The organism is Streptomyces sp. 840.1 (assembly GCF_003751445.1).
Taxonomy (GTDB): domain Bacteria; phylum Actinomycetota; class Actinomycetes; order Streptomycetales; family Streptomycetaceae; genus Streptomyces.
Genome location: NZ_RJUU01000001.1, coordinates 5,409,614 through 5,467,284 on the forward strand (window position 1 = coordinate 5,409,614; position 57,671 = coordinate 5,467,284).

At 69.7% G+C, this 57,671-nt stretch carries 42 protein-coding genes and 2 pseudogenes (2 of these 44 running past the window's edge); 26 read left to right on the forward strand and 18 right to left on the reverse strand.

Annotated elements, in window-relative coordinates:
* On the reverse strand, positions 1–1,359 hold the 5' portion of the coding sequence (locus EDD93_RS24795) for a UDP-N-acetylglucosamine 1-carboxyvinyltransferase (protein ID WP_123527244.1). Its footprint begins 171 nt before the window's first position; the window shows 1,359 of its 1,530 coding nt (coding positions 1–1,359); the start codon lies at positions 1,357–1,359; the stop codon falls past the left edge of the window.
* A 275-nt stretch (positions 1,360–1,634) separates the two neighbouring features.
* Here EDD93_RS24795 and EDD93_RS24800 point away from each other — a divergent pair, with 275 nt between their 5' ends.
* Positions 1,635–2,291, forward strand: coding sequence for an MOSC domain-containing protein (locus EDD93_RS24800; RefSeq protein WP_123527967.1), 657 nt, complete (start codon positions 1,635–1,637; stop codon positions 2,289–2,291).
* A gap of 12 nt (positions 2,292–2,303) precedes the next feature.
* Here the strand turns inward: EDD93_RS24800 and EDD93_RS24805 are convergent, their stop codons facing one another.
* The 5 genes from EDD93_RS24805 to EDD93_RS24825 form a co-directional block, all read right to left on the reverse strand.
* Complete coding sequence (locus tag EDD93_RS24805; RefSeq protein WP_123527245.1) at positions 2,304–2,933, reverse strand: glyoxalase; 630 nt, start codon at positions 2,931–2,933, stop codon at positions 2,304–2,306.
* Positions 2,934–2,938: 5 nt separating this feature from the next.
* Positions 2,939–3,319: a helix-turn-helix transcriptional regulator gene (locus tag EDD93_RS24810; protein WP_123527968.1), complete on the reverse strand. Its 381-nt coding sequence runs from the start codon at positions 3,317–3,319 to the stop codon at positions 2,939–2,941.
* Positions 3,320–3,417: 98 nt separating this feature from the next.
* Complete coding sequence (locus tag EDD93_RS24815; protein WP_123527246.1) at positions 3,418–3,828, reverse strand: VOC family protein; 411 nt, start codon at positions 3,826–3,828, stop codon at positions 3,418–3,420.
* Between the two features lie 82 nt (positions 3,829–3,910).
* Positions 3,911–4,714: a class I SAM-dependent methyltransferase gene (locus tag EDD93_RS24820; protein WP_123527247.1), complete on the reverse strand. Its 804-nt coding sequence runs from the start codon at positions 4,712–4,714 to the stop codon at positions 3,911–3,913.
* A 159-nt stretch (positions 4,715–4,873) separates the two neighbouring features.
* Positions 4,874–7,093, reverse strand: a complete 2,220-nt coding sequence (locus EDD93_RS24825) for an MMPL family transporter (protein WP_123527248.1) — start codon at positions 7,091–7,093, stop codon at positions 4,874–4,876.
* Positions 7,094–7,294: 201 nt separating this feature from the next.
* Here EDD93_RS24825 and EDD93_RS24830 point away from each other — a divergent pair, with 201 nt between their 5' ends.
* From EDD93_RS24830 to EDD93_RS24855, 6 genes and pseudogenes are all read left to right on the forward strand, one after another.
* The gene (locus tag EDD93_RS24830; protein ID WP_123527249.1) at positions 7,295–8,086 is read left to right on the forward strand and encodes a TetR/AcrR family transcriptional regulator; all 792 of its coding nucleotides are present in this window, start codon (positions 7,295–7,297) and stop codon (positions 8,084–8,086) included.
* Positions 8,087–8,204: 118 nt separating this feature from the next.
* Positions 8,205–9,172: pseudogene (locus EDD93_RS40840) on the forward strand (hypothetical protein).
* An 85-nt stretch (positions 9,173–9,257) separates the two neighbouring features.
* Complete coding sequence (locus EDD93_RS24840; RefSeq protein WP_123527250.1) at positions 9,258–9,692, forward strand: VOC family protein; 435 nt, start codon at positions 9,258–9,260, stop codon at positions 9,690–9,692.
* A gap of 107 nt (positions 9,693–9,799) precedes the next feature.
* Complete coding sequence (locus EDD93_RS24845; protein WP_260255852.1) at positions 9,800–10,309, forward strand: alpha/beta hydrolase; 510 nt, start codon at positions 9,800–9,802, stop codon at positions 10,307–10,309.
* 230 nt (positions 10,310–10,539) lie between these two features.
* Complete coding sequence (gene acnA / locus EDD93_RS24850; protein WP_123527252.1) at positions 10,540–13,254, forward strand: aconitate hydratase AcnA; 2,715 nt, start codon at positions 10,540–10,542, stop codon at positions 13,252–13,254.
* A 125-nt stretch (positions 13,255–13,379) separates the two neighbouring features.
* Positions 13,380–13,472: pseudogene (locus EDD93_RS24855) on the forward strand (short-chain dehydrogenase); the annotation flags it as partial.
* 240 nt (positions 13,473–13,712) lie between these two features.
* On the opposite strand, the gene EDD93_RS24860 reads toward EDD93_RS24855, so the two are convergent.
* The 6 genes from EDD93_RS24860 to xylA form a co-directional block, all read right to left on the reverse strand.
* A complete protein-coding gene (locus EDD93_RS24860) occupies positions 13,713–14,564 on the reverse strand; it encodes a VCBS repeat-containing protein (RefSeq protein WP_185092432.1) in 852 nt (283 codons plus the stop codon).
* Positions 14,565–14,739: 175 nt separating this feature from the next.
* The gene (locus tag EDD93_RS24865) at positions 14,740–16,122 is read right to left on the reverse strand and encodes a GH1 family beta-glucosidase (protein ID WP_123527253.1); all 1,383 of its coding nucleotides are present in this window, start codon (positions 16,120–16,122) and stop codon (positions 14,740–14,742) included.
* Between the two features lie 13 nt (positions 16,123–16,135).
* Positions 16,136–17,011, reverse strand: coding sequence for a carbohydrate ABC transporter permease (locus EDD93_RS24870; RefSeq protein WP_185092433.1), 876 nt, complete (start codon positions 17,009–17,011; stop codon positions 16,136–16,138).
* A complete protein-coding gene (locus tag EDD93_RS24875) occupies positions 17,008–17,976 on the reverse strand; it encodes a carbohydrate ABC transporter permease (RefSeq protein ID WP_123527254.1) in 969 nt (322 codons plus the stop codon). Before EDD93_RS24875 ends, EDD93_RS24870 begins: the two co-directional genes overlap by 4 nt.
* Positions 17,977–17,988: 12 nt before the next feature.
* A complete protein-coding gene (locus EDD93_RS24880; protein WP_123527255.1) occupies positions 17,989–19,251 on the reverse strand; it encodes a sugar ABC transporter substrate-binding protein in 1,263 nt (420 codons plus the stop codon).
* Positions 19,252–19,318: 67 nt separating this feature from the next.
* On the reverse strand, positions 19,319–20,488 hold the full coding sequence (gene xylA / locus EDD93_RS24885; protein ID WP_123527256.1) for a xylose isomerase: 1,170 nt from the start codon (positions 20,486–20,488) through the stop codon (positions 19,319–19,321).
* A 335-nt stretch (positions 20,489–20,823) separates the two neighbouring features.
* On the opposite strand from xylA, the gene yicI reads away from it, so the two are divergent.
* Positions 20,824–23,079, forward strand: coding sequence for an alpha-xylosidase (gene yicI / locus EDD93_RS24890; protein ID WP_123527257.1), 2,256 nt, complete (start codon positions 20,824–20,826; stop codon positions 23,077–23,079).
* A gap of 48 nt (positions 23,080–23,127) precedes the next feature.
* Here the strand turns inward: yicI and EDD93_RS24895 are convergent, their stop codons facing one another.
* Both EDD93_RS24895 and EDD93_RS24900 read right to left on the reverse strand, forming a co-directional pair.
* Positions 23,128–23,436, reverse strand: coding sequence for a hypothetical protein (locus EDD93_RS24895; RefSeq protein ID WP_123527258.1), 309 nt, complete (start codon positions 23,434–23,436; stop codon positions 23,128–23,130).
* A gap of 109 nt (positions 23,437–23,545) precedes the next feature.
* Positions 23,546–24,163: a TetR/AcrR family transcriptional regulator gene (locus EDD93_RS24900; RefSeq protein ID WP_123527259.1), complete on the reverse strand. Its 618-nt coding sequence runs from the start codon at positions 24,161–24,163 to the stop codon at positions 23,546–23,548.
* A gap of 79 nt (positions 24,164–24,242) precedes the next feature.
* Between EDD93_RS24900 and EDD93_RS24905 the strand changes: the two genes are divergently transcribed.
* Positions 24,243–25,577: an alpha/beta fold hydrolase gene (locus EDD93_RS24905; protein ID WP_123527260.1), complete on the forward strand. Its 1,335-nt coding sequence runs from the start codon at positions 24,243–24,245 to the stop codon at positions 25,575–25,577.
* Between the two features lie 235 nt (positions 25,578–25,812).
* A complete protein-coding gene (locus EDD93_RS24910; RefSeq protein WP_123527261.1) occupies positions 25,813–26,454 on the forward strand; it encodes a histidine phosphatase family protein in 642 nt (213 codons plus the stop codon).
* A gap of 31 nt (positions 26,455–26,485) precedes the next feature.
* Here the strand turns inward: EDD93_RS24910 and EDD93_RS24915 are convergent, their stop codons facing one another.
* Together EDD93_RS24915 and EDD93_RS24920 are read right to left on the reverse strand one after the other, a co-directional pair.
* Entirely contained in the window at positions 26,486–27,967 is a 1,482-nt protein-coding gene (locus tag EDD93_RS24915) for a hypothetical protein (RefSeq protein WP_123527262.1), read from the reverse strand.
* Between the two features lie 270 nt (positions 27,968–28,237).
* Positions 28,238–32,083, reverse strand: coding sequence for a GH92 family glycosyl hydrolase (locus EDD93_RS24920; RefSeq protein WP_123527263.1), 3,846 nt, complete (start codon positions 32,081–32,083; stop codon positions 28,238–28,240).
* Positions 32,084–32,586: 503 nt separating this feature from the next.
* Here EDD93_RS24920 and ngcE point away from each other — a divergent pair.
* The 9 genes from ngcE to EDD93_RS24965 all read left to right on the forward strand — a co-directional run bounded on the left by ngcE (position 32,587) and on the right by EDD93_RS24965 (position 44,945).
* Complete coding sequence (gene ngcE / locus EDD93_RS24925; protein WP_123527264.1) at positions 32,587–34,029, forward strand: N-acetylglucosamine/diacetylchitobiose ABC transporter substrate-binding protein; 1,443 nt, start codon at positions 32,587–32,589, stop codon at positions 34,027–34,029.
* A 50-nt stretch (positions 34,030–34,079) separates the two neighbouring features.
* The gene (locus EDD93_RS24930) at positions 34,080–35,003 is read left to right on the forward strand and encodes a carbohydrate ABC transporter permease (RefSeq protein ID WP_123527265.1); all 924 of its coding nucleotides are present in this window, start codon (positions 34,080–34,082) and stop codon (positions 35,001–35,003) included.
* Between the two features lie 94 nt (positions 35,004–35,097).
* Positions 35,098–36,018, forward strand: coding sequence for a carbohydrate ABC transporter permease (locus EDD93_RS24935; RefSeq protein ID WP_398904803.1), 921 nt, complete (start codon positions 35,098–35,100; stop codon positions 36,016–36,018).
* Between the two features lie 213 nt (positions 36,019–36,231).
* Positions 36,232–37,431: an ROK family transcriptional regulator gene (locus EDD93_RS24940; protein ID WP_123527266.1), complete on the forward strand. Its 1,200-nt coding sequence runs from the start codon at positions 36,232–36,234 to the stop codon at positions 37,429–37,431.
* A gap of 123 nt (positions 37,432–37,554) precedes the next feature.
* On the forward strand, positions 37,555–38,652 hold the full coding sequence (locus EDD93_RS24945) for a substrate-binding domain-containing protein (RefSeq protein WP_398904805.1): 1,098 nt from the start codon (positions 37,555–37,557) through the stop codon (positions 38,650–38,652).
* Between the two features lie 226 nt (positions 38,653–38,878).
* Positions 38,879–39,673: an ATP-binding cassette domain-containing protein gene (locus EDD93_RS24950; RefSeq protein WP_123527267.1), complete on the forward strand. Its 795-nt coding sequence runs from the start codon at positions 38,879–38,881 to the stop codon at positions 39,671–39,673.
* Positions 39,670–41,001, forward strand: coding sequence for a sugar ABC transporter permease (locus tag EDD93_RS24955; RefSeq protein WP_123527268.1), 1,332 nt, complete (start codon positions 39,670–39,672; stop codon positions 40,999–41,001). The genes EDD93_RS24950 and EDD93_RS24955 overlap by 4 nt, the downstream gene beginning before the upstream one ends.
* 308 nt (positions 41,002–41,309) lie before the next feature.
* The gene (gene dxs, locus EDD93_RS24960) at positions 41,310–43,289 is read left to right on the forward strand and encodes a 1-deoxy-D-xylulose-5-phosphate synthase (protein WP_260255854.1); all 1,980 of its coding nucleotides are present in this window, start codon (positions 41,310–41,312) and stop codon (positions 43,287–43,289) included.
* Between the two features lie 150 nt (positions 43,290–43,439).
* Complete coding sequence (locus EDD93_RS24965; RefSeq protein WP_123527269.1) at positions 43,440–44,945, forward strand: amino acid permease; 1,506 nt, start codon at positions 43,440–43,442, stop codon at positions 44,943–44,945.
* Positions 44,946–44,970: 25 nt separating this feature from the next.
* On the opposite strand, the gene EDD93_RS24970 is transcribed toward EDD93_RS24965, so the two are convergent.
* On the reverse strand, positions 44,971–45,381 hold the full coding sequence (locus EDD93_RS24970) for an NTP pyrophosphohydrolase (protein WP_123527270.1): 411 nt from the start codon (positions 45,379–45,381) through the stop codon (positions 44,971–44,973).
* 208 nt (positions 45,382–45,589) lie between these two features.
* Between EDD93_RS24970 and EDD93_RS24975 the strand changes: the two genes are divergently transcribed.
* Both EDD93_RS24975 and EDD93_RS24980 read left to right on the forward strand, forming a co-directional pair.
* Positions 45,590–46,372: an endonuclease/exonuclease/phosphatase family protein gene (locus tag EDD93_RS24975; RefSeq protein WP_123527974.1), complete on the forward strand. Its 783-nt coding sequence runs from the start codon at positions 45,590–45,592 to the stop codon at positions 46,370–46,372.
* 130 nt (positions 46,373–46,502) lie between these two features.
* A complete protein-coding gene (locus EDD93_RS24980; protein WP_123527271.1) occupies positions 46,503–47,231 on the forward strand; it encodes an SDR family oxidoreductase in 729 nt (242 codons plus the stop codon).
* Positions 47,232–47,328: 97 nt separating this feature from the next.
* Here EDD93_RS24980 and EDD93_RS24985 read toward each other — a convergent pair whose 3' ends face one another.
* A complete protein-coding gene (locus EDD93_RS24985) occupies positions 47,329–48,426 on the reverse strand; it encodes an LCP family protein (RefSeq protein ID WP_123527272.1) in 1,098 nt (365 codons plus the stop codon).
* 306 nt (positions 48,427–48,732) lie between these two features.
* Here EDD93_RS24985 and EDD93_RS24990 point away from each other — a divergent pair, with 306 nt between their 5' ends.
* The 5 genes from EDD93_RS24990 to EDD93_RS25010 all read left to right on the forward strand — a co-directional run.
* On the forward strand, positions 48,733–49,812 hold the full coding sequence (locus EDD93_RS24990) for a hypothetical protein (protein WP_260255855.1): 1,080 nt from the start codon (positions 48,733–48,735) through the stop codon (positions 49,810–49,812).
* Between the two features lie 228 nt (positions 49,813–50,040).
* Entirely contained in the window at positions 50,041–51,645 is a 1,605-nt protein-coding gene (locus tag EDD93_RS24995; protein WP_148083903.1) for a hypothetical protein, read from the forward strand.
* Between the two features lie 197 nt (positions 51,646–51,842).
* Positions 51,843–53,033, forward strand: a complete 1,191-nt coding sequence (locus tag EDD93_RS25000; protein WP_123527274.1) for a CDP-alcohol phosphatidyltransferase family protein — start codon at positions 51,843–51,845, stop codon at positions 53,031–53,033.
* Complete coding sequence (locus tag EDD93_RS25005) at positions 53,030–57,490, forward strand: glycosyltransferase (RefSeq protein ID WP_123527275.1); 4,461 nt, start codon at positions 53,030–53,032, stop codon at positions 57,488–57,490. Before EDD93_RS25000 ends, EDD93_RS25005 begins: the two co-directional genes overlap by 4 nt.
* 71 nt (positions 57,491–57,561) lie before the next feature.
* On the forward strand, positions 57,562–57,671 hold the 5' portion of the coding sequence (locus EDD93_RS25010) for an Ig-like domain-containing protein (RefSeq protein WP_123527276.1). It continues 586 nt past the right edge of the window; 110 of the gene's 696 nt are visible here — the first part of the coding sequence; its start codon is at positions 57,562–57,564; its stop codon lies off the right edge, out of view.

Consider the following 57,671-nt stretch of genomic DNA (forward strand, 5'->3'; position numbering starts at 1 on the left):
CTCGGCCGCGCGCCACCGGGTCGGGCCCTCGACGAGCACCCGGTGCGGGTCCAGGAGCTGGAGCCGCCCGCCGAGGCGGTTGAGGTCGGTGAGGTAGATGGCGCGGTTGTCGTAGACCCAGTCGTGGATGAGGGTCTGGCCGTGGGCCGACGCGGCGATGGCCGCGAAGAACGGCACGTTGTCGATGTTGAGCCCGGGGAACGGCATCGGGTGGATCTTGTCGATCGGCGCCTCCAGCTTGGAGGGCCGGACCGTCAGGTCCACCAGCCGGGTGTGCCCGTTGTCGGCCGCGTACTCCGAGGTGCGGTCGCAGTCGACGCCCATCTCCTCCAGTACCGCGAGCTCGATCTCCAGGAACTCGATCGGCACCCGGCGGATCGTCAGCTCGGACTCCGTGACGACGGCGGCGGCGAGCAGGCTCATCGCCTCGACCGGGTCCTCGGAGGGGGAGTAGTCGACGTCCACGTCGATGGTGGGCACGCCGTGCACGGTCAGCGTGGTCGTGCCGACGCCGTCCACCCGTACGCCCAGCGCCTCCAGGAAGAAGCAGAGGTCCTGGACCATGTAGTTGGAGGACGCGTTGCGGATGACGGTGGTGCCGTCGTGCCGGGCGGCGGCCAGCAGCGCGTTCTCGGTCACGGTGTCACCGCGCTCGGTCAGCACGATGGGGCGGCCGGGCGTGACGGAGTGGTCGACCCTGGCGTGGTAGATGCCCTCGGTCGCGGCGATCTCCAGACCGAACCGGCGCAGCGCGATCATGTGCGGCTCGATGGTCCGGGTGCCGAGGTCGCAGCCGCCCGCGTACGGCAGCTTGAACTGGTCCGTGCGGTGCAGCAGCGGCCCGAGGAACATGATGATCGACCGGGTCCGGCGGGCGGCGTCCGCGTCGATGGCGTCCATGTCGAGCCGGGCCGGCGGGACGATCTCCAGATCGGTGCCGTCGTTGATCCACCGGGTGCGCACACCGATGGAGTTCAGCACCTCCAGGAGGCGGTAGACCTCCTCGATGCGGGCCACCCGGCGCAGTACCGTGCGGCCCTTGTTGAGCAGCGAGGCGCAGAGCAGCGCCACGCAGGCGTTCTTGCTGGTCTTGACGTCGATGGCGCCGGACAGCCGGCGCCCGCCGACCACCCGCAGGTGCATGGGGCCCGCGTAGCCGAGCGACACGATCTCACTGTCGAGTGCTTCACCGATGCGGGCGATCATCTCAAGGCTGATGTTTTGATTGCCGCGCTCGATGCGGTTCACGGCGCTCTGGCTGGTGGCGAGCGCCTCGGCGAGCTGGCTCTGTGTCCAGCCCCGGTGCTGACGGGCGTCACGGATGAGCTTGCCGATACGTACGAGGTAGTCATCTGACATGCCGAAAGGCTATCTCAGATATGAGATGAGGCTGTTGGTGGGGTGTGGCCTTCGGGTGACGGGCGGGTGCAGGCCCGAGGTCCGGAGGCACAGCGCGGCGCGGGCGTCGCCGCCCGCCTCCATGGTCCGCCCGCCGGACCCGGCCGGCATCCGGGGCGCGTCCATCGGGGTGCCTGAGCCGGTGGCGGGCGCCCGTCGGCCGCCCCGTCCGCCGGCCCTGGGCGGCGGGATAAATGTGTCGCCCCCGGCGCGGCCGCGATCGTATGGTCCCCGGCATGAAGCTGCTCTCCGTCAATACCGGCCGGCCGCGCCCCAACCCGTGGAAGGGACTGGGCTCGACCGGCATCGACAAGCGGCCCGTCGCGGGACCGGTCGCCGTTACCGCCCCCGGCCCCAAGGGCACCGGCGCGGTCGGCCTCGCCGGTGACCGGGTCTACGACGTGAAGCACCACGGCGGCTCCGACCAGGCCGTCTACGCCTACGCCCGCGAGGACCTCGACGGCTGGCAGGCCGAGCTGGGCCGGCCGCTGGCCGACGGCCTCTTCGGGGAGAACCTCACGACCCTGGGGATCGACGTCAACGGCGCCCTGATCGGGGAGCGTTGGCGGATCGGGGCGGACGTGGTCCTGGAGGTGTCCTGTCCGCGGATCCCGTGCGGGACGTTCCAGGGCTGGCTGGGGCGTGACGGCTGGATCAAACGGTTCACGCAGGCCGCGCTGCCCGGGGCCTACCTGCGCGTGATCGAGCCTGGTGACATCCGCGCCGGCGACCCGGTCGAGGTGGTGCACCGGCCGGATCACGAGGTGACCGTCGCGCTCGCCTTCCGGGCCATGACCCTGGAGGGCGATCTGCTTCCCCGGCTGCTGGCCGCCGACGCGCTGCCGGACGAGAGCAAGGAGGCGGTCCGCCGGCGCACCTCCGGGCCGCGGTGAGGACGGGGCGGGTCATGGTGCGGCTTCCCAGGCGAAACCGTCCGGGTCCGTGAAGGGGCCCGCGCCGCCGCCGATTACGAGCCGGTGCGAGCCGGTGCCGTCGGGGGAGACCCCGGCGTCCTTGGCCAGGGCGCGCCGCCGGTACAGCGCCGGCTTGATCCGACCCGGGCCGGCCTCGAACTCGACGTACATCCGGCTGATGCTCTTCGCCACGGCGAAGCCCCGGCCGACGTAGAAGCGCTTGCTCGCGACGATGTCCTCGACCCCGAGCAGGAGCACGATGTCGTCGACCTCCCGGGTGGCCGGACCGGTGTCCTTCTTCGCGGAGGTCGCGACCTTCCAGATCGTGCCGTCCGGGGTGCGGACGACACCGCCGTACCCCCAGAACGACTTGGCGGCGGGCTTCAGTGACGTGGCACCGGCTTCGAGCGCCGAGCCGATCAGGCTGTCGACGGTGCCCGGCTGCGACACCGTGAGCGAGAGCGTGAATCCCCGGAAGCCGTCCGAGGCCGCCTCGCAGGCCCGCAGGCGCAGCTGCGGGCCCAGGCCGAAGGCGGTGGCGTAGAAGTGCTGGGCGGCCGCGAGGTCGTCCACTTCGAGGGTGACTGAGTCGACTGAGGTGACTGCTTCGGTGATTGCCATGCCAGTCACGCTAGTTGTGGCTCCGGGGCGGTCGCTTCTCGATTCCTGACCGGTCTGGTCACTTGTTTCGCCACGCAGGCCGGCACCCCCGGGGCGGCGCCCCCAGCGCGGCGGCGGTACGCGCTGGGCGACATCCCGACCAGTTCGGTGAAGCGGGTGCTGAAGGTGCCGAGTGATGAGCAGCCGACCGCGAAGCAGATCTCCGTGACGCCCAGGCCGTCACGGAGCAGCATCGCCTTGGCGCGCTCGATACGACGCGTCATCAGGTACGCGTACGGTGACTCGCCGTACGCCAGGCGGAATTGACGGCTGAGGTGGCCGGCGGACATGTTCACGCCGAGGGCGAGCGCCTCGACGTCCAGCGGCCGCGCGTACTCCCGGTCCATCCGGTCGCGGACCCGGCGCAGGAGTGCCAGGTCACGCAGTCGCTGGTGCTCGGCGCGGGCCCGTGCCCACGAGGGACGGCACAAGAGCTGTTCCCTTCTCAGCGGAGTTCCTGGATGCGGATCAAGTTGCCCGCAGGATCGCGGAAGGCGCAGTCGCGGATCCCGTACGGCTGCTCGGTCGGTTCCTGGACGACCTCGGTGTCGCCGGCCTGCACCTTCTCGAAGGTCGCGTCGAGATTCCGGGTGGCCAGCAGGATCCACCCGTAGGTGCCCTTGGCCATCATCTCGGCGATGGTGCGGCGTTCGTCCTCGGTGACCCCCGGGTCGGCGGCGGGGGGCGCCAGCAGGATGGCGGTGTCGGGCTGACCCGCCGGGCCGACCGTGATCCAGCGCATCCGTCCCTGGCCGACGTCGCTGCGGACCTCGAAGCCGAGGGTGTCGCGGTAGAAGGCCAGGGAGGCGTCCGGGTCGTCGTGCGGAAGGACGCTCGTGTGAATGGTGATGTCCATGGCGGTCAGGTTATGCGCGCCCCCACGACCCGCGCTTCTCGAATCCTGACCGATGCGGGACCCGTCAGGGACGGCTCCGGCCCTACGGGCGCCGGCCCCAGGCGGAGATCATCGGGGCCGTCGCCAGGTCGAGTTCCCCGGTGGCGACGTTCGACAGGTGTCGGTCGATGTCCTCGTCGTTCGCGATCCCCGCCGCCACGAGCCGGCCCCGGATCTGCCGTACGGTCGCCGCCTCGAGCACGGTGCAGGCGGGCGACGTGATCGGGAAGTAGGAGTCCGCCCGCACGTCGAGCAGGCCCGCCTCGCGCAGCCGCCTGGGCAGGGTCCGCCCGTACGCGAGATCGGCGCCGCGCCCCGCCATGAGCTCCCGGAACCCGGACCGCAGACGGTTCGCCAGCCGCTGCTCGGGGCCCGACTCGTCCGGACACAGCAGGGGCTGCAGCCCCGGATCGGCGTCCTCCAGGAGCAGCACACCACCCGGTCGCAGCGCCTGGACCATGCGGCGCAGGGCCTCGGCGCGGTCGACGACGTGCACCAGGACCAGCCGGGCGTGCACCAGGTCGAACCCGCCCGGCGGCGGCGGGTCCGCCGCGACGTCGTGGCGCACCACCTCGACGACGTCGGAGGCCGCTTCCCGTGCCCAGGACACGTCGATGTCGGTGCAGACCACCTGGCCGGTGGCGCCGACCCGTTCGGCGAGACCTGTCGGAACGGAGGGGCCGCCGGCCCCGACCTCCCAGCACCTCATGCCCTCGGTGAGGCCGATCCGGTCGATGTGCCGGAAGGTCACCGGGTCGAACAGCTCGGCCAGCGCGCCGAACCGGATGCCCGCCTCCGACTGCTGGTTGTCCAGCAGATACCCGTGGTCCTTGCCGTGCTCGGTCATGCCCTGCCTCACTGTCGCTGTCCGCGTCCGCCCGGTCCGCCGCACCAGAAGTCCACCATGCCCGGTGCCGCAGGGCACCGCCCGGCCCGTCCGCGCGTGCGCCCGCCTCCCGGTCACGGGGGAGACGGGCACACTCCGTCGAGCGGGGCCGCGGGGTGGTCAGACCTGGGCCGCGTCCTTCACGTACGACGGCTCGGCGGCGGGCGCCGGGGCGGGGCCGCCCTCGCTGAGGCCGATCCGGCCGTGGACCCTGCGCAGGAAGCCGGGCGCGTACCAAGCCGTGCGGCCGAGCAGCCGCATCGCGGCGGGCACCAGGATGCCGCGGACCGCGACGGCGTCGATGAGGATGGCGAGGCCGCTGCCCAGGCCGAACAGCTGCATGAAGCTGAGCTCGGCCGTGCCGAAGGCGAAGAAGCTCACCGCCAGCAGACAGGCGGCCGCGCTGACGATGCGCCCGGTGTGTCCGAGCCCGTTGGTCACGGCGCTCTCGTTGTCCTCGCCCTGGTCGTGGAGTTCCTTGATGCGGCTGGTGACGAAGACCTCGTAGTCCATGGAGAGTCCGAAGGCGATGCAGAACATCAGCACGGTCATGGACACCTCCATCGGCTGTGCGGTGAAGCCGAGCAGGGAGGAGAGATGGCCGTCCTGGAAGATCCAGGTCATGACGCCGAGGGTCGCCCCCAGGCTGATCAGGTTGAGCACCAGTGCACGCAGCGGCTGCACGATGCTGCCGGTGAACAGGAAGAGCAGCAGGAACGTGGTGAGGACGACCAGGGTCACCGCGATCGGCAGGCGGTCCGCGATCGCGCCCTTGGCGTCGACGAGTACGGCGTCCGTGCCGCCCACCAGCGCCTGCGAACCGGCGGGCGGGGCGAGCGCCCGTACCTCGCCGACCAGGGCCTGGGACTCGTCCGACTTCGGCTCCAGGGCGCTCACCACGTTGATGCGCTGCGCGTCGGGGCGGCCGAGCGAGGGGTCACCGGCGGCCGTGGACCGTCCGCCGGTGTATGTTCCCGCGCTGGTCTCGACCCGGGCGACGCCCTTGAGGCCGGACAGTCCGGCCGCGTACGACCCCAGCGGGGCCCTGCCCACCGAGGAGTCGATGACGACATGGAGGGCGGCGTCGTCGTTGCCGTCGAACTTCTCCTGCAGCACCGCCGACACCTGGCGGCTCTCGGCGCCCGAGGGCAGCACGCGCTCGTCCGGCGTGCCGAAGGTGATGCCGAGGAGCGGGCTCGCCGCGACCAGCAGGACCGCGAGCACGGGCAGCGCGGTGAGCGCGGGCCGCCGCATGACGGTGCCGGCCAGCCGTCCCCACAGCGGGGCCCGAGCACTGGAGCGGCCCGGCTTCGACCACGGCATCCGCCCGCTGTTGACCCGGTGGCCCAGGACGGTGAACAGGGCGGGCATGACGAACAGGGTGCTGAACGCCGCGATGGCGACGACCCCGACCCCGGCGTAGCCGAACGAGCGCAGGAAGTACTGCGGGAACACCAGGAGGGCTGCGAGCGCGGCCGCCACCGTCGCGGCGGAGAAGGCGACCGTACGGCCCGCGGTGCCCACCGTCCGCCGGACGGCGTCGTCCACGCTCGCCCCCGTCGCGAGCTGCTCCCGGAACCGGCTGATCATCAGCAGGGCGTAGTCGATGCCGAGGCCGAGCCCCAGCGCCGTGGTCAGGTTGACGGCGAAGACCGAGACATCGGTGACGCTGCCGAGGAGGAAGAGTTCCGCGAACGTGCCCGCGATGGCGATGATCCCGATCACCAGCGGCAGCAGGGCTGCCACCGCGCTGCCGAAGACGATCAGGAGCAGCACCAGCGTCAGCGGTACGGCGATGCCCTCGGCCAGGAGCAGGTCCTTGCCCGACTGCGTCCCCATCTCGCTGGTCACGGCGGCGGCACCGCCCGCCCGGACCGTGAGCCCGTCCTCGTACGGCCCGGAGTAGGCGTCGATGACGCCCTTGGCGTTCTCGTCCCGCTCGGTGCCGTTCCCCTTCACATGGGCGAGCACCATGGCCTCGCGGCCGTCCTCGGAGCGGAGGGCGGCGCTGCCGGTGTCCCAGAACGAGACCACGTTGTCGAGGCTCTTCTCCTTCTTGAGGCTCGCCAGCAGCGCCCGGCCGCTCTGCCGCGCGGCCGGGGCGTCGACTCGGCCCCCGCCGGCGCGGACCAGCAGGACCAGGTTCGTCTCCCCGCCGAACTTCTCGTCGATGACCTTTCCGGCCCGGGTGGACGGGGAGGCCGGGTCGTCGTAGCCGCCCCCGAGCAATTTGCCGAACGCGCCGGAGCCCAGGACGCCCATGAGGGCGACAGCCACGACGGCGACGACGAGTATCAACCGGGGCCGGCGGATGGCCAGTTCGGCTATGCGTTCAAACACGCACTTTCTCCTTAGGTGTCCATACGGCGAAAACGGCCCGAAGTGGCCGGAGTTGTTCAAGGGGGTGCTGCCGGTGTGCTGCCCGGCGGAGCGCCACGGGTGACGTTAGTGAGGAACAAGAAGATTTGGCAGTGTTAGATTTTCTTCACGGTCGGCAACTTTCTCTTGCCCGGAGCGCACCGGCCGCCTTACGGTCGCCACATGCCTGCCGACGAACACGCGACGGCCCCGCCGACCCTGCGCCAGCGCCGCCGGGCCGCCGCGACCCGGGAGATCCTGGACGCCGCCGAGCGCCACATCACCGAGGGCGGTCCGGCCGCCCTGTCCCTGCGCGCGGTCGCCCGGGGTCTCGGCATGACCGTGCAGGCCCTCTACCACTACTTCCCGAGCCGGGAAGCCCTCGTCACGGAGCTCATCGCCAAGGCGTACGGCGACCTGGCCGACGCGGTGCAGGCCGCCGTCCACGCCGCGCCGGACGACCCCGGCCTGCCGCGCCTGGTGGTCGCGGCCGAGGGCTACCGCCGGTGGGCCGTCGCCCACCCCGAGCGCTTCCAGTTGCTCTACGGGACGCCGCTGCGGGACTACGCGGCGCCGGTCGAGGGCCCGACGACGCAGGCGATGCGCCGGATGAGCTCGATCTTCGAGCGCGAGATGTTCGACGGGTTCACCCGGGAGCAACTCGCCGCCGCCGAGACCCCCGCGCTCTCGCCCGAGCTCCGGGCGTACCTGGAACACCTGCCGCACTACGGCCCGGGACGCCTGCCGCCCCCCGCGACCGCCCTCCTGCTGAGCGCGTGGGGCCACCTCAACGGCCTCGTCATCCTGGAGGTGTTCGGCCACGCCGCCTTCCTGGGCGACCACCAGGCCGAACTCTTCCGCCTCGCGATGCGGAACCTGCTGGACGACGTCCACCGGCAGATCCCGGCGGCCGGGCGGCCGGATGACCTGCCGGACGACCGGCAGGATCGGCCGTCGAAGACTTCGACCGCCTGACCGCGCCGCAGCCGTGATACCCGGGTCCGACAGGAGTCCGGCAGAAGGGGTACGCCCAAGCCGCCCTGTCGTCGCATGTGCTGGAGCCCGGGGCTGCCCAGGGCCTGTCGTGGAGCGCATGATCGCAACAGGACTCCACAGAAGCGGTGTTGCCGCGCTCCTGGCCCTCGCCCTGTCCTTCCCGCTGCTGGGCGCGGCACCGGCCTCGGGGGCCCCGGGCGCCGGGACCCCGTCCTGGTCCACTCGGTGGACACGCCACAACTGCCGCCCCCCACCGGCCCGTACGCGGTGGGGCGGCGCACCCTGCACCTGGTCGACCGTCACTGAACGGACCCCTGGGTGCCGGCGGCCGGTCACCGGGAACTGATGGTGTCGGTGACCTACCAGGCGCGCCCGGCGAGTGGCCCGCCGTCGCTGTACATGACGGCCGAGGAGGCGCGGCTCCTCCTGGAGGCGCAGGGACTGGACGGCGTCGTCTCCCCGGAGACGGTTGCCCGGACAGAGACCTACGAGCGGGAGAAGGCCTCCCCGGCGAAGGGACGCTCCCCCCTGGTGCTGCTCCCCCCGGGATTCTCGATGCCGCGCACCACCCTCACCTCGCTCGCGGACGAGCTGACGAGCCGCGGCTATGTCGTCGCCTCGGGGGACCACGCGTACGAATCCGTGGGCACAGCCTTCCCCGGGCGGCCGCGTGCTGACCTGCGTGGCCTGCGAGCGGGTCGACACGGACGAGGAACAGGCCGCGGCAGGGCTCGGGCGGCGCCCCTTCATGATGCTCGGCACCGAGTCCCTGCACAGCCCCGGCAGCGCGGGCACCGACTGGCCAGGGGCCTGTGGGCAGTTGGCGGGGTGGGGGCGCCGGCTGACCGTGACCGGTGCCGGTCACTTCTCCTTCACGGACCTGCCGTACCTGGCCGATCAGCTCGGCCTGTCGGACCCCGCCGTGCCGCTGTCCGCGGAACAGGGATGGCGCATTTCCGTGACTACACGGGCGCCTTCTTCGACCTTCACCTGCGGGGCATCCCGCAACCCCTCCTCGACGGCCCCACGGCCGCGTACCCCGAAGTGGCGTTCCGCCGGCCCTGACCCCGCCCGCGCGACCCGGCCCCGGGGCCCGTTCCGCAGCCCGTGGTTCATGGCGCGGATCGGCGCCTCTCGCTAGGGTGAACCGATGTCCACGATCAGGCAGTTCCAGGTCACCTTCGACTGCGCCGAGCCCGAGCGAGTCGCCCGCTTCTGGTGCGAGGTGCTGGGATACGTCGTACCGCCGCCGCCGGAGGGGTTCGCCACCTGGGCCGATTACCACCGCTCGCTGCCGCCCGAGCGCCAGGGCGCGGGTTTCGTCTGTACCGATCCCTCGGGTGTGGGCCCGCGCCTGTACTTCCAGCGCGTCCCCGAGGGCAAGGTCGTCAAGAACAGGGTGCATCTCGACGTACGGGTCGGTACCGGGCTCGTGGGCGAGGAGCGCGTCGCCGCCCTCGAGGCCGAGTGCGCCCGGCTGCTCGTGCTCGGTGCGACGCGCGTGCAACTGCTGGTCGCCGACGACTACGACGAGTCGTGCCTCGCGATGCAGGACGTCGAGGGCAACGAGTTCTGTCTCGACTGACGGTCCCGGGCAGCTCGGCTGACGGGCCCGGCCAGCCGGGCCCGAACGATCGTCGGCCCGCGGGGCCCCGAGGCCCGACCCGGGATTCGGCGGGTCACGAATCGCGAGTGCCCGCAGACGCGGGGGCGGCCCCGAGGACGTGGTTGACGGCCGCGGGCGCTTCGGGGCCGCGCAACACGTCTGCGGAGGCGGCATCGACCAGGTTCGCTCCGTGCTCGGCGCGGACAGGATCACCTACTAGGGGCTGTCCTGCGGCAGCGTGGCCGGCCCGATGTGCGCCACGCTGTTCCCCCGCCGCGGCCGCCGGTGCGCCTGCGGCACTGGTGGCCGGGGGGCGGCTGGAGACCGTCACCCCCGTCACCCCGTACCACTGGGTCAGGAAAATGGCCCGGACCCTGCACTCCGCAGTCCTGCTCACGCGTGAAGGAGTGGGCCACGGTTCCTACGGCACCACGCCGTGTGTCAATGCCGCGGTCGACGTCGCCCTTCTCAAGGGGGCCCTGCTCGCCGACGGCACCGTATGCGGGATGGGCAAACCTGCCGCCACCCGCCCCCGCCTCGCAGCCGGGGTGCCGGCGGCCGTCTCGGCCGGGCCGATGTCGGACGCCCTCGCCTGAATGGCAAGGAACGGACGAGCCCCGACATGACCCTTCCCCGGCGATGTACTAGAGTTATCTCGACATCGAGATATATGCCGAAGGCGCACAGCGGGCCGCCGCGCGGTAAGGGCTACCTAACTAAGCCTTACCTTAGCGGATGGTCGGAGTGGCTGTAGGCAGCACCACGCGGCGCCCGCCCCAGTGAGGCGCGGCGCGGAGTTACGCGCACATTGATGAAGGAGACTGTCGTGTCGGCGAACAGCTTCGACGCCCGCAGCACGCTGCGCGTGGGCGACGAGTCGTACGAGATCTTCAAGCTGGACAAGGTCGAGGGCTCCGCGCGCCTCCCTTACAGCCTGAAGGTGCTGCTGGAGAACCTGCTCCGCACGGAGGACGGCGCGAACATCACCGCCGACCACATCCGGGCGCTCGGTGGCTGGGACTCCCAGGCTCAGCCCAGCCAGGAGATCCAGTTCACGCCGGCCCGCGTGATCATGCAGGACTTCACCGGTGTGCCGTGTGTCGTGGACCTCGCCACCATGCGTGAGGCCGTCAAGGAACTCGGCGGCGACGCCACGAAGATCAACCCCCTCGCGCCGGCCGAGCTGGTCATCGACCACTCCGTCATCGCCGACAAGTTCGGCACCAACGACGCGTTCGCACAGAACGTCGAGCTGGAGTACGGCCGCAACAAGGAGCGCTACCAGTTCCTGCGCTGGGGCCAGACCGCCTTCGACGAGTTCAAGGTCGTCCCCCCGGGCACCGGCATCGTCCACCAGGTCAACATCGAGCACCTGGCCCGCACGGTCATGGTCCGCGGTGGCCAGGCGTACCCGGACACCCTCGTCGGCACCGACTCGCACACCACCATGGTCAACGGCCTGGGCGTGCTGGGCTGGGGCGTCGGCGGCATCGAGGCCGAGGCCGCGATGCTCGGCCAGCCGGTCTCCATGCTCATCCCGCGCGTCGTCGGCTTCAAGCTGACCGGCGAACTGCCGGCCGGCACCACCGCCACCGACCTCGTGCTGACCATCACCGAGATGCTCCGCAAGCACGGTGTCGTCGGCAAGTTCGTCGAGTTCTACGGTGAGGGCGTCGCCGCCACCTCGCTCGCCAACCGCGCCACCATCGGCAACATGTCGCCGGAGTTCGGCTCCACCGCCGCGATCTTCCCGATCGACGACGAGACGCTGAAGTACCTGCGCCTGACCGGCCGCGACGCCCAGCAGGTCGCGCTCGTCGAGGCGTACGCCAAGGAGCAGGGCCTCTGGCTCGACCCGGCCGCCGAGCCCGACTTCTCCGAGAAGCTTGAGCTCGACCTCTCCACGGTCGTCCCCTCCATCGCCGGCCCGAAGCGCCCGCAGGACCGCATCGTCCTCGCGAACGCCAAGGCGCAGTTCGCCCAGGACGTGCGCAACTACGTCTCGGACGACGAGGAGGCGGGCAAGGAGTCCTTCCCGGCCTCCGACTCGCCGGCCGCCACCAACGGCGTCCCGTCGAACCCGGTCACCGTGACCGCCCCCGACGGCACCTCGTACGAGCTCGACCACGGCGCCGTCACCGTCGCCGCGATCACCTCCTGCACCAACACCTCGAACCCGTACGTCATGGTCGCCGCGGCGCTCGTGGCGAAGAAGGCCGTGGAGAAGGGCCTGACCCGCAAGCCGTGGGTCAAGACCACCCTCGCCCCGGGCTCGAAGGTCGTCACCGACTACTTCGACAAGGCGGGCCTGACCCCGTACCTCGACAAGGTCGGCTTCAACCTCGTCGGCTACGGCTGCACCACCTGCATCGGCAACTCCGGCCCGCTGCCGGAAGAGGTGTCCAAGGCGGTCAACGACCACGACCTGGCCGTCACCTCGGTGCTCTCCGGCAACCGTAACTTCGAGGGCCGGATCAACCCCGACGTCAAGATGAACTACCTGGCGTCCCCGCCGCTGGTCGTCGCGTACGCCATCGCCGGTTCGATGAAGGTCGACATCACCAAGGACGCCCTCGGCGTCGACCAGGACGGCAAGCCCGTCTTCCTCGCCGACATCTGGCCGTCCGAGGCCGAGGTGAACGACGTCGTCGCCAACTCCATCGGCGAGGACATGTTCAACAAGTCCTACCAGGACGTCTTCGCGGGCGACGCCCAGTGGCAGGCGCTCTCGATCCCGACCGGCAACACCTTCGAGTGGGACGCCGAGTCCACCTACGTCCGTAAGCCCCCCTACTTCGAGGGCATGACGATGGAGACCACCCCGGTCTCCGACATCACGGGCGCGCGCGTCCTCGCCAAGCTGGGCGACTCGGTCACCACCGACCACATCTCCCCGGCCGGTGCGATCAAGGCCGACACCCCGGCCGGCAAGTACCTCACGGAGCACGGCATCGAGCGTCGTGACTTCAACTCCTACGGCTCGCGCCGTGGCAACCACGAGGTCATGATCCGGGGCACGTTCGCCAACATCCGCCTGCGCAACCAGATCGCGCCGGGCACCGAGGGCGGCTTCACCCGCGACTTCACCCAGGCCGATGCGCCGGTGTCGTTCATCTACGACGCCTCGCAGAACTACCAGGCCGCCGGCACCCCGCTCGTCATCCTGGCGGGCAAGGAGTACGGCTCCGGCTCGTCCCGCGACTGGGCGGCCAAGGGCACCGCGCTCCTGGGCGTCAAGGCCGTCATCGCCGAGTCCTACGAGCGCATCCACCGCTCGAACCTCATCGGCATGGGCGTCCTCCCGCTCCAGTTCCCGGAGGGCCACACCGCCGAGACCCTGGGTCTCACCGGCGAGGAGGCCTTCTCCTTCACCGGCGTGACCGAGCTGAACGACGGCACCACCCCGCGCACCGTCAAGGTCACCACCGACACCGGTGTGGAGTTCGACGGCGTCGTCCGCATCGACACCCCCGGTGAGGCGGACTACTACCGCAACGGCGGCATCCTGCAGTACGTGCTGCGCAGCCTGATCCGCAAGTAGGTCCGGCCGGCAGTACGAGGAGAGGGCCGCATCCCCGGTGACGGGGGTGCGGCCCTCCCGCATGCGCGGGGGCGACGGCCACCGCAGGGGAGGTGTGCCGCAGGCACCCCTGGAACCTGGACGGCATGCCCGGCCTCTCCGGTACGACGGCCGTGGTCACCGGCGCCAGCAGCGGTACCTGGGCGGTGACGGCCCTCGTCCTGGCGCGCGCCGGCGCGTCCCGGCCGTACGCGGCCTCCCGCGCCTCGTAGCCCGGAAACGCAGGGACGTCGTCGGCACGTCGAGGGATACGGGTGCTCGTCGTCCACGACGAGCACCCGTATCCCTGTTCCCTCAGGCATCGGGCCATGGTGTCGGGGCCACGGCGCCCGAGGTACCCCGAGGTCCGCGCACCGGCGGACCGCACCCCCGGTGACCGGGGCGCGGTCCGCCGGCCTGTGGCGGTTGCCGTCCCCCGGTCAGAAGAACAGGCGGTAGGTGTTCCAGCCCGACGTTCCGATGATCGCCTTGGGCTTGTACGGGGCGGCGGCCTTGCCGGTGCCCTTGTACAGGTAGAGCTCGCCCTTGGCGTTGCGGGCGACCAGGTCCGCGACGCCGTCCAGGTCGAGGTCGCCGGGGGCGAACACGGCGTTGTACTGGTTCCAGCCGCTGCCGATCCTGGTGCGCTTGGCGTACGGGGCGTGCTGGTTGCCGGTGCCCTTGTAGAGCCACAGGACGCCGGACTTGTCGCGGGCGACGATGTCGTTCCTGCCGTCGCCGGTCAGGTCGCCGTTGCCGGCGATGTCGCTGTAGATGTTCCAGCCGTAGCCGACCTTGAGGCGCTTGGTGACCGTGCCGTCGCCGTAGCCCAGGTAGAGGTAGAGGTCGCCCTTGCCGTCGCGGGCGAGCAGGTCGCCGCCCTGTGCGCCGCCGAACGTGCCGGGGGACACCAGCTTGTTGTAGATGCCCCAGCCGTAGCCGATCTTCTTCGCCGCGGAGTTGTCGTTGGCGTAGTAGTGGATGTCGCCGTTGGCGGCGAGCTGCCAGCGGCCGTCCGCCACGTTGTCGGCGTTGTGGTCGACCCGGCCGAGGAACTTGACGTTCTTCCAGCCGGTGTCGAGCTGCACGCGCTTCTCGATGCCGCCGCTGCCGGCCGGGGCGTAGTAGTACGACGTGCCGGCGCTGTCCAGACCGGCGAGGCCGGACATGGGCGCGTCACCCGGCTCGGCGGCGAAGGCGGCGGTACCGGTGCCGACGAGAGCCGCGGTTATCGCGGCGGCGGCGAGACGGGTGGCAGCCCGTCCGGTCCGACGGCCATAAGTCTTGGCCACGTGTTCTCCATGGGTGGTGGGAGCAGGCGTGACGCGCCGCGGGATACGGGGACACGCCACGGAATTGAGGGTGATCCTTTCACGAGTCCTTCACATGTCCAAGGGTTCGGCGAAATGACGCGCCTGCGTCATCTTCGCCCGGATTCGCGGGTGTTGTGGGTGTTGCGGGGCCCTTTCACCTGCGGTGGGCCGCGATCAGCCGCCGGTACCAGTGGTAGCTGTCCTTCGGGGTGCGCTCCTGCGTGTCGTAGTCGACCCGGACGATCCCGAACCGCTTCGCGTACCCGAGCGCCCACTCGAAGTTGTCCAGCAGCGACCAGACGTAGTAGCCCCTGACCTCCACGCCCGCGTCCATCGCCGCCCGCAGCGCCGTCAGATGCGTACCGAGATAGCCGACGCGGTCCGCGTCGCGCACCGAGCCGTCCGCGTCCACGGTGTCGGACTCCGCCGAGCCGTTCTCCGTGATGTGCACCGGCGGCAGCGCGTCGCCGTAGGTCTCCTTCAGCGCCGTCAGCAGCTCGGTGAAGGACTCCGGCACGACCGGCCAGCCCATCGCCGTCCGGCGCACGTCCGGGTAGACGCCCTCGCTGTAGCGGTTGTCGGTGGCGACCCGCAGCGCCGGGTCGGCCTCGCGGTGCGGGGCGTCCGCGACCACGATGGGGCGGTAGTAGTTGATGCCGAGGAAGTCCACCGGACGGGAGATCAGCTCCAGGTCGCCCTCGCGGCGGAAGTCCTGTGAGGTGATCAGCTCGCCCCAGGTCTCCTCCTCGGTGGCCGGGTAGCGGCCCGCGAGGATCGGCTCCGTCCACACCAGGTTGTGCTGGGTGTCGGCGCGGACGACGGCGGCCAGGTCGGCGTCCGAGCCGGTGGCCGGGACGTTGCGGTCGAGGTTGAGGGTGATGCCCGCCTCGCGCACCCCGGCCGCCCGCAGCTCCCTCATCGCCAGGCCGTGGCCGACCAGCAGGTGGTGCGCGGCGGCCAGCGCGCCGCGCCCCTCTTTCGCGCCGGGCGCGTGCCGGCCCACCGAGTAGCCCAGGAACGCGCTGCACCACGGCTCGTTGAGGGTGATCCAGCGCGGCACCCGGTCGCCCAGGTGCTCCGCCATGATCCCGGCGTACTCCCCGAAGCGTTCCGCGGTCTCGCGCACCCGCCAGCCGCCCCGGTCCTCCAGTGCCTGGGGCAGGTCCCAGTGGTAGAGGGTGGCGGCCGGTTCGATGCCCGCTTCGAGGAGGGAGTCGACGAGCCGGGAGTAGAAGTCCAGCCCCTTCGGGTTGACCGCGCCGCCGCCGCCGTCCGGCTGGATCCGCGACCAGGCGACGGAGAAACGGTAGGAGTCCACGCCCAGTTCGCGCAGCAGCGCCACGTCCTCGGGGTAGCGGTGGTAGTGGTCGCAGGCGATGTCACCGGTGTCACCGCCGTCGGTCTTCCCGGGCGTGTGGCTGTAGGTGTCCCAGATGGACGGACCGCGGCCGTCCTCCCGGACGGCGCCCTCGATCTGGTACGAGGCCGTGGCCGCCCCGAAGACGAAGCCGGGCGGGAACACCGGGAACTCACTCATGGGAACGCAGTCCTTACTTGACCGAGCCGCCGGTGATCCCGGCGGCGATGTACTTCTGCGACAGGACGAGCAGGACCGCCGCCGGGATCGCCGACAGCACGGACGCCGCCATGACGGAGCCCCAGTCGCCCACATGGGCGCCGATGTACTGGTAGATGCCCAGCGTGATCGGCTTGACGTCGTCCGTGGTGTTCAGCGTCAGCGCGAACATGAAGTCGCTCCACGCGTAGAGGAACGAGAACAGCCCGGCCGTGATCAGGGAGTTGCGGCTCATCGGCAGCACGACCCGCACGAAGGTGCGCAGGCGTCCCGCACCGTCCACCTCGGCCGCCTCGATGACCTCGCGCGGGATGGCCACCATGAAGGAGCGCATCAGCACGATCGCGAACGGGATGCCGAGCGAGGCGTCGGCCAGCATCAGTCCGGCGTAGGAGTTGACCAGGCCCATGTCCACGTAGGCGCTGTACAGGGCGTTGGCGATGACGATGCCCGGCACCATCTGGGTGATCAGGGTGCCGAAGACGATCGTCCTGGTGCCGCGCAGCCTGAACTGGGCGAGACCGTAGGCGGCGGGCGCCGAGACGGCCAGGCAGATGACCACCGCGCCGAGCGCGACGGCCAGCGAGGTCAGCAGGTTGCGGCCCTGGTCGGTGACGGCCGAGCGGAAGCCCGACAGGTCCAGGCTGTGCGGGAAGGGGTCGACCTCGAGCAGCCCGGACTCGGGCTGGAGCGCGGTGTTCACCATCCAGTACAGCGGGAACAGCATCACGCACAGCACCACGACGCCGAAGACCGTGGCGCCCCAGCGCCGCTTCGGCCGCCCGGTGGGCCGCCCGGTGGGCCGCGCGGGGGCGGCGGGGGTACGCACAGTGCTCGCCATGCCGGTCACTTCCCCTCGTTGCGGTTGGCCCGCAGGTAGAACACCGCGAAGACGGCGGAGATCAGGATCAGGATGTTGCCGACCACGGCACCCGCTCCGAAGTCCAGCTGGACGAAGGAGTTCTGGTACGTGAGCGTGCCGAGCGTCTGGGTGGAGTCGGCGGGGCCGCCGTCGGTGAGGGCGAGGATCAGGTCGAGGACCTTCACCGTCGACATGAAGCCGAGCACCAGGACGACGGTGATGACGGGCCGCAGCATCGGCAGGGTGATCGAGCGGAAGGCCCGCCAGGCGGAGGCGCCGTCGAGCGAGGCGGCCTCGTACAGCTCCTTGGGGACCTCCTGGAGGCCGCCGTAGAGGATCACCATGTTGAACGGGATGCCGATCCAGATGTTCACCAGGACCACCGAGAACAGCGCCATGCCCGTGCTGGTCAGCCACGGGGTGTCGCCGCCGAGGCCGATCGTGCCCAGGAAGGAGTTGAGGACGCCGGTGTCCTGGTCGAGGATGCGCCGCCAGACGACGCCGGAGACGACCATCGGGACCAGCCACGGCAACAGGATCAGCGACCGCAGGATCCCGTTCAGCGGGAAGCGGCGGCTGAAGAACACCGCGAGGCCCAGGCCGATGCAGAACTGCCCGATCAGCGAGCCGACGGTGAACAGGATGGTGTGCCACAGGGCCTTGCCGAACAGCTCGTCGTTGAAGACGCTGCTCCAGTTGGCCGTGCCGTTGAACGGGGACCTGCCCGTGAAGAACGTGGACGGTGAGTAGTCCTGGAAGCTCATCACGATGTTGCGGACGAGCGGATAGCCGAAGAAGAGCGCCATGAAGATCACGGCGGGGGCGATGAAGCCCCACTGGGCCAGGCGCCTGCGAAGGCGGGTGCGCGCCGGGTTCGGCGGCTTCGGGGCCTTCGCGGCCCGTGTGGCGGGGAGCGCCGGACCGGCGGCTGAGGAGGCGGTGGTGGTCGACATGGTTCGGATACCTCAGTTCCCGCTCGTGGCGCGCTGCTGGGCGCGCTTGAGGGCTGCCTCGCTCGACTCGCCGGTGAGGGCGGACTGGAAGGCGCTCTGCAGCGCGAGGGAGACGGACGACCAGCCCGCGCCGAGCTTCGCGGTGCGCGAGCGGGCGGTGGCGACCTGGTGGGAGAGGGCGGCCAGCTCCGGGACCTTCTCGCGCCACACGGCGGCGGCCTTCTCGTTGGCCGGGACCATCCAGCTGTTGAGCGCGTAGGTGATCTGCTCCTGTTCGCCCGACATACAGCCGATGATCTTCGCCGACATCTTCTCGCGGGCGCTGTCACCGGTGTTGGGGACGGTCAGGATCCCGCCGCCCAGCGGACCGACCGAGTCGTCCCCGGCCTTCGGGACCGGGATCTCGGCCATGCCCCAGTGCAGCGCCTTCTTGGTGTTGAGGGTCTCGACCTGCCACGGGCCGTTGATCATCATGGCGGCGTTGCCGGCCATGAACTGGTCGTTGACATCGGCCTGGGTCCAGTTGACCGTCGACTTGGACAGCGAACGGTCCTTCAGCAGGCCCTTCCAGTAGTCCAGCGCCCCGGCCACCTGCGGGCTGTCGAGCTTCGTCTCGTCGCCGCCGTTGGACCACATGAACGGGGTGAACTGGAAGACCCCGTCCTCCGCGCCGCCCGCGCTGAGCGCCAGCCCGTACCGCTTGCCCCGGGTGAGCTTCTTCGCGGCCGAGCGCATCTCGGCCCAGGTGGCGGGCACCTTCAGGCCTGCCTCGGCGAGGGCGTCCTTGTCGTAGAACAGCGCCAGGGTGTTCACCGTGCGCGCCGCGCCGTAGTAAGTCCCCTCGTACGAGCCGAAGTCGACGATGCCCCGGGGAATGTCGGTGGTGGTCAGGCCGAGGTCCTTCAGCGGTATCAGGCCGCCGGCCTCGGCGAACGTCGGCATCTCGGAGGCGTCCAGCTGAAGGACGTCGGGCAGCGACTTCGAGGACGCCATCCGCAGGGCCTTCGTCATCACCTGGGCGGCCGGGACGCTCTGCTGCTCGATGGCCACCCCGAGCCGTTTGCCGCACCGGGCCAGCGTCTGGGCGTCCCAGCGGTGGTAGGACTCGTCGGTCGAGGAGTTCATGACCGTGTACACGTCCGGGTCCCGCTGCTGACCGCAGCCGGACAGGACCGCGCCGCCGGCCAGTGCGCAGACGACGGTCAGCGGGACGGTGACCCGCCGGTGGTGACGACGGCGCCGCTGGCGCAGGCCGTCCGGGGAAGCTGCTGTCACGAGGGTGCCCTTGGGTGGGAGGGGTACGAAGGGGTGCCCGGCGGCGGTGGCCGGACACCCGGGGGCGTCAGCTGACGCCGAGCAGGTGCTCCATGGCGAGCTGGTCCAGGGCCTCGAACGCCATGGAGCGCTCGGCCGCGGCCGTCACGTCGAACTCCTCGTAGGCGGTGCGGTCGGCCAGCAGCCCGGCCACACCGTCGGCGGCGGTGGGCCGCGCGAGCTCGTCCAGCCGGGAGGCGGCCAGCGCCTCCTTGACGGCCGGGTCGGCGCGGAACGCCAGGGCGCGCTCCTTGAGGATCAGGTAGTTGCGCATGCAGTTCTTCGCGGACTCCCAGACCCCGTCGATGCCGTCGGTGCGCACCGGCTTGAAGTCGAAGTGCAGCGGGCCGCTGTACTCCGAGCTCTCCAGCAGGTCGACGAGCCAGAAGGCCTGGCGCAGGTCGCCGGCGCCGAAGCGGAGGTCCTGGTCGTACTTGATGCCGGACTGGCCGTTCAGGTCCAGGTGGAACAGCTTGCCCGCCCAGATGGCCTGCGCGATGCCGTGGGCGAAGTTCAGCCCGGCCATCTGCTCGTGGCCGACCTCGGGGTTCACGCCGTACAGCTCGGGGCGCTCCAGGCGCTCGATGAAGGCCAGTGCGTGACCCACGGTCGGCAGCAGGATGTCGCCCCGCGGCTCGTTCGGCTTGGGCTCGATGGCGAAGCGGAGGTCGTAGCCCTGCTCGGTGACGTACTCGCCGAGCAGGTCGAACGCCTCCTTCATCCGGTCCAGCGCGAGCCGGATGTCCTTCGCGCCCCCGGACTCCGCACCCTCACGCCCACCCCAGGCCACATACGTCTCGGCGCCCAGCTCGACCGCCAGGTCGATGTTGCGGATGACCTTGCGCAGCGCGAACCGGCGCACATCACGGTCGTTCGAGGTGAACCCGCCGTCCTTGAACACCGGGTGCGTGAACAGGTTCGTCGTCGCCATCGGCACCTTGAGACCGGTGCGGTCCAGGGCGTCCTTGAAGCGGTTGACGAGCGCGGCCCGCTCGGAGTCGGTCGAGCCGAACGGGATCAGGTCGTCGTCGTGGAACGTCACACCGTGCGCGCCGAGTTCCGCGAGGCGCTCGACCGACTCGACCGGGTCCAGGGCGGGGCGGGTGGCGTCACCGAAGGGGTCGTTGCCGCGCCAGCCGACGGTCCAGAGCCCGAAGGTGAACCTGTCGGCGGGGGTGGGGGTGAAGCGGTTCGACATACTGCTGCCTCTTGTCGACATGCCCGGACAGCTGCGCCGCCGCCCGACCGATTTGTTTGCTGGCAGTACTAATACGCCATACCGGCGTTTGTTTCTAGACCATCCTTGTGACAGTCCCGTCACGCAGAGGTGATCCGAGGGGGGAGTGCGGGGCGCCGAGTCTCGGCCTGAGCAGGTCCAAGTCCCTGTCCATGGACTGTCGAAGCGCTTCGAAGAATATTTGTTTTGTGTACGATCAAAACCGGGATCAGCAGCACGGCCCGGTAGCGCCGGCCCGTCCACCCACTCCTGACGACGCAGCCCGAACACCCCCGTACCGGCTAAGGAAACCCCCCATGAAGTTCACCGACGGCTTCTGGCAGATGCGAGACGGTGTGGACGCCTCGTACGCCACCGAACTCCGCGACCTGCGGCTCGATGCCGACCGGCTCACCGCCCACGCGGCCGTCAAGCGTGTGACGCGGCGCGGTGACACGCTCAACGCACCGCTGATCACGGTGGAGGCGTTCGCCCCCGCCGAGGGCGTCATCGGTGTCCGCGTCACCCACCTCGCGGGCAGGCGCCGCCCCGGCCCCGACTTCGTGCTGCCCGGCGCCACCGGGGACACCTCGGCCACCACCCGTGACGACGGGGCGGCCGCCGAGCTCACCAGCGGCCCGCTCACCCTCCGGCTGCCCACCGGGGGCGACTTCGGCCTGGAGTTCCTGGACGCGGACGGCCGCCCGCTGACCGCCGCCGGGCGCAAGGGCACCGCCTTCGCCACGACGGGGGACGGCGGCCACCACATGCTCGCGCAGCTCGCGCTCGGCGTCGGCGAGACGGTCCACGGGCTGGGCGAGCGGTTCACCCCGTACGTCAAGAACGGCCAGGTCGTCGACATGTGGCAGGCGGACGGCGGGACCAACACCGAACAGGCCTACAAGAACGTCCCGTTCTACCTGTCATCGCGCGGCTACGGCGTCTTCGTCAACCACCCGGGCAAGGTCTCCTTCGAGGTCGGCTCCGAGGCCGTCGGCCAGGTCCAGTTCAGCGTCCAGGACCAGGTACTGGAGTACTTCGTCGTCGCGGGCCCCACGCCCAAGGACGTGCTGACCCGCTACACCGCGCTCACCGGCCGCCCGGCCCTCCCGCCGGCCTGGTCCTTCGGACTCTGGCTCACCACCTCGTTCACCACCGACTACGACGAGGAGACCGTCACCTCCTTCGTGGACGGCATGTCCGAGCGCGGCATCCCGCTCTCCGTCTTCCACTTCGACTGCTTCTGGATGCGCGAGTACCAGTGGTGCGACTTCGAATGGGACCCGGACACCTTCCCCGACCCGGACGGCATGCTCGCCCGGCTCAAGGAGAAGGGCCTGAGGATCTGCGTCTGGATCAACCCGTACATCGCGCAGAAGAGCGCCCTGTACGCCGAGGGCGCGGAGAAGGGCTACTTCGTCCGCACCCCCGGGGGCGACATCTGGCAGTGGGACAAGTGGCAGGCCGGCATGGCGCTGGTCGACTTCACCGACCCCGCGGCCACCGCCTGGTTCCAGGACAAGCTGAAGACCCTCCTCGGCCAGGGCGTCGACGGCTTCAAGACGGACTTCGGCGAGCGCATCCCCACCGATGTCGTCTGGCACGACGGCTCCGACCAGGAGCGGATGCACAACTACTACACGCACCTGTACAACAAGGCCGTCTTCGAACTCCTGGAGAAGGAGCGCGGCCAGGGCGAAGCGGTCCTGTTCGCCCGTTCCGCCACCGCCGGCGGCCAGCAGTTCCCCGTCCACTGGGGCGGCGACTGCTGGTCCTCCTTCGGTGCGATGGCCGAGTCGCTGCGCGGCGGGCTCTCCCTCTCGCTCTCGGGATTCGGCTTCTGGAGCCACGACATCGGCGGCTTCGAGGGCACGCCCGACCCGGCGGTCTTCAAGCGCTGGCTCGCCTTCGGCCTGCTCTCCTCGCACAGCCGCCTGCACGGCTCCTCGTCCTACCGGGTGCCGTGGGAGTTCGGCGACGAGGCGGTCGCGGTCGCCAGGCAGTTCACCGAGCTGAAGCACCGCCTGATGCCTTACCTGTACGGCGCGGCCGTCGAGGCCCACCGCACCGGCGTCCCGACCATGCGCCCGATGCTGCTGGAGTTCCCCGACGACCCGGCGGCCCGCACGGTGGACCGCCAGTACCTGCTGGGCCCCGACCTCCTCGTGGCGCCGGTCTTCAGCGAGGACGGCCGGGTCGAGTACTACGTCCCCGAGGGCACCTGGACCCACTTCCTGACCGGCGAGACCGTCACGGGCCCCGCCTGGCACCGCGGCACTTACGGCTTCGACAGCCTCCCGCTCCTGGTTCGCCCCGGCGCGGTCCTGCCGCTCGGCGCGGACGTCTCGCGCCCCGACGGCGACTGGACGCAGGACCTTCAGCTGCGGGTGTACGCCCCCGAGGGCCTGGGTGACTTCACCCGCACGGTGACGGTCCCCGGCCTCACGGGCGCCCCGGCCGCCACGTACGAACTGGTCCGCGAGGGCGGCACGCTCCGGGTCACGGCGGACACGGAACGGCCGTACGAGGTCGTGGTCGTCGGTGACGCGACGACGGAGGTCGTCAGGGGCTGAGGGCGCGGCGGGCCCCTTCGTGCCGGGGGCGGGGCCCTCCCCGCGCGGTCAGAGGTCGCTGTCGATCCCCGTGACGACCGGTGTGCCGATCGGCGCGTCCCGATCCGAGAGCCCGGCCTCCCGCAGTGCCGTGGACACCAGCCCCGCCGCGTCGAGCTCCGCCGTGTAGCGGTCCGCGGCCTCGACCTCCAGGCGGATGGAGAAGGTGCCGTCCTCGTTGAGGGTCAGCAGGTCGAGCCCCTCGCTCCTGCTCACATCCGTGTGCCGCTTGGCCAGCGTCTCCTTCAGCGTCGCGAGCGAGTCCTCCGGGACCTCGGTGACGAAAGTTCCGGGCACGGTGATGACGAAGGTGGTCACGACGTTTCCTGCTTCCGTTGCGTAAAGGGCGTCTTGTCCGCGTTCCCGCATTCTCCGCTCCGAACCGGTCGCGGAGGCGGACCGACGGCGTCGAGCCCCCGTGTCCGCCTCACGGCGCCGGCTCCGGGCGCCGAAGGCCGGGGAAGGAGGCGGGGGTTGCCCAGCCGCGCAGTACGGCGTCGACCGTCGAGTCGAACGCGGCATCGGCCGCGGTGCCGACGAGGCCGCCGGCTAGTTCGAGGGTGACGAGCCCGTGCAGGGCGACCCACAACGAGACGGCGATCAGTGTGGTGTCGCCGGCGAGGGCCTGGGCCGCCACGGCACGGTCGATCGCCGCGACGAGCGGCCGCACCGGGTCCCGGTCGCCGACCCGGGCCGACGGTACGAAGGACTGTGCGCCACCGAACAACACCGTGTAGAGGTGGCGGTGTTCGCGTCCCCAATGGCGGTACGCGACGGCCAGCGCGTACAGATCCGCCAGGGCGGCCTCCGAGGCGGGAACCGCTGTCAGGTCCTGGAACAGTCCGGCGACGGCCTGGTCGCGCACCTCGCGGACCAGTCCGTCCTTCCCCCGGAATAACGTGTACACCGCCGCCGTCGACGTTCCGGCGGCAGTGGCCAGCGCGCGGACGGTGACCGACTCCTGCGGACGGGTGGCGAACATCTCGGTCGCGCAGGCGACGAGCCGTTCCCGGACGGCGGCGTCGTTCGTTCTCGGCCTTCCCATGAGGAGCAGTCTACCGTGTTGATAACATCGTTTCAAAACGCTGTTCCAAAACACCGTTCCAGCTGATCGGGAGATCGCCGTGCCACTTTCCGTCATACGCCCCCTGCGCCTTCTCGGCCGCCTGCTGGCCGGCATCGCCGTGGTGGTGGGGCTGGTCGCCTTATTCCTGGCGCTGACCGTCGCCACCGACGGCGCGGGATCGGGGTTCGTCGCGTGGTCCGTGGCCGTCGGGACCGCGGCTTCCGCGGCGCTGTGGCGGGGCCGCCGCCGCTCCTGGCGGGGACGGCTGGGCCCATGGCTGCCGGTGCTCGTCGCGGCGGCCCTCACGCTGTCGGTGTGCGTCCCCACCGCCCCCACGACGCGCCGCACCCCGCCCGCCCTGTCGTTCGTGACCGCCGAGCACTGGAGCCTGTCCACCGGCAGCCGGGTCGCGGCGTACCACTACCCGCCCACCGGCGACAGCCCCCGGCAACGCGTCCCGCTCGTCTACCTCAACGGCGGCCCGGTGCGCGGCATCTCCGTGCTCGACCACCGCTTCCTGCAGCGGCTCGCGGGACAGGGCTACGACGTCTACACCTACGAACAGGCCGGCGGCGGACGCAGCGACCTGCTGCCCATGAACCAGTACTCGATCACCCGGTCCGTCCGCGACCTCGGTGCCTTCGTCGGCAAACTCGGCAAGGGCCGCGCCGATGTGCTGGGCTTCTCCGCAGGCGCGGTCGTGCTCACCCGCGCGCTCGCCGACCCGGCCATCGCCGCCCAGCTGCACCGGGCGGTCATCGCCGAGCCGGGCCCGGTGGACGGTCCCGCCACCCGGATGGCCGAGCAGAAGGGCCGGCCGTCGGCCCGCGGCCTCGCACCGGACGTCACCGGACCGCGCTCCACACACGTCCCGCGGTACGCGGTCGCCTTCGGACTCATGCGGCTCGGGCTGCTCAGCCCGGACAACGGGCTGGTGGGGCAGGCGGAGGGCGACAACGCCTTCACCGCAGCCGATCTCGGCAGCGACACCGCGTCCGCCTACTGCGCGCGGGACGCCCACCGCATCCCGGTCGAGGACACGGCGGACAACTTCTCCTTCAGCGCCGCCGCCAGCCTCCGCATCCAGCAGACGATCAAGGACTCGCCCTCCCTCGCCCCCCGGCTCAGGCGCTCCCGGACACCCGCGATGCTGATGATCGCCGAGTGCTCCTCCCAGGTCCGGCAGTGGCAGACGGCCGTCCTCGCGGACAACCCCGCCATCCGGCGCACCCAGTACATGCCCGGCGTCGGCCACCACATGTGGAACGGCCTGAGTGACAACGACCGGCGAGCGGCAGCGGTCATCACCGCGTTCCTCCAGGACAAGCCCGCACCGCTGCCCGACTACCCGACCCGGGCAGGGATCCCCGCCTTCCTCCGCGGCCACAAATAGGCGAGCGGCCCCCCGGCGAACGCCCGGTGACCGGTGCCCGGGGCGGCCCGGCCGTCCGGCCACCCGCACCGCGGGCAGCCGCGTCCGCTCGCCCCGGGCGCGCCCGACCGCCTGGCCATGGCTGGAATGCGATCGTGGACCAGCGGGTTCGCACCATCGACAGCACGCGACGCAGCCCGGCCCGGCCGGGCGGCTTCCGTGAGCGGTAACGGCACAGAGAGCGGATGACCTTCACATGGGCGAGTTGATCCTGATCCGGCACGGCGAGACCGAGTGGTCCCGCAACGGGCAGCACACGAGCCACACCGACCTGCCCCTGACCCCGCTCGGTGAGCGCCAGGCCCGCGCCCTCGCGCCGCTGCTCGCGGACCGTGACATCGCCCTCACCCTGGTCAGCCCCTCGGTACGGGCCCGGCGCACCGCCGAACTCGCCGGGCTGGCCGCCCCCCGGATCACCCCCGAACTGCGCGAGTGGGACTACGGCGGCTACGAGGGCATCACCACGCACGAGATCCACCGGACCCGCCCCGGCTGGAACCTCTGGACGGACGGGGTCACCGCCGGTCCCGAGGCGCACCCCGGCGAGACCCCGGCGGAGGTCGGGGAGCGGGCCGACCGGGTGCTGGCCGAGGTCCGGGAAGCCGCCGAGCGGGCCGGGGACGAGGACATCGTGCTCGTCGCCCACTCGCACTTCCTGCGCGTCCTGACCGCCCGCTACCTCGGGCTGACCCCCGCCGAGGGCACGCTCTTCCAGCTCGCCACCGGCGCCGTGTCCCGGCTGGGCACGGAACACGGGCAGCCGGTCATCACCGCGTGGAACGTGTCCCTGCCCGAGAGCCTGTTCCCCACCGCCGTTCCGGACGCCTCCCAGCCCTGAAGGGGTGCCGAGCGCCCGGTGCTGCCGGACGTCAGCTCGCCCCGGCGACCTCGTCCTCCTCGTACAGGCCCTTCAGGTCGCCGATACAGGCCTCGGCGACCTCCGCCGCGAACCGCGGACACATCCACGACTCCGCGCTGCGGGACTCCTCGGCCGGCGGGAACTCCTCCGGTGCCCAGAAGTGCGCCATGCCGTCGCGGAACTCCGCGCGCCGAAGGGGCGGGTGCTCGTCCTCGTGCAGGCACTCGGCGGGCAGCGGAGCCGCGGCGACGGCCCGCATCGTGGCCAGGACGCCCCGGGCGACGGAGAGGGGAGGGGCCGGGTACGCGTTCTGCACCGCCTGGTACGCCACGAGCAGCAGTACGGCGCGATCGCGGTCGTCGGACTGCTCGTGGCGCCGGGCCGCCCACAGACCCAGATCGTCGGCGTACTTCTCGTTCCAGTGCTTGTTGTCTGACCGCTCCACGAGCTTCTCGATGTCGAGCCGGCCGTCCGCGCGCAGGTACTCGGCGTCGGCGTGCGAGGTATCGCGCTCCCCGAAGAGGATCTCGTACCGCTCGCGCAGCTGCGCCAGTGTCTCGTCCGCGATCTCTCCCATGAGGACCGGGCACACCACTTTGTCGAGCGGGGCCGCCCCCCACGCGATGCGGCGCTGTTCGTAGATTCCCCGTCCGCCCGGACTGCTCAGCGTGATGCCGAGTTCCGCTGCGTTCGGCCCGCTGTTCGGCAGAGGAGGGTGCCCGTCGTGGGCGCAGTCGCCCTCGGCGAAGTGCGGCACCACCTGTTCCACCGACCTGATCAGGCTATCGAGTACGGACTTGGTGTGCACCGTGCCGGAGACCGCGTACCAGGTCACCGCCCGGACGACCATCAGCCGCCCGGCCCGGTCCGCCGGGGCCGCACAGGACAGCTCCACGGCCTGGCCGCTGATCTCGTCGTCGATGTCGGTCCACGGCTTCGGGTACCCGTGCAGCAGCGCCGCCAGGGTATCGATGCTGGCCTTTGCGTCCACCGGCAGCCGGGGCGGCACATCCGTGACCGACCCCGGGCGGACGATGTCGAGCGCGATCCGTGCGAACCCGGCCGCGTTGAGCGGGCACCGCCACTCGCTCCGGGGCCGGTCCTCCTCCCAGGCGGCCGTGTCGTCGGCTATCAGGAGGAGCAACTCGGCGAGCTGCTCGTCCTGATCGACGTCATGACTCTCGTACGGATGCGCGTCATGGGCGCAACCGTGCCCGCGCAGGGCCCTGTCGGCGGCTTCCAGGGCCGTCACGGCCTGCTCCGCGACCCCCGCACCGGGCAGCCAGGTGAGGTAGGGGGCCATCAGCGTCAGTCCGAGCGTCCAGACGTAGGCCGACTCACCGTCCGGGTCGGCGGTCAGCTCGGCAGCGCAGTCGAGCACCGACCGGTCGTAGCCTTCGTTCCGGCTCTCCTGGTAGTTCTCCCTCATGTCCTCCCAGGTATCGCTGAGTTCGTCGAGCATCATGTCGTCCATGTCCATCACGGTCTGCATGACGCACGGCGTAGCCGGGGGAGTTCCCGTTCCCGCCGTTCCACGGCTCCGTGCGGTCCGGATTGTTTACAGTCCCGCGCGGCCGCGCTAGCCTCCCCCACGAGTGGGAGCGCTCCCAGGCGCTGGCGGTCCGCGGCCTTCGGATACGTGCCCACCGGCGGTGAACCCGGTCCCGCCAACGGACTTGCCCGCACTGTGGGTGGGGGTGAGAACGCCGGACGGCCGGCATCTCGTGGGGAGATACCGGCCGTCCGTCGCGCTGTCGTACGGTCAGGAGATCAGCTCCACCTCCGCGAGCGTCGCCTCACCGTCGAGCACCAGCCGGTAGTGCGCGTAGGAGCCGGGGGACTTCACCGTGAAGGCCCTCGTCTGCTTGTCCCAGGCGAACGACTGGCCTGACTGCCTGTCCAGGTCCTTCCAGGTGGTGCCGTCCGGGGAACCCTGCACCACCCAGCCGCTCGGCGCCTTGTCCGCCGCGCCCGACGTCAGCGTGTACTGGACCGCGTTCGTCGCCGAGGGGACCGGAAGCTCCACCGTGGTGACGGTGGCCGAGGTGGCCGAGGTGTTGTCGAAGAGGGCGCCCGAGCCCTTCAGGACGTCCTTCTTCGGAGCGGGCACCTTGTCGTCCTTGGTGATGGAGACCGGCGCCGCGTCCTTGCCGGTGCCCCAGGCCGACGGCTTCGGGCCCATGTCGAAGTCCAGCACGCCGCCCTTGGCCAGCAGGTCGTGCGGCAGCGAGGTGGAGGTCCACTTCTTGCCGTTGACCCTCAGGCCCTGGACGTAGATGTTCTTCGCGCTGTTCTTCGGCGCCCTGACGACCAGGTCGTGGCCGTTCTCCAGGTGCACGGTGGTCTTGGTGAACAGCGGGGAGCCGATCGCGTACTCGCCGCTGCCCATGACCAGCGGGTAGAAGCCGAGCGAGGAGAAGAGGTACCAGGCCGACTGCTCGCCGTTGTCCTCGTCGCCGTGGTAGCCCTGGCCGATCTCGCTGCCCGTGTACAGGCGGCCGAGGACCTCGCGGACCTTCTCCTGCGTCTTGTACGGCTGCGAGGCCGCGTCGTACATGTACGTGACGTGGTGGGCGACCTGGTTGCTGTGGCCGTACTGGCCCATCCGTACGTCACGGGCCTCCGTCATCTCGTGGATGACGCCGCCGTAGCTGCCGACGAACTCCGGGCCCGCCGTCTCGGGGGTGGCGAAGTACGTGTCCAGCTTCTTGGCCAGACCGTCCCGGCCGCCGTACAGGTTCGCCAGGCCCTTGCTGTCCTGCGGGGCGGTGAACGCGTAGCCCCAGCCGTTGGTCTCCGTGTAGTCGTAGCCCCACACGCGCGGGTCGTACCGGTCGGACGGCAGCCGCCAGTCGCCCTTGGCGTCCTTGCCCTGGAAGAAGCCCGCCTTGTCGTCGAACAGCTCCACGTAGTTGCGGGCCCGGTTCATGAAGTACTCGGACTCGTCCTTGTAGCGCTGCTTGTGCGTCTTCTTGTAGAGGGCCTGGCCCATCTGCGCGATGCCGTAGTCGTTGACGTAACCCTCCATCGACCAGGACATGCCCTCGTGGGTCGTGGTGTCGGCGTACCCGACGAACGGGGACGTCTCCATGCCCTTGCGGCCGACGCCGGAGGACGGCGGGACGACCGTGGCGTTCTTCAGGGCCGCGTCGTACGCCGCCTCGGCGTCGAACTTCACGCCCTTGACGTAGGCGTCGGCGAACGCGACGTCCGAGGAGGTGCCGGTCATCAGGTCCGAGTAGCCGGGCGAGGACCAGCGGGAGATCCAGCCGCCGTCCTTGTACTGCTGGACGAAGCCGTCCACCATCTCGCCGGCCTTCTTCGGGGTGAGGAAGGAGTACGCCGGCCACGTCGTGCGGTAGGTGTCCCAGAAGCCGTTGTTGACGTACACCTTGCCGTCGACGATCTTCGCGCCGGTGTGGGTCGGGGTGTCCGAGCCGACCTGCGGGGAGAACGGCGAGGCGTACTTGTCCTTCTTCCCGACCTTCTCGAAGCCCGAGTTCGGGTAGAGGTAGAGCCGGTACATGCTGGAGTACAGCGTGGTCAGCTGGTCGGTGGTCGCGCCCTCGACCTCGACCTTGCCCAGCAGGTCGTCCCAGGCGCCCCGGGCCTTGTTCTCGACCCGGTCGAAGGAGCGCGAGGCCGGGATCTCGGCGGCCAGGTTCTGCTTCGCCTGGTCGATGCTGATCAGCGAGGTGGCCAGGCGCAGGTTGACGGTACGGTCCTTGCCCGCGTCGAAGCGGAGGTAGCCGGTCACGTCGTCACCGCCGCCGCCGGAGAGCTTGCCGCTGCCGGTGACGCGCGCGTCGAAGACGCCGTAGACGAACAGCCGGGTGGCACCGGTCGAGCCGCCGCTCTTCACGTCCGAGAAGCCGGTGAAGGAGCTCGTCTTCGGGTCGAGGGTGAGCCCGCCGTCGTTGGAGACGTTGTCGAAGACCATGCTCGCGTCCTTGCCCGGATACGTGAACCGCATCCGTGCCGCGTGGTCGGTCGGCGTCATCTCGGCCTTGAGGCCGTTCTCGAACGTGACCCCGTAGTAGTGGGGCCTCGCCGTCTCGTTGTCGTGCTTGAACGGCAGCGCGCGTGTCTTGCGGTCGGCGTCCGGGGTGCCGGACGCGACCGACGGCATCAGCTGGAAGGTCTGCCGGTCGCCCATCCAGGGGCTCGGCTCATGACTCGCGCTGAAGGCCTGCATGGTGGGCAGGTTGTCGTCGTTGTTCCCGCTCGCGTAGTCGTACAGCCAGCTGGTCGATCCGGCGTTGGTGACCGGGGTCCAGAAGTTGAAACCGTTGGGGACGGCGGTGGCGGGGAAGTTGTTGCCCCGGGAGAAGCTGCCGCTGGAGTTGGTGCCCCGGACGGTCGAGGCGTAGTCCGAGAGGTGCGCCTTGCGCTTCTCGGGGGCCTTCGGCGCGATCTTGACGTCGTCGATCCAGCCCTGGAACTTCGACGGGCCCTTGGGGGAGTCGTACGCGACGAGGATCCGGTCGACCGTCTTGCCCGCGGCGACCGTGCCGATCGTTGCGTCGACCTTGTTCCACTGGTTGACGTACAGCCGCTTGGCGTCGGCCTGGCCCTGCGGGGTCAGCAGGCCGCCGTTGGAGTCGGTGGCGCGCAGCTCGCTCAGGTACGTGCCGTCGGTGAACGCCAGGTCCACGGCTACGTGGGTGGCCGGGTAGGACAGGTCCGTCTCGCCCATCTGGGGGTAGACCAGGTAGGAGAGTTCGGTGTCCCGGGTGACGGCGGTGTTGACGTCGAAGACCTTGTTGTACGAGTAGCCCCGCCCGTCCGCCTTGTGCGTTCCGGCGTAGCGCAGCGCCTTCTTCCCGGTGAAGCCGGCGCCGGCCTTGGCGGTGGGGGAGCCGGCGGGGCCCCGGTCGATCTGGCTGCGCATGTCGTCGGGGGCCGGGGTGGAGGTGTTCCCGTCGGAGAACTGGACGTCGGCGAGCTGGGTCGCGTCGCCGGCGCCGTTGTTCTTCGTGATGTCCAGGCGGAAGTGCTGGTAGGCCTTGTCCGCCGTGAAGTCGTAGGACTTGGTCTGGAAGCGCTCGGAGAAGGTCTGGCCGGTGCGGGAGTCCAGGTCCGTCCAGGTCTTGCCGTCCTCGGAGCCCTGCAGCGTCCAGTCCTTCGGGTCCCGTTCGTCGTGGTCGTCGGCCGAGGTCAGGGCGTACGTGACGACCTTGACCGGTTCGGAGAGATCGAACTCCGCCCACGCGGTGGGCTTGAACGACAGCCACTTCGTACCGGATTCACCGTCGACGAGGTTTTCCTTCACCTCACCGCCGCCGGTGTTCTCGTCGCTGGCGCGGACGTCTGTGACCTTGTCGGTGACATTGCCCGGTATTCCGGCGGAGAAGCCGCCATCGATACCCGATGTCCGCTTCTTTCCGTCGGGGCCTTCTTCGACGGTATTGCGCCAGTCCGGCTGCTTCTCGTCCTCTTCGAAGGACGAGCTGAAAGTCCGGTCGCCCGGGGGCCGGTGGCCCTTTTCCGCGGACCCGGCCGACTGAGCGGCGGCCGCGGTGGGGGCTGTCACGACCAGGATCAGTGAAGCCGCGATCAGCGCGGCCGTACCGTTTTGTCTCTTGCGAGAACCGTGTCGGGGCTGCATGCCGAGCCATTCCTCCCGAGGAAGTGCACTTGGACAACGTTGTCAGAAGCGTGCGCAAGAACCAGTAGGAAGTGAAGTGCCTGGTGGTGTCAAGGGTGTTGGATGGGAGCCCGCAGTCGAATCGACCGTATTGCGGAAATCGTTACATCCGGAGGAGGCCGTGCGGTGCCGTGGTATCAGCGAGGTCTCAACTCGGGAAAGACTGCCGTTCAAACCTGCATTCGATCTTGCTCAGTTGGGCGCAAGTGGACTATACCTGTCGGCGTCTGCACAGCATTTTTTCATCTGTGCGACAAGGGGGACAACCGGGGCAGGGCAACTCGACGCGCCACAGGTGCGTCGGCTGGCCCCTCCCCCCGTACCCCCCACTGCAATGGCTAGCCTGAAATCTGCACCACCCAAGCGCAACTGACCGCGGTGGCGGGGCCCTTCGCCTGAGGCGAATATCGATGGGGCGACCGGTACAACACCGCCTGAGTCCTGGAGAAGGCGAGGACTTGAGCATGGCATCCACCTCCGCCCGCAAGAATGAGGGCCTTGGCCGTCGCGACGTGATCAAGCGGTCTGCCGCACTCGGTCTGATCACGGTCCCGACAATGAGCTTCCTGTCGGCGTGTGCGAGTAGCGACAGCAGCAGCGACGACACGGTCAAGAAGGGCAAGACCAGCGCGAAGAACCCGCTGGGCGTCAACGACACGGCCGGCCTCGACGTGGTCATCTTCAACGGTGGCTTCGGTGAGCAGTACGCCATCGACGCGGAGAAGAAGTACAACGCCTCGTTCCCGAAGGCCAAGGTCAAGCACTCCGCGACGCAGAAGATCCAGTCGCAGCTGCAGCCGCGCTTCAACGGTGGCACCCCGCCGGACCTGATCGACAACTCGGGCGCCGAGCAGATGGACATGGGTGTCCTCGTCGGCAAGAAGCAGCTGCTCGACCTGACGCCGCTGATGGACGCCCCGTCCTTCGACGACCCGGCCAAGAAGGTCCGCGACACCCTGCGCCCGGGTGTCCTGGAGATGGGTCAGTTCGACGGCGACCCGGTCTGGATCATGTACTACGCGTACACCGTCTACGGCGTGTGGTACTCGCAGACCGCGCTGGAGGGCCTGGACGCCCAGTACCCCGAGAACTGGGACGACATGCTCGCCCTGTGCGAGAAGGCGAAGAAGAAGGGCATCGCCGGCTGGACCTACGCCGGTAAGTACCCCTACTACCTTCCGTTCTCGCTCTACCCGTTCATCGCCAAGATCGGCGGCCGCGAGGTTCTCGACAAGATCGACAACCTGGAGCCGAACGCCTGGAAGGACCCGGCCGTCAAGGCCGCGTTCGAGGCGTACTACGAGCTGCAGCAGAAGGGGTACATCCTCAAGGGCACCACGGGCCTGACCCACATCCAGTCGCAGACCGAGTGGACCAAGGGCAAGGCGCTCTTCCTCCCGAACGGTTCGTGGGTGGAGAACGAGGCCGCGCCGACCACGCCCAAGGACTTCAAGATGATGGTCGCGGCGCCGTCCGGCCTGGACTCGTCCGACAAGCTGCCCTTCGGCACCATCTGGGCCTCCGGCGGCGAGCCGTTCATCATCCCGGCCAAGGCGAAGAACCCCGAGGGCGGCATGGAGCAGCTGCGCATCATGCTCTCCGAGGAGTCCTCGAAGAACTTCACCAAGCAGGTCAAGTCGCTGAGCGCCTTCAACGGCGGCACCGACGGACTGACCCTGTCCACCGCCATGCAGTCCGGCGTCGACGCCCTGAAGAAGGCCGGCGACAACGTGGTGAACCCGCGTATGCAGGACTGGTACGTGAAGCTCCAGAAGGAGCAGATCGGCGCCGGTCTCGGCGAGATGATGGCCGGGCGTCTGACGCCCGCCGAAGCCATCAAGAAGATCCAGGGCTACGCGGACGCCGCTGCCAAGGACCAGTCCATCAAGCACTACAAGCACCAGTGAGTAACCGTCACCAGCGGCGGCACCCGCGGAAAGATCGGGGTCGGTAAACGATGCAGCACGGCAAGTACCGCTTCATTGTGGGGTTCTTGGTAGTCCCACTGGTGTTGTACGCGGTCTTCGTCATCTGGCCGTTCATCCAGGCCATCTACTATTCGTTCACGGACTGGACCGGTCTGAGTCCCGACTTCAAGATGGTCGGCTTCGACAACTACACCAGGATGCTCAAGGACGACATCTTCTGGAAGTCCTTGCAGCACAGCCTGGTGCTGGTGCTGGTGCTACCGCTGGTGACGCTGGGCCTCGCGCTCTTCTTCGCCTTCATGCTCAATGTCGGGGGCCGGCGGCGCAAGAACGCCGCGGTCTCCGGCGTGCGGGGTTCGGGTTTCTACAAGATCGCCTACTTCTTCCCGCAGGTGCTCTCGATCGTCATCGTCGCCCTGCTGTTCCAGTTCGCGTTCAACCCGCGCAGTGGAATGCTGAATTCGGCGCTCAAGGGAGTCGGTCTCGGTTCCATTCAGCCGGACTGGCTGGGCGATCCGAGTCTCGCGCTCATCTGCGTCATGTCGGTGCTGGTCTGGTCGACCGTCGGATTCTTCGTCGTTCTCTTCTCCGCCGGAATGGCGTCCATTCCCAAGGACTTCTACGAGGCGGCGCTCCTGGACGGGGCCAACCGCATCACGACGTTCTTCAGGATCACCCTGCCGCTGCTCTGGGACACCGTGCAGTCGGGCTGGGTCTACATGGGCATCCTGGCGCTCGGGGTCGAGGCCTTCACAGCGGTACAGGTCATGACGGTGGGCCCCGGCGGCCCCGACTACTCGAGCACCGTCCTGCCGCTGTACGTCTACCAGACGGCCTTCCGTGACGGTCAGGCCGGATACGCGACGACGATCGGTGTCGGACTGCTCATCATCACCATGGCGTTCGCCGCCATCGTGATGCGACTGGGCCGGCGCGAGCGGCTGGAGTTCTGATGCCGCGCTCCCCGGGGCGCGGTGCCCGGACTCCCAGCAGGCAAGACAGCCCGGCCGAGGCGGCCGGCTCGACAGTAGTACGAGGTGAGCGCACGTGAAGGCCACTGACATCCCTCCCGTGGACGCGGTGAAGGAACCGGCCCCCGCGGTGGCCAAGGCGCCCGCACCCGGCGGCAAGGAGAAGAGCAGCGAGGGCAAGGTCCTCAACGTCTTCTCGCACGGCGTGCTGGTCATCTGGGCGATCCTGGTGGTCATGCCGCTGCTCTGGGCGATCATGGCCTCGTTCAAGACGGACGACTCGATCCTGTCGACGCCGTGGGCGCTGCCGGACAAGCTTCACTTCGAGAACTGGTCGCGTGCCTGGGGCCAGGCGCACATGAGCGACTACTTCCTGAACACCATTCTGGTGGTCGGCGGTTCGCTCATCGGCACCCTGCTGCTCGGTTCGATGGCGGCGTACGTACTGGCGCGGTTCGACTTCCCGGGCAACCGCTTCATCTACTACCTGTTCATCGGAGGGATGAGTTTCCCGATCATCCTGGCGCTGGTCCCGCTGTTCTTCGTCATGAACAACATGGGCCTGCTGAACACGCGGCACGGACTGATCATGGTCTACATCGCGTACTCGCTGCCCTTCACCGTCTTCTTCCTCACCTCGTTCTTCCGCTCGTTGCCGAGCTCGGTGGCCGAGGCGGCGATGCTCGACGGGGCCTCGCACACCCGGACGTTCTTCCAGGTGATGCTGCCGATGGCGAAGCCCGGCCTGATCAGCGTCGGTATCTTCAACTTCCTCGGGCAGTGGAACCAGTACCTGCTGCCAACGGTCCTGAACACCGATCCGAAGTACCGGGTGCTCTCCCAGGGCCTGGTCGAACTGGCCAACGGGCAGGGCTACAAGGGCGACTGGTCAGGTCTCTTCGCCGGTCTGGTGATGGCGATGCTGCCGGTCCTCGCGGCCTACATCATCTTCCAGCGCCAGGTGGTGGCCGGCCTCACCGCAGGAGCGGTGAAGTAACTCCTCGAACGCTCGCACCGAACGACCGAACCGCCCCCCGGCATCCGCGCCGGGGGGCGGTTCGTCTGTTTACGGGGGAGTTCGCGGGGGTCGTCGTGCGAGGGTCCGGTGCTCATCCGAGGCTTCGACTGCTCAAGGTCTTGACGGGGAGTACCCCAAAACGCTCAGCTTAGAGTTCACATGTTGGAGAATATGGCAGGAGTGAGAGAGTCGATGGAGACTCCGGGGTCGCAGACATCTCTGCATCGCGCCAACCTTGAGCGGGTAGTGCGCGCCGTACGTATGGCGGGTTCGCTCACCCAGGCGGAGATCGCCAGGAGCACGGGCCTCTCCGCGGCCACCGTCTCCAATATCGTTCGCGAACTGAAAGAGGGCGGCACGGTCGAGGTGACCCCCACCTCGGCGGGCGGCCGCCGCGCGCGCAGCGTCTCGCTCAGTGGTGACGCGGGCATCGTCATCGGCGTCGATTTCGGGCACACGCACCTTCGGGTGGCGGTCGGCAACCTGGCCCACCAGGTGCTCGCCGAGGAGTCCGAGCCGCTGGACGTGGACGCCTCGTCCGCGGAGGGCTTCGGACGGGCGGAACAGCTGGTCAACCGGCTGATCGAGACGACCGGGATCAGCCCCGGCAAGGTGATCGGGGTCGGCCTCGGTGTACCCGGCCCGATCGACGTCGAGTCCGGCACGCTGGGCTCCACGTCGATCCTGCCGGGGTGGACGGGCATCAACCCCAGGGAAGAGCTGGCCGGCCGCCTCGGAGTGCCGGTCTACGTGGACAACGACGCCAACCTCGGGGCCCTGGGGGAGCTGGTCTGGGGGAGCGGCCGGGGGGTCACGGACCTCGCGTACATCAAGGTCGCGAGCGGTGTCGGCGCCGGTCTGGTGATCGACGGGCACATCTACCGGGGCCCCGGCGGCACGGCCGGCGAGATCGGCCACATCACCCTCGACGAATCGGGTCCGGTCTGCCGCTGCGGCAACCGCGGATGCCTGGAGACGTTCACGGCCGCGCGGTACGTGCTGCCGCTGCTCCAGCCCAGCCACGGCCCCGATCTCACCATGGAGCGGGTGGTCCAGCTGGCCCGTGAGGGCGATCCGGGATGCCGCCGGGTGATCGGTGACGTCGGGCGGCACATCGGCAGCGGGGTGGCGAACCTCTGCAATCTGCTCAACCCCAGCCGGGTGGTCCTCGGCGGCTCGCTCGCGGAGGCCGGCGAACTGGTCCTCGGGCCGATCCGCGACTCGGTCTCGCGCTACTCCATCCCCAGCGCCGCGCGGCAGCTCTCGGTGCTCCCGGGGGCGCTCGGCGGCCGGGCGGAAGTGCTCGGCGCGCTCGCCCTCGTCCTGAGTGAGATGGGTGATTCGACCCTTTTGGAGAGCACCCTCCCGACGGCGACCCCTGCCTTCACTTAGATAACGAATGGCACCGTTGTCATCTCGTTAAGGATTTACTCCTTGACGCTGGCCTCGGGGCCGAGTTGACTTCCAGCCACCTCGGCCGCAACGCTGCGGCCTCGTCAGGGAGGCACACCCAGAATGAACGCAATGACGCGACGCATCGTCATAGGCACGGCCGCGGTTTCCATGGCCGTCTCCCTCGCAGCCTGCGGCAAGGCGGGCGACGACAAGGACAGCGGTAGCGGTGGTGACAGCAAGACCATCGGCCTGCTGCTGCCGGAGAACAAGACCACGCGTTACGAGACCTTCGACCGCCCGATGATCGAGGCGAAGATCAAGGCGCTCTGCGCCGACTGCGACGTCAAGTACAACAACGCCGGCGGCGACGCGGAGACCCAGAAGAAGCAGTTCGACTCGCTGGTCACCCAGGGCGTCAAGGTCATCATCCTGGACACGGTCGACTACAAGGCCGTGAAGTCCTGGGTCCAGCAGGCCGACAAGAAGGGCGTGAAGGTCGTCGCGTACGACCGTCTCGCCGAGGGCCCGATCTCCGCGTACATCAGCTACGACAACGAGAAGATCGGCCGCCTCCAGGGCGAGGCGCTCGTCAAGGCGCTGGGCCCCAAGGCGAAGAGCAGCAACGTCGTCATGATCAACGGCTCGCCGCTCGACCCGAACGCCCCCTTCTTCAAGAAGGGCGCGCACAGCGTCCTGGACACCCAGGTCAAGAAGGTCGTCTACGAGCAGGACATCCCGGACTGGTCGCCGGACGAGGCGAACAAGAAGATGGGTGCCGCCCTCGACTCGCTGGGCAAGAACGGCTTCCAGGGCGTCTACTCCGCGAACGACGGCATGGCCGGTGGCATCATCACCGCCCTCAAGAAGCAGGGCGTGAAGGTCCCGGTCGGCGGTCAGGACTCCGAGCTCGCCGGTCTGCAGCGCATCCTCGCGGGTGAGCAGTCCTTCTCGATCTACAAGCAGATCAAGCCGCAGGCGGACACCACCGCGGGCATCGCGGTGAAGCTCCTCAAGGGCGAGAAGTTCGACGACCTGGTCAACACCAAGGTCGACAGCCTCTCGGGCGAGTTCAAGGCCACCCCGTCGCGGCTGTACGACGCCACGGTCGTGACCAAGGAGAACATCGGCTCCACGATCGTCGCGGACAAGGTCTACAAGGCCTCCGAGATCTGCACCCCCGAGTACAAGAAGGCGTGCGAAGCCGCCGGTATCAAGTAACACCGGCGGGCAAGCCCTCAGGGGCGCCCCTTGCCAGTCCGGCCCCCGCCCCGTCAACGCCCCGCAAAGCGGGGGCGGGGCCGGACTCTTCCCACCGGATCCGGTCGTCGGACTGCCGCCGCCCCAGGCCTCACGGCCACCAGGCGACGACGGTGGTCCGAGGACCCGAACCGGCACCCCTCAGTGCGATTGCAGCACCATCCCCGCCGGTCAGGCGGCGAAGGAGATGATTCACGTGTCCGCTACGCCCGTGCTGGCGTTGCGCGGAATCTCCAAGCGGTTCGGCGCCGTTCAGGCGCTCACCGATGTGAACCTGGAGATTCACCCCGGCGAAGTGGTTGCCCTGGTCGGCGACAACGGCGCCGGCAAGTCAACCCTTGTCAAGACCATCTCGGGTGTCCACCCGATCGACGAAGGCGCCATCGAGTGGGAGGGCGGGACGGTCCGGATCAACCGGCCGAACGACGCCCAGGACCTCGGAATCGCCACCGTCTACCAGGACTTGGCCCTCTGCGACAACCTCGATGTCGTCGCCAACCTCTTCCTCGGCAACGAACTGCGCAGCGTCTCCGTCCTCGACGAGATCGCGATGGAGAAGCGCGCCAAGGAACTGCTGGACACCCTGTCCATCCGGATCCCCAGCGTCCGCATACCGGTCGCCTCGCTCTCCGGTGGTCAGCGTCAGGTCGTGGCCATCGCCCGCGCCCTGATCGGCGACCCCAAGGTCGTCATCCTCGACGAGCCGACCGCCGCGCTCGGCGTCGAGCAGACCGCCCAGGTCCTCGACCTCGTGGAGCGGCTGCGCGAGCGGGGCCACGGCGTCATCCTCATCAGCCACAACATGGCCGACGTGAACGCCGTCGCGGACCGGGTCGCGGTGCTCCGTCTGGGCCGCAACAACGGCGTCTTCGACGTCAAGACCACCTCCCACGAAGAGGTCATCGCCGCGATCACCGGCGCCACGGACAATGCCGTCACGCGCCGCCAGGCACGCACAGTCACGAAGGAGGACGCAAAGTGAGCGACCTCGCCAAGACCCCCGGGCCTTCCACCAAGAAGTCCGAGAAGTCCGAGCAGAGTGCCACGGTGCCGGCCCAGGCGGAGCCGTCGACGGCGACCATCCCCGCGGTGGACCCGCGCCTGCTCATCCGCGAGGAGGGCTTCAAGGGCTACTGGTCGGAGTTCATCCGCAAGGTGCGCGGCGGTGAGCTCGGCTCGCTGCCGGTCTTCGTCGGGCTGATCGTCATCGCGATCGTCTTCCAGCTCCAGAACAGCAACTTCCTCTCCGCCAGCTCCGTCGCCAACATCGCTGTCTACAGCTCCGGCCTCGGCATCATGGCGGTCGGCATCGTGTTCGTGCTGCTGCTCGGCGAGATCGACCTCTCGGTCGGCTCGGTCGCCGGTGTCGGTGCGGCCACCTGGGCCGTGCTCAACGTCAACCACGGCTGGCCGGAGTGGCTGGCGATCCTCACCGCCGTCCTCGCCGGAACCGCGCTGGGCGCCCTGCACGGCTTCTTCTTCGCCAAGATCGGGGTGCCGGCCTTCGTCGTCACCCTGGCCGGCTTCCTCGGCTGGAGCGGTCTGCAGGACTGGATGATGGGCGGCGAGGGCTCGATCAACACGCCGTCCGGCAGTGTCGTCGAGGACCTCACCAACTACTTCTTCGAGGACAAGGGCGTCGGCTACGGCCTCGCCGTCGTCGCCGTGGTCGCGTACGCCGCGTCCCTCCTGGTGGACAGCAAGCGCCGCAAGGCCGCGAACCTGCCCGCCCGCCCGGTCACCGAGATCGTGCTGCGCACCGGCGTCGTCGCCGTCCTGTGCTTCGTCGTCGCGTACGTCCTGAACGAGCCCGAGGGCGCCCGCGGTCTGCCGCTGGCCCTGGTGCTCTTCCTGGCCGTCCTGGTGATCGCGGACTTCGTGGCCCGCCGCACCACCTTCGGCCGCCAGGTCTTCGCGGTCGGCGGCAACGCCGAGGCCGCGCGCCGCGCCGGTATCAGCGTGGACCGCATCCGCATCATCGTCTTCGCGCTCTCCGGCACGCTGGGCGCCTTCGGCGGACTCTTCATCGCCAGCCTCTCCGGCGGCGCCACCAAGAGCGTCGGCGGCGGCAACACCCTGATGCTGGTGATCGCGGCCGCGGTCATCGGTGGCACCAGCCTCTTCGGTGGCCGGGGCAAGGTCTGGTCCGCGCTCCTCGGCATGGTCGTCATCCAGTCGATCCAGCAGGGCCTGAACATGATCGGCATGGCCAACGCCGTGCAGTACATGATCACCGGTGCGGTTCTCCTCGCCGCCGTGGTCATCGACTCGGTCTCCCGCCGCACGCAGAAGACCGCGGGCCGCGCCTAGTACCGCGTTCCGCGCCCGGTGACCCGGGCCCGGCCGCAGCGCGACACCGGCAGTGCCCGGCTCCCCCTCGAAGGGGAGCCGGGCACTGCCGGCGTTGCGGGGCCGCTGCCCGGGGCGTCGTTCCTGTCACAGTGCCCGGTGGGAACCATTCGCGAGGCGCCGCGAACGCACAGGTGGGACCGGCTCGCCCCGCCTCACCGGCCGGGCCCGGCGGGTCGGCACAGGCCTGCCCGATGTCCGTGGCGGCGAACGGAACATTAGACTCATCGGATCGGCATGCTCGACCAGCACAATCGCAAGGAGGCACGGTGACACAGCCGCGCGAAGCGCGTCATGCACGGGCGGTGGTGGGCGACGGATGGGATCTGCTGGCCAGCATCGGCGGACCGCGTGACCTGGACCGGCTCACCCCCGAGCAGCTGGAGCAGCTCGCCGAAGAGATCCGGACCTTCCTCGTCGACGCCGTCTCCAAGACCGGCGGACACCTCGGACCCAACCTGGGCGTGGTCGAGCTGACCATCGCCCTGCACCGGGTCTTCGACTCGCCGAAGGACAAGGTCCTCTTCGACACCGGCCACCAGAGCTACGTACACAAGCTCCTCACCGGCCGCCAGGACTTCACGAAGCTCAAGAGCAAGGGCGGCCTCTCCGGCTACCCCTCGCGTGCCGAGTCCGAGCACGACGTCATCGAGAACTCGCACGCCTCCACGGTGCTCGGCTGGGCCGACGGCCTCGCCAAGGCCAACGAGGTGCTGGCGCGCCCCGACCACGTCGTCGCGGTCATCGGTGACGGAGCCCTCACCGGCGGCATGGCCTGGGAGGCGCTGAACAACATCGCCGCCGCCAAGGACCGCCCGCTCGTCATCGTCGTCAACGACAACGAGCGCTCCTACGCGCCGACCATCGGCGGCCTCGCCAACCACCTGGCCACCCTGCGCACCACCGACGGCTACGAGCGCTTCCTGGCCCGCGGCAAGGACCTCCTGGAGCGCACCCCCGTCGTCGGGAAGCCGCTCTACGAGACGCTGCACGGCGCCAAGAAGGGCCTCAAGGACTTCATCGCCCCGCAGGGCATGTTCGAGGACCTCGGCCTCAAGTACGTCGGCCCGATCGACGGACACGACATGGAGGCACTGGAGTCGGCGCTCCAGCGCGCCAAGCGCTTCGGCGGCCCGGTCATCGTCCACTGCCTCACCGAGAAGGGCCGCGGCTACACCCCGGCGCTGCTGGACGAGGCCGACCGCTTCCACGCCGTCGGCAAGATCCACCCCGACACCGGCCTGCCCGTCGCCACCTCGGGCCTGGACTGGACCTCCGTGTTCGGCGAGGAGATGGTCAAGCTCGGCAGGGAGCGCGAGGACATCGTCGCGATCACCGCGGCCATGCTCCAGCCGGTCGGCCTGGCCAAGTTCGAGAAGGCCTTCCCGGACCGGATCTACGACGTCGGCATCGCGGAGCAGCACGGCGCGGTCTCCGCGGCGGGCCTCGCCACCGGCGGCCTGCACCCCGTCTTCGCGGTCTACGCCACCTTCCTCAACCGCGCCTTCGACCAGGTCCTGATGGACGTCGCCCTGCACAAGTGCGGCGTGACCTTCGTCCTGGACCGGGCCGGGGTCACCGGCACGGACGGCGCCTCGCACAACGGCATGTGGGACATGTCGATCCTGCAGTGCGTGCCGACCCTCCGGATCGCCGCCCCGCGCGACGCCGACCAGGTTCGCGCCCAGCTGCGCGAGGCCGTCGCGGTCGACGACGCGCCGACGGTCGTCCGCTTCTCCAAGGGCGCGGTCGGCCCGTCGGTCAAGGCCGTCTCCACGGTCGGCGGCATGGACGTGCTCCGCGAGCCGGCCGCCGCCCGGCCGGACGTCCTGCTCGTCTCCATCGGGGCGCTCGCCCCGATGTGCCTGGAGATCGCGGATCTGCTCGACGCCCAGGGCATCTCGACCACCGTCGTGGACCCGCGCTGGGTCAAGCCCGTGGACGAGGCCATGGCGCCGCTCGCCGCGAAGCACCGCGTCGTCGTCACCGTCGAGGACAACAGCCGGGCCGGCGGCGTCGGCTCCGCCGTCGCCCAGGCGCTGCGCGACGCCGACGTCGACGTACCGCTGCGCGACTTCGGTATCCCGCCGGTCTTCCTCGACCACGCCTCCCGCAAGGAGGTCATGGCCGAGATCGGGCTGACCGCACCGGACATCGCCCGTCAGGTCACCGGTCTGGTCGCCAAGCTCGACGGCCGCTACGAGACGGACGCGGAGAGCCGCTCCGTGGTGGAGCCCGTCCGGGACTGATCCGCCGCACCGCACCACGATTGGGCCGGTCGCCCACCCTGTACGGGTGGTCCGACCGGCCCATTCGCGTGAAAACCCGCCCTGCGGGGCGTGCTGATGGCGGGCCGGTCCGAATCATGGCACCCACGACGAGTGCGTGGAGGTACGCCGGTGAGCACGCAGCAGGACCTGCCCCCCAGCCGGGACGGGCTGTTCCGCACCAAGACGATCGAACAGTCGATCCGCGACACCGAGGAGCCGGAGCACGCCCTCAAGAAGTCGCTCTCCGCCCTGGACCTGACGGTCTTCGGAGTGGGTGTCATCATCGGCACCGGAATCTTCGTCCTCACCGGCAAGGTGGCCAAGGAGACGGCGGGACCCGCCACCGCCATCGCGTTCGTGGTCGCGGGCGTCGTCTGCGCCCTGGCCGCGCTCTGCTACGCGGAGTTCGCCTCCACCGTCCCGGTCGCCGGGTCCGCGTACACCTTCTCGTACGCCTCGCTCGGTGAGCTGGTCGCCTGGATCATCGGCTGGGACCTGGTGCTGGAGTTCGCGCTGGGCACGGCGGTGGTGGCGGTCGGCTGGTCCGGTTACGTCCGCTCACTGCTGGACAACATCGGCTGGTCGCTGCCCGGCGCGCTCTCCGGGACCGACGCGACGAGCGGGTTCGGCTTCGACATCCTCGCCTTCGCCCTGGTCCTGGTGCTGACCGTGATCCTGGTGCTCGGGATGAAGCTCTCCGCCCGGGTCACGACGGTGGTCGTGGTCATCAAGGTGGCCGTGGTGCTGATCGTGATCATCGCGGGCCTCTTCTTCATCGACACCGCGAACTACTCGCCGTTCATCCCCGAGGCCCAGCCGCAGCCCGCCGGATCGGGTCTGCAGACCCCGCTCGTCCAGCTGATCTTCGGCTACGCGCCCACCAACTTCGGCGTCATGGGCATCTTCACCGCCGCCTCCGTCGTCTTCTTCGCCTTCATCGGCTTCGACGTGGTGGCGACGGCCGCGGAGGAGACCAAGCTCCCGCAGCGCGACATGCCGCGCGGCATCATGGCCTCGCTCGTCATCTGCACCACGCTCTACGTCGCCGTATCGATCGTGGTCACCGGAATGGAGCACTACACCGAACTCTCCGTGGACGCCCCGCTGGCCGACGCCTTCAAGGCCGTCGGCCACCCCGTCTACGCCGGGATCATCAGCTTCGGCGCCGCCGTCGGCCTCACCGTGGTCTGCATGATCCTGCTGCTCGGCCAGACCCGGGTGTTCTTCGCGATGAGCCGTGACGGCCTGCTCCCGAGGTTCTTCTCGAAGACCCACCCGCGCTTCCACACCCCGTACCGCCCGACCATCCTGCTCGGTGTGATCATCGCGATCGTCGCCGGATTCACCAGCATCGACGAGCTCGCGACGCTGGTGAACATCGGCACGCTCTTCGCCTTCGTGGTCGTCGCCCTGGGCGTCATCGTCCTGCGCCGCACCCGCCCCGGCCTGCACCGCGCCTTCCGCACCCCGTGGGTCCCGCTGATCCCGATCCTCTCGGTGGCCGCATCGGTCTGGCTGATGCTCAACCTGCCGGCGGAGACCTGGCTGCGGTTCGGCATCTGGATGGTCATCGGCGTGGTCATCTACTTCGCCTACGGCCGCAGCCACAGCCGGGTGCACCGCACCACCGGCTGACACACCGTCCGCCGCCGCGCCGCTGTCACCCGGCCGGCGGGGGCGGCAGCGGCCGTACCGTGCGGGGGCCCACGCACAGGGCCCCGTGCGCCTCGGCCCGCCGTCGCAGCTCCCGGTCGGCAGTGACGACGACGCAGAGGCGCGGGGAAGGGCCGTCCGCGGCCTCGGCGGCGAGCTCCGCGATCCGGTCGTCACCGCTTCGGGGGGCGGCCACCACCCGTACTCCGGGTACCGGTCCGACGTCCCGGGCCCTGCCCTCCACGACGAGGACCAGATCGACGGGGCCGGGATGGCCGGGCAGCCCCTCGGTGGCGTACGGGACCAGTGAGTCGCGCAGCCGCTCGGCCGCTGCGCGGCGGTCCCGCCACCAGCCGTCGGGCACGGACCCGACCACGTTGGCGGCGTCGACGATCACCAGGGGCAGGTCGCTGCGCATGCGGAGAGCGTCTCACGCCGGGGCGTGGCGAGCGGCTGAGGGAGCGCCGCATAGGCTGCGGCCCGGCAGGCCGGAGCTATGGGGTGGGGATGCTGTGACGAGGTTCAGCGTGTGGAAGAGCTGTCTGGGCGCATTGAGCGCGTTCATTCTGGGAGCGGTCTGCGCCGTGCCGTCGGCGGAGGCTGCTGAGGCGAAGAACCTGCAGGTCATGTCATGGAACATGTGCGGCGTCGAGCGCTCGACGTATCACTGCGGGAACTACGGGACCCCTGAGCAGAAGATCGGCGTGGTGAAGTACCACGTGCTGAACAGCTATGTTCAGGCCGCTCTGCTCCAGGAGGTGTGCCAGGAGGACCTGGCGCTGCTGATGGACGAGCTGGGCACGGGCTGGAGTGCGAACTTCGCCCCGTACCAGTGGTCGCAGGACGGGGTGAAGTGGAACAGCCGGTGCGGTGATGACGATGGCCGGGCGGCCGTGCCCGGAACGGCGATCGTGGTCAAGGGAGGGATGACGGGCGCCCGGACGTATCCGACGACGCAGCCGTGGACCGGGCAGCAGTCGCCCTTCCAGTGCGCCACGGCGACGTACTGGGGCGTGACGTTGTGCAACGTTCACGCCGCGCGTCTGGGCAGCAATCCCGACCATCCGGAATGGGACTACCGCGACGACCAGTTCGCGGAGATCAAGGCGGTCGTGAACACATTCCCCAGGACCGTCTTCGGCGGGGACTTCAATTCGCTGTCCCCCGACGCGCCGGGCAACACGGCGGCCTGGGTGTGGCCGGAGGGCCTGTACTCCACCGGCGACGGGACACCGGGGTACCAGGAATGCGACCAGACGGGCGCGTCACGAACGGGACGGCCCACGTACGACAACAGCACCGCGAAGCTGGACTACCTCTTCAGCAGCGAGCCCCGGCGCTGGTGCGTCGTGGCCGACTCCGCCTTCTCGGATCACCACGTCGTGATCGAGAGCGTGAGCGTCGCCTGACAGCCGGGCACCGTCCCGGCCGGTGCGCGATTCCGCAGGGGTGGCGAACGCGCCGTACGCCCGTGCGTGCCACGTCCGCATGAGTCTTTATATGCCATATTTCGGACAGTCTCTCGACGAAAGGCATGTCATGAAGTTCGCAGTCATCGGCGGCACCGGACTGATCGGGTCGCAGGTCGTCAGGAATCTGAACGCCGCCGGATACGAGGCACTCCCGCACTCGAAGTCCACCGGGGTCGACGTCATCAGCGGCGAGGGGCTGGACGGCGCGGTCGCGGGCGCCGATGTCGTCGTCAACCTGACGAACTCACCGACGTTCGACGAAGCCTCCCCGGACTTCTTCCGCACGTCGATGGACAACCTCCTGGCCGCGTCCCGCAAGGGCGGCGTCGGCCACTTCGTCATTCTCTCGATCGTCGGTGTGGACCAGGTCCGGGAGCTGGACTACTACCGGGCCAAGGTGCTCCAGGAGGAAATCCTGGCGGCCGGTCCGCTCCCGTACTCGATCGTCCGGGCGACGCAGTTCATGGAGTTCATGGACTCGGTCCTGTCCTGGACGGCCGACGGCGACACCGTCCGGCTGCCCGCCACGCCGATTCAGCCGATCGCGGCCGCCGACGTGGCCGAGGCGGTGACGCAGGTCGCCGTGGGCGCGCCGCTGAACGGCATCCGCAATGTCGCGGGGCCCGAGGTTTTCACGCTGGACGAGCTGGGCCGCATGACGCTGTCCGCCAGGGGTGACGGCCGTACGGTCGTGACCGACCCCACCGCGGGGATGTTCGCCGCCGTCCAGGGAGACGTCCTTACCGACAGGGGTGCCCACCTCGCCTCGACCCGCTACGCCGACTGGCTGTCCTGAGCCGCCACGCCGCCCGGGGTGCGCAGGACGCACGCAGCCCCCGCCGGAGGAATCCGACGGGGGCTGCGCGCCGTCCGGGACGGGTACCGCCGTGCGATCAGCCGCCGGTCGCGGGGGACTTCTTGGCGGACTCGGGGATGGCCGAGTCCTCGCGGAGCGCCTTCCAGAGCGTCTTGGCCTGCGGCTGCGCCGCCACCACGCGGTTGGGGTCGGTCTTGTCGTACGCCACCGGCAGCATGATGGTCTCCATCGAGCCCGGGTCCACGCCGTTCATCGAACGGCCGAAGTCGGCCAGCGACTTGAGCGAGGCGAGACCCTCGTCGGTGGTGAGGGACTTGGTCGCGGAGTTGGCGATCCGGTAGGTGTTGGTCGGACTGCCCAGCAGGTTCTGCGACTTGACCTCGCTGAGCAGGGCCAGCAGGAACTGCTGCTGGAGTCCGATGCGGCCGAGGTCGCTGCCGTCACCGATGCCGTGGCGGGTACGGACGTAGGAGAGGGACTCGGTGCCGTTGAGCTTGTGGGACCCGGCGGTGAGGTCGAGTCCGGAGGACTTGTCGTGGATGTCCTGGGGGACATCGACGGTGACGCCCCCGATGGCGTCGACGAGGTCCTTGAACCCGGCGAAGTTGATCTCCAGGTAGTGGTCGATACGGACCCCGGACATCTTCTCCACGGTCTTGACCACGCAGGCCGGACCGACCTGGGAGTAGACGGAGTTGAACATCACGCGGTTCGCGGAGTCCATGGTCGAGCCGTCGGACTTGGTGCACTCGGGCCGGGTCACCAGGGTGTCGCGCGGGATGGACACGGCGACGGCCTTGTTGCGGCCCTCCGGGATGTGCACCACCATCGCGGTGTCGGAGCGGGCCCCGCTGACGCCGCCCCCGCCACCCAGCGCCTTGTTCTCCGCGCCGGCGCGCGAGTCGGAGCCGAGCACCAGCAGATTCTGCCCACTGGTGGGGAGCTTCTCGGGCCGGTCGTCCCCGAGCGCCTTGTCGATGTCGACGCCCTTGATGTTCCCGTTGAGACTGCTGTAGAGCCAGTACGCCGTTCCGCCCGCGGCAACGACGAGTACCAGGACCGACACCAGAACGACCCTGCGTATTCGCTGGCCACGTGTCCGCACCCGCTTGCGCCCGCGGCGGGGGTTCTCCGGCGAGCTGCCGTGGTCAGGGGTGATGGCGTCTTGGCTCATCCTGAGTGAGTCCTCACAACTAATGGCCTGGTCAGGGCACAGGTGATGGGCTGGGACTCGGGTGGGGGGTGGAGCCGGTCCGCGTTTTCCTGGGACTGAGCACTATAGACAGTCGCTCTGGTGTACGTACGACGGCTGTGGCGTGACTGTGACACTCCCGCCAGGTGGCCAGGAGCCCCCCGACGCGCGCGAATCGTACGCTGGCGAGCCCGGAATTCGGGCCCATGCAGGGGCTTAGGATGTAACGGATTCGAAAATGCTGGGCGGGTTGTCGGATGTCAGTTCTGGAAAGGTAATCGCAGACTCATGCACGGACAGGATGCCCGCGCGACCTCGAAGGTTGCCCGTGGGGCCACAGCGCTGCGCGGCATCTGGCTCACCCGGGGCAAGGACGGCCGGCTCACCGCGTACGTTGCCTGCGAAGACGGTCTCCGCCGCTGGACGGAGACCCGTCCGGGCGGACCGGAGTGGGACGCTCCGAGTCTCGTGCGGGTGCCGGAACTGACGCATCTGTCTGTGACGCAGAACACCGAGGCCTACGTGCACTTCGCCGGCCGCCGGGAGCGGCCCTCGGCCGACGGCGGCGTGCGCGTCGACATCGTGCACGCCATCCAGTATCAGACGGGACGGCCCCTGTCGGCCTGGAACTCGCTGGGGAACCCGCACAAGGAAGCCGACGTCGGCAGCAGGTTCGGTGCCCCCGTCGTGCTGGTGCGCGACTCGGGTGAGGCGCACGTCTTCGTCCGCAACGGGCGCGGCGGCATGATGGTGCGGCGCGAACGGGCGGACGGCAAGTGGCGCGCCTGGGAGGACCTGCGCTGCACGCGCATCAAGGACGTTCCGGCCGTCGTCGCGCTCAGCACCGGATGCATCGAGATCTTCGCGGCGACGAACAAGGAGACCCTGCACTGGGAGCAGGAGAAGCCGGGCGGCGGCTGGGGCGAGGTGCGGCGCTCGCCGGTCGTGGTGCGGCCGGGCTCCCTGGCGGTGCTGGAGACCTCGGAAGGCCGGGCCACCTACTACTGGACCGATCCCGAGGGCGGGGTCGTCGCCTACCGGGCGGGCGGCTGGACCATGCCCCTCGGGGGCGCTCCGGGTGACGGTGCGCACGCCGCGGTCCGCGCGGTCCTGGAGGGCCTGGACTGCACGGTGCTGGCCCACCGAGGGGCTGACGGCACGGCGGTCGTCGGCGTGGGAGTCACCGAGGACGAGGCCAACGGCCTGTGGTGGTCGGACACCGGCGTGCCGTGCCGGGACACCCCTGCCCTGAGGCACGACGCCCACGGCCGGGTGGTGATGGCCGTCGTCGGCGAGGACGGGGCGCTGCGCGTGGCGCGCCAGACGGACGGACCCGGGCTCAGTTTCGAGGAGTGGCGCACGCTCTGACGGTCCCGCCGTGCCCTGGTTCCCTCGCTGTGCCGTGAGGGCCGGGCCGGCGCCCCAGGGGGCGGGACCACCCGAGGCTTCTGAATTTGATCGCACCTATCCTGATTGATCAGATGCCGGAGCGCTACGGGTCGATTTCCCGACCGGGATCGGACAAGTGCAGGTCGTTCGGGAAGGCTGGGTGTCCGTGAGGCCCCGCCTTCCACAGCAGAGGGGATCGTCGGGGGCATGGCACGCAGAGGGGAGCGCCGGGCGGAGCGCGGCAGGCCGGCACCGGCCCGGACGCAAGCGGCTCCGGCCGTCGACTCGGGTGTGGCGATCGTGGTGGCCACGCCGGGGGACGCCGTGGCGCTGCTGGCTTCGCAGCAGAGCGGCCCGGTCGTCGGCATCGTCTGCGCCCGGCCGGGCGGAGCCGAGGAACGTGCGGCCCTCGACCGCGCAGTCGAGGACTGCGGCCGGCGGGGCGTGCGGGTGGCGGGCGAACCCCGGGTCCTCGACGCCGAGAAGGGGAAGATCACGGCAGGCGTGCTCGACGCGCTGCGTGAACTGCGTCCGCTGCGCGTGCACACCCTCGACCCCGATCCCGCGCACGTCTCGTTCGACACGGAGGCCAAGCGGCCGGTGATCGCGGAGCCGCCCCTGCGCGGCAGCGTGGCGCGCGCGACGATCGCGGCGGCGCGCACCTACCAGCGGGAGCGCCGCTCCCCGGTCTTCGTGCACTGCCACCGGGCGGGTGCGGATCCCCGGCTCGGTACGCAGGCGTGCGCGCGCCACCCGCTGCCGGCCCGATGGGTCGTCACCGGGGTGGACGGCCGGCTCTCCGCCTACCTCCCGTCCGCGGCCGGGGTGCTGCGCTGGACCGAGCGGCTGCGCGGCAGCGGCGAGTGGGACGGGCCGGAAGTGCTGGAGGGCCCCGATCTGCTGCCCGGTCTCACCGTCGTCCAGGACGCCCACGGCTACGTGCACCTCTTCGGTCTGCGCCGGACCAGGCGCGCGGACGGCAAGGAGCACGTCGACGTCGTGCAGACGACGCAGTACCAGAGCGGGCGTCCCGTAGGCCCCTGGCACTCGGTGGGGAACCCGAACGGCAACGACCGCGCCAAGGGGCGCGAGGTCGGCTTTCCCTCGGCCGTGTTCGACGCCGGGGGGAACCTGCACGTCTTCGTCAGGAACTTCGGGCACGGGGTCAGTACGCGCCGCCAGACGCCGAACGGTACGTGGAGCGGCTGGCAGCACCTGCGCGCCGTGCCGGTCGCCGACGAGCTGGTCGCGCTTCCCGCCGAGCCCGGCGGCGCCGAGGTCTGGGCCCGCGCCAGGGAGTCGGCCTCGGTGGTCCGCTGGTACCGGGACGGGCCCAAGGGTGACTGGCTGCCGGACACCACCAGCGCGGTGAGCCCCGCCCCGGGCACGCTGTCGGCTGCCCCCGAGGCGGGGACGCTGCGCTACCGGTACTCCGGCAGCAACGAGGTCTGCGTGGAGGTCCGGGGCGCCGGCCCCGTGAGCCTGGCCGGTGCGGACGGCGCCGGTCCGGTGGCCGGGGCGGCCGGCGTGGACATCCAGGGCTGGAGCTGCACGGTGCTGGCGCGATCCGGCGAGGCGGGGGCGTGTTCCGTGGGGGCGCACGCGGACGGCCGGCCGGAGAGCGGCGTGTGGTGGTTCGACGCGGGAGAGGTCTCGCTGGTGCCGCCGGCCGTGGCGGTGGACGGCCACGGCCGCGCGGTGGTCGCGGTGCTGGGGGCCGACGGCCGGCTGCGGCTCGCCCGTCAGGAGCCGGTGGCGAGTGGTCTGGCCCTCACCCGGTGGATCACCGTCGGGGCGCATGTGGACATATAGATCCAAAGGTGAGCCGCATGCGCCGCATGACAGTTTTTGGCGGTTCTGGATTTACCTTGATCTTGCTATGGTTTGATTCTGTCTTTATGTGGACCACAGGTGAATCAACTGTGTCCGAGATGTGAACGCCCCTTGATTGCGACTTCTTGCAGGCCGATGGGGACGCGTTGCTCACGCTGAGTCGGGTCTGAGGGGTTATGGGGAAGCTGTCGCTGCGGGCTGTTCAGAAGCTGACGTGCAAGAAGCGTGATGCCTGGTGGACCGTACTGCTGGTCGACCCCGTGGCCACCCGCATGCTGATCGGGATGGCCAAGTTCAAGTTCATCACCCCGAACAGGGTGACCTGGTCGGCCCTGTTCGTCGGTCTCGGCTCGGCGTACTACTTCCTCAAGGGCGACACCTGGTCCCTGGTCATCGGGGCCGCGCTGTACCACCTCAGCTTCATCCTCGACTGCATCGACGGCAAGCTCGCCCGCCTCAAGGGCAACGGCACGGTCTTCGGCGGCTGGCTCGACTACGTCTTCGACCGCATCCGGGTGCTCTTCTGCGCCCTCGCCCTCATGGGCGGCCAGTACCTGCGTACGCACAACGAGCTCTACCTGCTCGCCGCGCTGGCGGTCGTCTTCCTCGACATGCTCCGTTACGTCGACGCCCTCCAGATCTACAAGATGCGCATGTCCATGCGGCTCAAGATCGAGAAGGTCACGCAGGAGCGCAAGGCCCTGGAGGACGAGCTCGCCGAACAGCAGGCGGTGGCCGGCGCGTGGAACGCACCGGCCGCGCCCGAGCAGCCCAAGGTCGTCTTCATCGAGGACCTGCTCCGCGAGAACCCCGGTGTGGAGGCCGAGGTCCTCAAGCAGCAGAGCGGTGACGTCGTCGACCTGCACGCCCAGTTCCGCCATCGCTTCCCCTGGTACACCCGGTTCCGCCAGGCCCTGCTGCGCAGCCGGATCAGGCCGCACCTCATCAGCGGCATCGAGTTCCAGATGTTCATCTTCATCGTCGCGCCGCTCATCGGCGAGATCCTCTGGACGACGGCCGTCTCGGCCGCAGCGCTCGGCCTCTTCGAGCTCGTGATCATGTACAAGTTCTGGCTGTCGACGCGTGACTTCACCCGGCTCATGGACGAGCTGGCCACCGCGCCCTCCAACGCCGGCGTCATCGCCGAGCATCTGCACCGGGGACGCCACCGCCGCGCCGGCGAGGCGGACGATGCCGCCGAGGAGCAGCGGGCAGTCCTGGTCCAGCAGTTCCCGCTCCCCGAGCGGGACGACGACCTGGGGTTCCAGCCGTACCCCGAGCCGTACGTGCCGCACGCCCAGGACATCGAGACGCAGCAGCTGCGGACGCTGCCCTACTGGGCCGAGAGCGAGGGGTCCGTACGATGAGCCCGGCCGCCGACCCGGCCCTGTTCACCGTCACGGTGGTGGTGCCGGCCTACAACGCGAGCGCCACCCTCGGCCGGGCCCTGCGGTCCGCGCTGGCCCAGACGCACCGCACCATCGAAGTGATCGTCGTTGACGACGCCTCGACCGACGGCACGCTCCAGGTCGCCCGGGAATTCGCGGCCGGCGACCGGCGCGTCCAGATCATCGAACGCCCGCAGAACAGCGGCGGCGTCGGCGCCCCGCGCAACAACGGCATCATGGCCGCCACCGGCCAGTACGTGATGTTCCTCGACGCCGACGACGAACTGCCGCACAAGGCCTGCGAGACCCTGCTGGCCTCGGCGACCGCAACCGGCGCCGACATCACCGCGGGCCGCGCCCTGCGCGTCAACCTGTCCAAGGACGAGATCACCGTCTGGCAGCCGCAGCTGTACGGCACCGACCGCACCGTCGAGGGCGGGCTGCGCGCGATGCCGGAGCTCTTCGAGGACCCGATCGCCGCCGCCAAGCTCTACCGCCTGGACTTCCTGCTCGACCACGGCATCCGCTTCCCCGAAGAGCTCTTCTTCGAGGACACGTACTTCTCGACCGTCGCCTGGTACTCCGCGCGCTCCGTCACCCTCCTCGCCGCCCCGGTCTACCGGTGGATCTGGGAGCGGGAGACCGACACCCCCTCCATCACCAACCGGCGCGGCGAGCTGCGCAGCATCCGGGACCGGGTCCTGGTGCACCAGTACGCGGACGCCTTCCTGGTCCACAACGGGGCCCAGGACCTCCTGGCCCACAAGGCCGCCAAGTTCCTCTCCCACGACCTGCGCCTGTACACCCCTGAACTGCGCGCGGGCGACGAGGAGTTCCGCACGGGCTTCGCCGGCTGCGTCGCCCCGTACCTGCGCGCCCTGCCGCCCGACGTCTACGACCTGTGCGGCCCGCTGGAGCGCGTACGCGCCTTCAGCCTGCTGCACGGGCGCGTCGACATCGCGCTCACGGTCTCCGACTACACGCAGCGGCGCAGCGTGCTCAGCTCCGACCTGGTACGCCGGGACGACAAGGTCTACTGGTCCGCGGCGCTGCTGGGCCGGCCGCACGCCGAACAGTTCCTGGACGTGACCGACCTCGACCTGACCGGCAACAGCCTCTCCGACTCCAGGCTCTTCAACCAGGCCACCCTGGTCGAGATCCGTGACGGCATCCTCCATGTCACCGGCTCCATCCGGAACCAGTTCGGACGCGTGGGACCGAAGGACAAGATCGAACTCACCGCCGTGCTCCGCCGCCGCAGCACCAAGGCGGACCACACCTTCGACGTCACCGGCGTGGACGTCGACGAGGAGTTCATCCGCTACCACACCATGGTGGATCTGGACGCCACCCTCGGCTCTTCCGGCCGCGCGGGCAACTGGAACCTCTTCGTGCAGATACGGAACGGCGGGGAGCGGGCGACCACCACCGTCTGCGTGACCGGACTCGACATCGCACGGGAGCGCTACCGGAGCGCGGACGACACGTACGAGATCTACGAGACGGTCAGCGGCAACCTCGCGCTCCGCCCGGAGACCGCCGAGCAGCGCACCGCCGACAACCCGCGCGGCACGCCCTGGCTGTGGTGGGAGGGCAGAGCGGCCGCGGAGGCCCCGGCCCCGTCGCAGGAGTACGCGGCCGCACTCGTCGTGCACTGCCACAACGACGAGTACAACCTGTACGAGTTCCTCAGCTCGCTCCTGGCTCAGCGCGAGTTCGCCACGACACAGGTGGTCCTCGTCGACGACGGCTCCACCGATGCCACGTCCGCGCAGCTCGCCCAGTTCGCCTCGTTCCACGCCAACGTCGAGGTCGTCCAGCAGATCCGGCTCGGCGCCCGCTCCAGCTTCGACAACGGGCTCGGTCACGTACGGGCGCCCTACGTGGCGTTCGCCCGCGCGCAGGACATTCTGGGCGAGAACTGCATGGGCCGCCTCGTCGCGGCCGCCCGCCGGGCCAACGCCGACGTCGTCGTCGGCGACCAGGACAACTTCCCCGGGCCCCGCACCGGCGGCGTCGAGCCCTACCGGCGCTACTTCGAGACCGGGGCGCCCCGCGTCGGCCGGCTCGACGACGCCCCGTACCTGATCTTCGCCACCGGCCTCGGCGGCAAGCTGTTCACCACGTCGCTGCTGCGCCGGCACGGCCTGCGCAGCGGGCACGGCCCCGGGTTCGAGGACGCCTGGCTCGTGGTCCCGGCCCTGCTGCACGCGCGCCGCGTGACGATCGCGCCCACGGCCACGACCTTCGTACGCGATCCGGAACGCCGCGACTCGCTGTTCGACCTGACGTGGAACGACCCGGTCAAGACCCAGGAACTGATCCGGCTCTGCCGCCACCTCGTCCGGCTGACCGAGCGGCTGAACGAACGCTCCGCCCGGCTGGCCCTGCGGTTCGTCGTCCGGTCCATGCAGCCCCACCTGCGCAACATCCACCGCATCATGAGCCGCGCGGAGATCGCCGGGATCTTCCCCTCGCTGCACGAGATCTACCGGCGGATACCCGACGACCTGATCCTCCAGTACGCGAGCGTGCCCATGTCGCGCCTCCAGCACCACGCCGTGCGGACCGGCAACTACGAACTGTTCTGCGACCCGTACGCCAAACCCGGCTACCTGCCGCAGCTCCTCATCGACGACACCGGCGTGCACCGGCGTCTGGAGGCGGACCGCACCGGGACACAGCTCCTGCGGGTCGACAAGCAGAAGGCCGTCCTGGAGACCTTCGTCGCCGACGGCGAGCACCTCCGGTTCGAGGGACTGCTGGTCCTGGCCGGCGTCGACATCTCCCAGCTGTTCCGCAACCGTCTCGAACTGGTCCTGAGCGGCGGCGGCCGGGAGGCCGCGCTCCAGATCGAACAGGTCTACCGGCGCGACCGCTGGCGCTCGCGCAAGGAGCAGGACTGGTACGCCGGCTGGCGCGCCACCGCCGGCCCAGGCGACCTCGACGGGATCTCGAACCGGGACCTGAAGCTGTCGGTACGGGTCCACGACGGCGAACGCAGCCACGACATCCCCGTCGAGGCGCGCCAGATGCTGCACCGCTTCAAGGGCGTGAACCGCTCGGGCCGCGCCCGGGTGCGCCTGACGATCGCCGAGAACGAGAGCGTCACCCTGCGCCGGATCAGCGGACGGCTGCGCAGGGCCCGGTACGCGGTCGGGCGGCTGTGCGAAGAGGTGCGGAGCTCGACTCCGGGCAGCTCCGGCTGGCGGACCCGGCTGCTGTACTGGCTGATGTATCCGAAGCTGCACGGCAAGGACATCTGGATCATCGGCGAGCGCGAGGACACCGCGCAGGACAACTCGTACCACCTGTTCAAGTGGATCAGGGAGAACGAGCCGAAGCGCAAGGTGTACTACGCCATCAACGGCGACTCCCCGGACCGTCAGAAGATCGACCACCTGGGCCGGGTCATCGACCGGCTCTCCTGGAAGTACCGCGCCTACCTGCTGCACGCTACCCGGCTCATCAACGCCTACGACCTGGAGGCGTACCTCGGCTTCCCCGGCCTGTCCAAGCGGGCGTTCCTGCGCGGATACGGCGACCTGTTGCGCTACAAGCGGGTGTTCCTGCAGCACGGTGTCGTCTACAACGACGTCGTGGGCTCCATCCACGCACAGGTCACCAACGTCGACATGGTGCTCACGACGGGCCGCAGCGAGCGGGCCTACTACGCGGAGCACTGCGGCTACGGGTACGACCGCGTGGCGGCCACGGGACTGCCGCGCTACGACGCGCTCGAGCCCGTCGCCGGACCGCGCAAGATCCTGGTCATGCCGACCTGGCGGCGCGACATCGTGGCGCCCTCGTACAACAAGGCGGCCAAGCCCGAGATCCCGTTCGCGGCCTCGGAGTACTACCGGTTCTTCTCCGCGCTGCTGCGGGACGAGCGGCTGCTGAAGGCGCTCCAGTACTACGGCGTGCAGCTGGAGTTCATGCCGCACTACGAGATCAGGCCGTACCTGAAGCACTTCCGGATCGACCACCCGTCGATCACGGTCTCCTCGACCGGCCGGGACGTGCAGCTGGCCATGCGGGAGTGCTCGATGCTGGTCACCGACTACTCGTCGGTCTTCTTCGACGTCGCGTACATGGGCAAGCCGATCGTCTACACGAACTTCGACGACGAGGCGTTCTACAGCAAGCACTACAAGCGCGGCTACTTCGACCTCGCGCGCGACGGCTTCGGCCCGGCCTGCGGCCGGGTCGACCAGGCGGTGGACGAGATCATCGCCTCCATCACCCGTGGCTTCGAGGTCGAGCCCGAATACCGGCGCCGCGCGGCGGAGTTCTTCGTCCTGCGCGACACGAACAACTGCGAGCGGGCCTTCGACGTGATCGATTCGATGGACGCGACGGCGGGCGGGGACCCCGGCCGGATGTCGGGCCCGCTGATCATGGGGCGGCCCGAGGAGCAGTCCCGTGAGCGGGTGTGAAGGTGCCCGGCAACCGGCAGGGTCCCGGGCGTGGGGCCCCGGAGCGTGTCCGAGATGAGTGAGGTGTCGCTGTGACCGACTGGTATCCCCTGGTCCGGGCCGGGGTGACACATCCCCTGGTGCCGCAGGTCGGCGGCACGCTGGACCTCTTCGCGGCCGTCGACCCGGCCGCGCCGGTCGT

What these genes read in the sequence shown, in the direction of transcription:
- EDD93_RS24920 (WP_123527263.1), bottom strand. Translation starts at nt 32,083, where the DNA reads ATGCAGCCCCGACACGGTTCTCGCAAGAGACAAAACGGTACGGCCGCG.
- EDD93_RS24910 (WP_123527261.1), top strand. Translation starts at nt 25,813, where the DNA reads ATGGGCGAGTTGATCCTGATCCGGCACGGCGAGACCGAGTGGTCCCGC.
- EDD93_RS24995 (WP_148083903.1), top strand. Translation starts at nt 50,041, where the DNA reads ATGGCACGCAGAGGGGAGCGCCGGGCGGAGCGCGGCAGGCCGGCACCG.
- EDD93_RS24800 (WP_123527967.1), top strand. Translation starts at nt 1,635, where the DNA reads ATGAAGCTGCTCTCCGTCAATACCGGCCGGCCGCGCCCCAACCCGTGG.
- EDD93_RS24840 (WP_123527250.1), top strand. Translation starts at nt 9,258, where the DNA reads ATGTCCACGATCAGGCAGTTCCAGGTCACCTTCGACTGCGCCGAGCCC.
- EDD93_RS24945 (WP_398904805.1), top strand. Translation starts at nt 37,555, where the DNA reads ATGAACGCAATGACGCGACGCATCGTCATAGGCACGGCCGCGGTTTCC.
- EDD93_RS24985 (WP_123527272.1), bottom strand. Translation starts at nt 48,426, where the DNA reads ATGAGCCAAGACGCCATCACCCCTGACCACGGCAGCTCGCCGGAGAAC.
- EDD93_RS24900 (WP_123527259.1), bottom strand. Translation starts at nt 24,163, where the DNA reads ATGGGAAGGCCGAGAACGAACGACGCCGCCGTCCGGGAACGGCTCGTC.
- EDD93_RS24950 (WP_123527267.1), top strand. Translation starts at nt 38,879, where the DNA reads ATGATTCACGTGTCCGCTACGCCCGTGCTGGCGTTGCGCGGAATCTCC.
- yicI (WP_123527257.1), top strand. Translation starts at nt 20,824, where the DNA reads ATGAAGTTCACCGACGGCTTCTGGCAGATGCGAGACGGTGTGGACGCC.
- ngcE (WP_123527264.1), top strand. Translation starts at nt 32,587, where the DNA reads ATGGCATCCACCTCCGCCCGCAAGAATGAGGGCCTTGGCCGTCGCGAC.
- EDD93_RS24980 (WP_123527271.1), top strand. Translation starts at nt 46,503, where the DNA reads ATGAAGTTCGCAGTCATCGGCGGCACCGGACTGATCGGGTCGCAGGTC.
- xylA (WP_123527256.1), bottom strand. Translation starts at nt 20,488, where the DNA reads ATGTCGAACCGCTTCACCCCCACCCCCGCCGACAGGTTCACCTTCGGG.
- EDD93_RS24975 (WP_123527974.1), top strand. Translation starts at nt 45,590, where the DNA reads ATGTCATGGAACATGTGCGGCGTCGAGCGCTCGACGTATCACTGCGGG.
- EDD93_RS25000 (WP_123527274.1), top strand. Translation starts at nt 51,843, where the DNA reads ATGGGGAAGCTGTCGCTGCGGGCTGTTCAGAAGCTGACGTGCAAGAAG.
- EDD93_RS24970 (WP_123527270.1), bottom strand. Translation starts at nt 45,381, where the DNA reads ATGCGCAGCGACCTGCCCCTGGTGATCGTCGACGCCGCCAACGTGGTC.
- EDD93_RS24815 (WP_123527246.1), bottom strand. Translation starts at nt 3,828, where the DNA reads ATGGACATCACCATTCACACGAGCGTCCTTCCGCACGACGACCCGGAC.
- EDD93_RS24990 (WP_260255855.1), top strand. Translation starts at nt 48,733, where the DNA reads ATGCACGGACAGGATGCCCGCGCGACCTCGAAGGTTGCCCGTGGGGCC.
- EDD93_RS24830 (WP_123527249.1), top strand. Translation starts at nt 7,295, where the DNA reads ATGCCTGCCGACGAACACGCGACGGCCCCGCCGACCCTGCGCCAGCGC.
- EDD93_RS24875 (WP_123527254.1), bottom strand. Translation starts at nt 17,976, where the DNA reads ATGTCGACCACCACCGCCTCCTCAGCCGCCGGTCCGGCGCTCCCCGCC.
- EDD93_RS24810 (WP_123527968.1), bottom strand. Translation starts at nt 3,319, where the DNA reads ATGGACCGGGAGTACGCGCGGCCGCTGGACGTCGAGGCGCTCGCCCTC.
- EDD93_RS24865 (WP_123527253.1), bottom strand. Translation starts at nt 16,122, where the DNA reads ATGAGTGAGTTCCCGGTGTTCCCGCCCGGCTTCGTCTTCGGGGCGGCC.
- EDD93_RS25005 (WP_123527275.1), top strand. Translation starts at nt 53,030, where the DNA reads ATGAGCCCGGCCGCCGACCCGGCCCTGTTCACCGTCACGGTGGTGGTG.
- EDD93_RS24805 (WP_123527245.1), bottom strand. Translation starts at nt 2,933, where the DNA reads ATGGCAATCACCGAAGCAGTCACCTCAGTCGACTCAGTCACCCTCGAA.
- EDD93_RS24820 (WP_123527247.1), bottom strand. Translation starts at nt 4,714, where the DNA reads ATGACCGAGCACGGCAAGGACCACGGGTATCTGCTGGACAACCAGCAG.
- EDD93_RS24940 (WP_123527266.1), top strand. Translation starts at nt 36,232, where the DNA reads ATGGAGACTCCGGGGTCGCAGACATCTCTGCATCGCGCCAACCTTGAG.
- EDD93_RS24930 (WP_123527265.1), top strand. Translation starts at nt 34,080, where the DNA reads ATGCAGCACGGCAAGTACCGCTTCATTGTGGGGTTCTTGGTAGTCCCA.
- EDD93_RS24915 (WP_123527262.1), bottom strand. Translation starts at nt 27,967, where the DNA reads ATGCAGACCGTGATGGACATGGACGACATGATGCTCGACGAACTCAGC.